This window comes from Dactylosporangium cerinum (genome assembly GCF_042653625.1).
Lineage (GTDB): Bacteria > Actinomycetota > Actinomycetes > Mycobacteriales > Micromonosporaceae > Dactylosporangium > Dactylosporangium cerinum.
In genome coordinates this window covers 445,013-502,683 of the sequence record NZ_JBHSIU010000011.1, presented here as the reverse complement: position 1 = coordinate 502,683, position 57,671 = coordinate 445,013, and the positions used below count along the sequence as shown (strand labels likewise).

The 57,671-nt window shown below is 69.7% G+C and carries 44 protein-coding genes and 2 pseudogenes (2 of these 46 running past the window's edge); 22 read left to right on the top strand and 24 right to left on the bottom strand.

The annotated features are described in order from the left end of the window. On the top strand, nt 1–541 hold the 3' end of the coding sequence (locus tag ACFPIJ_RS11215; protein ID WP_380114654.1) for an endo-1,4-beta-xylanase. 974 nt of this gene lie to the left of the window's left edge; the window shows 541 of its 1,515 coding nt (coding positions 975–1,515); the start codon falls outside the window, past its left edge; the stop codon is at nt 539–541. Nucleotides 542–583: 42 nt separating this feature from the next. Here the strand turns inward: ACFPIJ_RS11215 and arfA are convergent, their stop codons facing one another. The 8 genes and pseudogenes from arfA to ACFPIJ_RS11175 form a co-directional block, all read right to left on the bottom strand. Continuing rightward, nucleotides 584–2,098, bottom strand: a complete 1,515-nt coding sequence (gene arfA, locus ACFPIJ_RS11210) for an arabinosylfuranosidase ArfA (protein WP_380114653.1) — start codon at nt 2,096–2,098, stop codon at nt 584–586. A 196-nt stretch (nt 2,099–2,294) separates the two neighbouring features. Next, nucleotides 2,295–3,653, bottom strand: coding sequence for a poly(ethylene terephthalate) hydrolase family protein (locus ACFPIJ_RS11205; RefSeq protein WP_380114652.1), 1,359 nt, complete (start codon nt 3,651–3,653; stop codon nt 2,295–2,297). Between the two features lie 90 nt (nt 3,654–3,743). Next, nucleotides 3,744–5,549 (bottom strand): family 43 glycosylhydrolase, encoded by a 1,806-nt coding sequence (locus ACFPIJ_RS11200; RefSeq protein ID WP_380114766.1) that lies wholly within the window; start codon nt 5,547–5,549, stop codon nt 3,744–3,746. Nucleotides 5,550–5,551: 2 nt separating this feature from the next. Further along, on the bottom strand, nt 5,552–7,177 hold the full coding sequence (locus tag ACFPIJ_RS11195; protein WP_380114651.1) for a glycoside hydrolase family 27 protein: 1,626 nt from the start codon (nt 7,175–7,177) through the stop codon (nt 5,552–5,554). Between the two features lie 2 nt (nt 7,178–7,179). Further along, nucleotides 7,180–8,274 (bottom strand): RICIN domain-containing protein, encoded by a 1,095-nt coding sequence (locus tag ACFPIJ_RS11190; protein ID WP_380114650.1) that lies wholly within the window; start codon nt 8,272–8,274, stop codon nt 7,180–7,182. Between the two features lie 67 nt (nt 8,275–8,341). Next, complete coding sequence (locus ACFPIJ_RS11185) at nt 8,342–9,829, bottom strand: non-reducing end alpha-L-arabinofuranosidase family hydrolase (protein WP_380114649.1); 1,488 nt, start codon at nt 9,827–9,829, stop codon at nt 8,342–8,344. A 25-nt stretch (nt 9,830–9,854) separates the two neighbouring features. Beyond that, a pseudogene (locus ACFPIJ_RS11180) lies at nt 9,855–11,309 on the bottom strand (endo-1,4-beta-xylanase); the annotation flags it as partial. Continuing rightward, a complete protein-coding gene (locus ACFPIJ_RS11175) occupies nt 11,306–13,408 on the bottom strand; it encodes a family 43 glycosylhydrolase (protein WP_380114647.1) in 2,103 nt (700 codons plus the stop codon). The gene ACFPIJ_RS11175 and the pseudogene ACFPIJ_RS11180, both read right to left, overlap by 4 nt. Before the next feature lie 716 nt (nt 13,409–14,124). Between ACFPIJ_RS11175 and ACFPIJ_RS11170 the strand changes: the two genes are divergently transcribed. Beyond that, on the top strand, nt 14,125–15,396 hold the full coding sequence (locus tag ACFPIJ_RS11170) for an ROK family protein (RefSeq protein ID WP_380114646.1): 1,272 nt from the start codon (nt 14,125–14,127) through the stop codon (nt 15,394–15,396). A 50-nt stretch (nt 15,397–15,446) separates the two neighbouring features. On the opposite strand, the gene ACFPIJ_RS11165 is transcribed toward ACFPIJ_RS11170, so the two are convergent. The 5 genes from ACFPIJ_RS11165 to ACFPIJ_RS11145 form a co-directional block, all read right to left on the bottom strand. Further along, nucleotides 15,447–16,193 carry a FadR/GntR family transcriptional regulator gene (locus ACFPIJ_RS11165; protein WP_380114645.1) on the bottom strand — a complete coding sequence of 249 codons (747 nt, stop codon included), beginning with the start codon at nt 16,191–16,193 and terminating at the stop codon, nt 15,447–15,449. Nucleotides 16,194–16,346: 153 nt separating this feature from the next. After that, nucleotides 16,347–17,501: a mandelate racemase/muconate lactonizing enzyme family protein gene (locus ACFPIJ_RS11160; RefSeq protein WP_380114644.1), complete on the bottom strand. Its 1,155-nt coding sequence runs from the start codon at nt 17,499–17,501 to the stop codon at nt 16,347–16,349. Between the two features lie 28 nt (nt 17,502–17,529). Next, the gene (locus ACFPIJ_RS11155; RefSeq protein ID WP_380114643.1) at nt 17,530–18,393 is read right to left on the bottom strand and encodes a carbohydrate ABC transporter permease; all 864 of its coding nucleotides are present in this window, start codon (nt 18,391–18,393) and stop codon (nt 17,530–17,532) included. Between the two features lie 4 nt (nt 18,394–18,397). Continuing rightward, nucleotides 18,398–19,306 carry a carbohydrate ABC transporter permease gene (locus ACFPIJ_RS11150; protein WP_380114642.1) on the bottom strand — a complete coding sequence of 303 codons (909 nt, stop codon included), beginning with the start codon at nt 19,304–19,306 and terminating at the stop codon, nt 18,398–18,400. A 2-nt stretch (nt 19,307–19,308) separates the two neighbouring features. Next, entirely contained in the window at nt 19,309–20,664 is a 1,356-nt protein-coding gene (locus tag ACFPIJ_RS11145) for an ABC transporter substrate-binding protein (RefSeq protein ID WP_380114641.1), read from the bottom strand. A 180-nt stretch (nt 20,665–20,844) separates the two neighbouring features. On the opposite strand from ACFPIJ_RS11145, the gene ACFPIJ_RS11140 reads away from it, so the two are divergent. After that, nucleotides 20,845–21,597: a FadR/GntR family transcriptional regulator gene (locus tag ACFPIJ_RS11140; RefSeq protein WP_380114640.1), complete on the top strand. Its 753-nt coding sequence runs from the start codon at nt 20,845–20,847 to the stop codon at nt 21,595–21,597. Nucleotides 21,598–21,627: 30 nt separating this feature from the next. Here the strand turns inward: ACFPIJ_RS11140 and ACFPIJ_RS11135 are convergent, their stop codons facing one another. From ACFPIJ_RS11135 to ACFPIJ_RS11125, 3 genes are all read right to left on the bottom strand, one after another. Further along, nucleotides 21,628–24,033, bottom strand: a complete 2,406-nt coding sequence (locus tag ACFPIJ_RS11135; RefSeq protein ID WP_380114639.1) for an RICIN domain-containing protein — start codon at nt 24,031–24,033, stop codon at nt 21,628–21,630. A gap of 106 nt (nt 24,034–24,139) precedes the next feature. Continuing rightward, complete coding sequence (locus ACFPIJ_RS11130) at nt 24,140–25,837, bottom strand: ThuA domain-containing protein (RefSeq protein WP_380114638.1); 1,698 nt, start codon at nt 25,835–25,837, stop codon at nt 24,140–24,142. A 29-nt stretch (nt 25,838–25,866) separates the two neighbouring features. Next, the gene (locus tag ACFPIJ_RS11125) at nt 25,867–28,665 is read right to left on the bottom strand and encodes a PQQ-dependent sugar dehydrogenase (protein WP_380114765.1); all 2,799 of its coding nucleotides are present in this window, start codon (nt 28,663–28,665) and stop codon (nt 25,867–25,869) included. A 224-nt stretch (nt 28,666–28,889) separates the two neighbouring features. Here ACFPIJ_RS11125 and ACFPIJ_RS11120 point away from each other — a divergent pair, with 224 nt between their 5' ends. From ACFPIJ_RS11120 to ACFPIJ_RS11100, 5 genes are all read left to right on the top strand, one after another. Further along, a complete protein-coding gene (locus tag ACFPIJ_RS11120) occupies nt 28,890–31,727 on the top strand; it encodes a glycosyl hydrolase family 95 catalytic domain-containing protein (RefSeq protein ID WP_380114637.1) in 2,838 nt (945 codons plus the stop codon). Nucleotides 31,728–31,905: 178 nt separating this feature from the next. Then, entirely contained in the window at nt 31,906–33,486 is a 1,581-nt protein-coding gene (locus ACFPIJ_RS11115) for a sigma-70 family RNA polymerase sigma factor (RefSeq protein WP_380114636.1), read from the top strand. 116 nt (nt 33,487–33,602) lie between these two features. Then, nucleotides 33,603–33,728, top strand: a complete 126-nt coding sequence (locus ACFPIJ_RS11110; RefSeq protein ID WP_380114635.1) for a hypothetical protein — start codon at nt 33,603–33,605, stop codon at nt 33,726–33,728. After that, nucleotides 33,725–34,603 (top strand): amidohydrolase family protein, encoded by an 879-nt coding sequence (locus ACFPIJ_RS11105; protein ID WP_380114634.1) that lies wholly within the window; start codon nt 33,725–33,727, stop codon nt 34,601–34,603. The genes ACFPIJ_RS11110 and ACFPIJ_RS11105 overlap by 4 nt, the downstream gene beginning before the upstream one ends. Next, nucleotides 34,600–35,595, top strand: a complete 996-nt coding sequence (locus ACFPIJ_RS11100; protein WP_380114633.1) for an aldo/keto reductase — start codon at nt 34,600–34,602, stop codon at nt 35,593–35,595. The genes ACFPIJ_RS11105 and ACFPIJ_RS11100 overlap by 4 nt, the downstream gene beginning before the upstream one ends. On the opposite strand, the gene ACFPIJ_RS11095 is transcribed toward ACFPIJ_RS11100, so the two are convergent. Together ACFPIJ_RS11095 and ACFPIJ_RS11090 are read right to left on the bottom strand one after the other, a co-directional pair. Continuing rightward, complete coding sequence (locus ACFPIJ_RS11095) at nt 35,586–37,052, bottom strand: arabinofuranosidase catalytic domain-containing protein (RefSeq protein WP_380114632.1); 1,467 nt, start codon at nt 37,050–37,052, stop codon at nt 35,586–35,588. The two genes, ACFPIJ_RS11100 and ACFPIJ_RS11095, sit on opposite strands and share 10 nt — an antisense overlap. Before the next feature lie 101 nt (nt 37,053–37,153). Next, entirely contained in the window at nt 37,154–38,515 is a 1,362-nt protein-coding gene (locus ACFPIJ_RS11090) for an extracellular catalytic domain type 1 short-chain-length polyhydroxyalkanoate depolymerase (RefSeq protein WP_380114631.1), read from the bottom strand. A 423-nt stretch (nt 38,516–38,938) separates the two neighbouring features. On the opposite strand from ACFPIJ_RS11090, the gene ACFPIJ_RS11085 reads away from it, so the two are divergent. The 8 genes from ACFPIJ_RS11085 to ACFPIJ_RS11050 all read left to right on the top strand — a co-directional run bounded on the left by ACFPIJ_RS11085 (nt 38,939) and on the right by ACFPIJ_RS11050 (nt 46,242). Next, entirely contained in the window at nt 38,939–40,294 is a 1,356-nt protein-coding gene (locus tag ACFPIJ_RS11085) for a ricin-type beta-trefoil lectin domain protein (protein WP_380114630.1), read from the top strand. A gap of 119 nt (nt 40,295–40,413) precedes the next feature. Beyond that, a complete protein-coding gene (locus ACFPIJ_RS11080) occupies nt 40,414–40,821 on the top strand; it encodes a hypothetical protein (RefSeq protein ID WP_380114629.1) in 408 nt (135 codons plus the stop codon). Between the two features lie 62 nt (nt 40,822–40,883). After that, entirely contained in the window at nt 40,884–41,453 is a 570-nt protein-coding gene (locus ACFPIJ_RS11075; RefSeq protein ID WP_380114628.1) for a hypothetical protein, read from the top strand. A gap of 23 nt (nt 41,454–41,476) precedes the next feature. Then, the gene (locus ACFPIJ_RS11070; RefSeq protein ID WP_380114627.1) at nt 41,477–42,361 is read left to right on the top strand and encodes an efflux RND transporter periplasmic adaptor subunit; all 885 of its coding nucleotides are present in this window, start codon (nt 41,477–41,479) and stop codon (nt 42,359–42,361) included. After that, a complete protein-coding gene (locus ACFPIJ_RS11065) occupies nt 42,351–43,064 on the top strand; it encodes an ABC transporter ATP-binding protein (protein WP_380114626.1) in 714 nt (237 codons plus the stop codon). The genes ACFPIJ_RS11070 and ACFPIJ_RS11065 overlap by 11 nt, the downstream gene beginning before the upstream one ends. Then, the gene (locus ACFPIJ_RS11060; RefSeq protein ID WP_380114625.1) at nt 43,064–44,329 is read left to right on the top strand and encodes an FtsX-like permease family protein; all 1,266 of its coding nucleotides are present in this window, start codon (nt 43,064–43,066) and stop codon (nt 44,327–44,329) included. Before ACFPIJ_RS11065 ends, ACFPIJ_RS11060 begins: the two co-directional genes overlap by 1 nt. A gap of 119 nt (nt 44,330–44,448) precedes the next feature. After that, entirely contained in the window at nt 44,449–45,825 is a 1,377-nt protein-coding gene (locus ACFPIJ_RS11055; RefSeq protein ID WP_380114624.1) for an MFS transporter, read from the top strand. 9 nt (nt 45,826–45,834) lie between these two features. Further along, the gene (locus tag ACFPIJ_RS11050; RefSeq protein WP_380114623.1) at nt 45,835–46,242 is read left to right on the top strand and encodes a PPOX class F420-dependent oxidoreductase; all 408 of its coding nucleotides are present in this window, start codon (nt 45,835–45,837) and stop codon (nt 46,240–46,242) included. Between the two features lie 46 nt (nt 46,243–46,288). On the opposite strand, the gene ACFPIJ_RS11045 is transcribed toward ACFPIJ_RS11050, so the two are convergent. From ACFPIJ_RS11045 to ACFPIJ_RS11035, 3 genes are all read right to left on the bottom strand, one after another. Beyond that, a complete protein-coding gene (locus tag ACFPIJ_RS11045; RefSeq protein WP_380114622.1) occupies nt 46,289–47,497 on the bottom strand; it encodes an acyltransferase family protein in 1,209 nt (402 codons plus the stop codon). A 181-nt stretch (nt 47,498–47,678) separates the two neighbouring features. Next, nucleotides 47,679–48,107, bottom strand: a complete 429-nt coding sequence (locus ACFPIJ_RS11040; protein ID WP_380114621.1) for a hypothetical protein — start codon at nt 48,105–48,107, stop codon at nt 47,679–47,681. Nucleotides 48,108–48,271: 164 nt separating this feature from the next. Then, nucleotides 48,272–48,745 carry an Lrp/AsnC family transcriptional regulator gene (locus tag ACFPIJ_RS11035; protein WP_380114620.1) on the bottom strand — a complete coding sequence of 158 codons (474 nt, stop codon included), beginning with the start codon at nt 48,743–48,745 and terminating at the stop codon, nt 48,272–48,274. Between the two features lie 90 nt (nt 48,746–48,835). On the opposite strand from ACFPIJ_RS11035, the gene ACFPIJ_RS11030 reads away from it, so the two are divergent. The 4 genes and pseudogenes from ACFPIJ_RS11030 (at nt 48,836) to ACFPIJ_RS11015 (ending at nt 53,615) form a co-directional block, all read left to right on the top strand. Further along, nucleotides 48,836–49,864: an alcohol dehydrogenase catalytic domain-containing protein gene (locus ACFPIJ_RS11030; RefSeq protein WP_380114619.1), complete on the top strand. Its 1,029-nt coding sequence runs from the start codon at nt 48,836–48,838 to the stop codon at nt 49,862–49,864. 307 nt (nt 49,865–50,171) lie between these two features. Beyond that, a pseudogene (locus tag ACFPIJ_RS11025) lies at nt 50,172–50,585 on the top strand (YdeI/OmpD-associated family protein); the annotation flags it as partial. A gap of 92 nt (nt 50,586–50,677) precedes the next feature. Further along, nucleotides 50,678–52,909 carry an Hsp70 family protein gene (locus ACFPIJ_RS11020; protein ID WP_380114618.1) on the top strand — a complete coding sequence of 744 codons (2,232 nt, stop codon included), beginning with the start codon at nt 50,678–50,680 and terminating at the stop codon, nt 52,907–52,909. 496 nt (nt 52,910–53,405) lie between these two features. Then, nucleotides 53,406–53,615 (top strand): hypothetical protein, encoded by a 210-nt coding sequence (locus ACFPIJ_RS11015; RefSeq protein ID WP_380114617.1) that lies wholly within the window; start codon nt 53,406–53,408, stop codon nt 53,613–53,615. 229 nt (nt 53,616–53,844) lie between these two features. Here ACFPIJ_RS11015 and ACFPIJ_RS11010 read toward each other — a convergent pair whose 3' ends face one another. Both ACFPIJ_RS11010 and ACFPIJ_RS11005 read right to left on the bottom strand, forming a co-directional pair. Further along, entirely contained in the window at nt 53,845–54,039 is a 195-nt protein-coding gene (locus tag ACFPIJ_RS11010) for a hypothetical protein (protein ID WP_380114616.1), read from the bottom strand. Between the two features lie 73 nt (nt 54,040–54,112). Further along, entirely contained in the window at nt 54,113–54,649 is a 537-nt protein-coding gene (locus ACFPIJ_RS11005; RefSeq protein ID WP_380114615.1) for a GrpB family protein, read from the bottom strand. Nucleotides 54,650–54,778: 129 nt separating this feature from the next. On the opposite strand from ACFPIJ_RS11005, the gene ACFPIJ_RS11000 reads away from it, so the two are divergent. Continuing rightward, nucleotides 54,779–55,978, top strand: a complete 1,200-nt coding sequence (locus ACFPIJ_RS11000) for a hypothetical protein (RefSeq protein ID WP_380114614.1) — start codon at nt 54,779–54,781, stop codon at nt 55,976–55,978. Between the two features lie 477 nt (nt 55,979–56,455). On the opposite strand, the gene ACFPIJ_RS10995 is transcribed toward ACFPIJ_RS11000, so the two are convergent. Next, a complete protein-coding gene (locus ACFPIJ_RS10995; RefSeq protein ID WP_380114613.1) occupies nt 56,456–57,178 on the bottom strand; it encodes a TetR/AcrR family transcriptional regulator in 723 nt (240 codons plus the stop codon). Nucleotides 57,179–57,217: 39 nt separating this feature from the next. On the opposite strand from ACFPIJ_RS10995, the gene ACFPIJ_RS10990 reads away from it, so the two are divergent. Then, nucleotides 57,218–57,671, top strand: the start of a protein-coding gene (locus tag ACFPIJ_RS10990; RefSeq protein WP_380114612.1) for an NADP-dependent oxidoreductase. Its footprint extends 545 nt past the window's final position; only the first 454 of its 999 coding nucleotides appear in the window; it begins with the start codon at nt 57,218–57,220; its stop codon lies off the right edge, out of view.

Sequence of the window (57,671 nt, the reverse complement as noted above, 5' to 3'; positions counted from 1 at the left end):
CAGCGACTCGTGGCGCTCCAACGAGAGCCCGCTGCTGTTCGACGGCGGCGGCAACAAGAAGGCCGCGTACAACTCCGTGCTCAACGTGCTCAACTCCGTCGGGCCGACCTCGTCACCGACCGGCGGCACGACGTCCGCCTCACCCACTCCCTCGACCCCGTCGGGCGGTGCGAAGCGGATCGTGGGTGCGCAGTCCGGTCGGTGTGTCGACGTGCCGAACGCGTCGCACAACAACGGCACGCGGGTGCAGCTGTACGACTGCCACGGCCAGAGCAACCAGCAGTGGACGGCGACGTCGAGCCGGCAGCTGACCGTGTACGGCAACGTGTGCCTGGACGCCGCCGGGTCCGGCAACGGCGCCGCGGTGCAGATCTACAGCTGCAACGGGCAGTCCAACCAGCAGTGGAACGTCAACAGCAACGGCACCATCACCGGTGTCCAGTCCGGGCGTTGCCTGGACGTGTGGGGCACCGGCAACGGCCAGCAGATCCAGCTCTACGACTGCAACGGACAGGCCAACCAGCGCTTCTCGCTGAGCTGAGCCGACCGACGATCGCGGTGTGACGGCGGGGAGCTCCCGCCGTCACACCGCCGCGTCGAGGCGGAGCATCGTCCAGGACACCGGCGGCAGTTCGACCCGGACATCGTCCCCGTCCTGCGTCGCCGACGTGTTGGGGCGGGGCAGGACCGTCGTCGCGTCGTCCGCCGTCGCGGACCACGTGTGGTCGGGGTTGGCAAGGGTCACCGCCTCGACGGTCCGCAGCCGCGGGAAACCCCGCAGATCGACCGTCAACCCGACCGGCTCGGTCATCGAACGGTTGACCGCGAACAGCACCAGCCCGCCCGTGTCCGGCTCGTACGTGGCGACGGCGTCGACGGCCGGTACCTCACCGAACCGGGCCGTGTCGTGGACCGGTGCGTCGATCACGATCCGGAGCACCTCGCCGGCGGCGTGCCGGGCGGTCAGCGCGAAGGGATGGAACGTCGTCTGCCGCCAGGACCGGCCGCCGGGCTCGGTCATGATCGGTGCGATGACGTTGACCAGCTGGGCGAGCGACGCCGCGTGGACCCGGTCGGTGTGCCGCAGCAGCGAGATCAGCAGGTTGCCGACGACGACGGCGTCGGCGACGTTGTACCGGTCCTCCAGCAGCACCGGGGCGACCGGCCAGTCATCACCGGCCGGTGGTCGGGACTCGGCGCGCTTGACGTACCAGACGTTCCACTCGTCGAACGAGAGGTGGATGCGTCTGGTCGCCTTCCGGGCGGCGCGCACGGCGTCCGCGGTGGCGACGACCGACTCGATGAACTGGTCCATGTCGACGGCCGAGGCGAGGAACGACGCGAGGTCCCCGTCCTCCTCGCAGTAGTAGGCGTGCGCCGAGATCAGGTCGACGACGTCGTAGGCCTCGCCGAGGACGACGCGTTCCCATTCCCCGAACGTGGGCATGCCGGAGCCGGACGACCCGCAGGCGACCAGTTCGAGGTCGGGCTGGAGCTGTCGCATCGCCCTGGCGGTCTCCGCGGCGAGCCGCCCGTACTCCTGTGCCGTCTTGTGCCCGATCTGCCACGGGCCGTCCATCTCGTTGCCCAGGCACCACATCCGGATGGCGTGCGGTTCCTCGGCGCCGTTGGCCCGCCGCAGATCCGACCAGGCGGTGCCGCCGCGCACGTTGCAGTACTCCAGGAGGTCCAGCGCCTCCTGGATGCCGCGGGTGCCGAGGTTGACCGCCATCATGGGCTCGACGCCGGCCCGGCGCGCCCAGCGGACGAACTCGTCGACGCCGACCGTGTTCGGTTCGGTGGAGTGCCAGGCGAGGTCGAGCCGCACCGGCCGCTGCGCCCGCGCGCCGACGCCGTCCTCCCACCGGTATCCGGACACGAAGTTCCCGCCCGGGTACCGCACCGTGCTGACGCCGAGCTCGCGGACCAGGTCGACGACGTCACCCCGGAAGCCGTCCGCGTCGGCGGTCGGATGGCCGGGGTCGTGCAGCCCGGTGTAGACGCATCGGCCGAGGTGCTCGACGAACGAGCCGAAGGTCCGTTTGCGGACCGGCCCGACGACGAACGCCGGGTCGACGGTGATGCCGGCGAACAGCATGCATCCTCCTTATAAGCGCCGGCTCAGCGTACCGAGGCGATCGGCACGCCGGCCGCGGACGTGGGTCGCGCGAAGCGCGAGGTCGCACCGCCCTCGCCCGGCTGCGAGACCCGGGCGAGGGCGGTGCGGGGTGGTGCTCTACCCGGCGGGCAACGTGAAGACCAGCGTCCTCACACCCATGGGTCAGCGGCTCCGATCAGCTCACCGAGAAGCGCTGGTTGGCCTGTCCGTTGCAGTCGTAGAGCTGGATCTGCTGGCCGTTGCCGGTGCCCCACACGTCCAGGCAACGCCCGGACTGGACACCGGTGATGGTGCCGTTGCTGTTGACGTTCCACTGCTGGTTGGACTGCCCGTTGCAGCTGTAGATCTGCACCGCGGCGCCGTTGCCGGACCCGGCGGCGTCCAGGCACACGTTGCCGTACACGGTCAGCTGCCGGCTCGACGTCGCCGTCCACTGCTGGTTGCTCTGGCCGTGGCAGTCGTACAGCTGCACCCGCGTGCCGTTGTTGTGCGACGCGTTCGGCACGTCGACACACCGACCGGACTGCGCACCGACGATCCGCTTCGCACCGCCCGACGGGGTCGAGGGCGGGGCCGAAGACGACGGCGGAGCAGACGGCGACGAGGACGGCGGGTTGCCGCCGGACGGGATCAGCGAGCACCTGGCCGTGTACCGCGAGACACCGGTCGAGTCCTTCAGCGTCGGGCACAGGAACTGGCTGTAGCGGGTGTCGTTGTCGACGAACGTCTTCAGCCACGGGATCTGGCTGCGCAGCTCGATGTCGTTGGGCCGGGTGAAGAAGAGATGGTCCGCGCCGGACAGCAGCAGGTAGGCGCCCGCGGTCGCGGACGGCAGGGTCGGGTACAGACCGTCGAGATAGGACGGAGTGACCGTGGTGTCGTTCTGACCGCTCACGATCAGCGTCGGCACCCGGTTGCCGGCGAGGTTCCCGGACGGTTTGAACGGCGCGAGGCCGATCGCGGCCTTCAGCGTCGGACGCTGGCCGGCCGCGACCAGGGCACCGCCGCCGCCCATCGAGTGGCCGATGACGGCCAGCCGGTTACGGTCGACCCGGTCCCGCACCGCGCTCTGGGTGGTGAGGTAGTCGAGGGCGGCGAGCAGCTGGGTGCCCCGGGCCGCGTCGTAGTCGGTGCGGCTGTTGGTCTCGATGCCGATCACGACGAACCCGAACGACGCGAGCCGGGGTCCCATCCACGCCTCTTCGTTGGCGAACAGGGCGGTGTAGCCCGGCACGATCGCGACCGCACCGTAGGTGTGGCTGGTGTCGGTCGGGTAGTAGATGTAGCCGCCGTTGAAGCCGTTACCGGGCGGCACGGTCGTCTGCGCGGTGGCGAACGTGCCGTACGTCGCCGCAACGCTGGCCACGGTCGGGTCGGGACCCCGCTGGAACGGGTTGTCCTCGGCCGCGTCCGCCGCCGGGATCGTCATCGCGGCCACGGCCACCGCCACGGCTGCGACCGCACCGGCGATCAGCGCGTGCAGCAACGGCGGGCGCCCGGCCCGGCCATGACGGGCACTGTTCCCTACCACCATCATGGACTCCTCTCGTCTGGCGGCGTCCAGGGCCGCCGTGTCGACCGCCGGGCGATCGGGTCGCCCGGCGGCTCGTGCCGCTGTCGTTGCCTACCGCAGGGAGACGTCGTCGACGAGGAGACCGTCGGTGCCGCTCGTCGTCTCGACGTAGAAGGTGGCGCCGGTCAGGGTGCCGGTCCACGACACGGTGGCCGTGCCGGTCAGCTGGGTCCAGCCGGAGGTGGTGATCGCGGTCGCCGGGGCCAGCTGGACGTAGCTGGTCGTGCCGTTGGCGGTCACCGCCAGCATGGCCTTCGCGCTGGGTGTCCCGCTCTGGGCGCGGACCCAGGCGCTCACCGTGTAGTTCCTGCCGTTCGTCAGTTTCGACGTCATGTCCTGCCCGGGGCCGTTCCACGCCGCCGTGCGGCCGGTCAGCTGCAGGGAGCCGGCGCCGGCGTGGGCGGTCGTGCTCGGCGCCAAGGTGCCACTGCCGAACACCGTCCACCCCGTGGTGCCGTTCTCCATGGAGCCGTTGGTGATCAGGTCACCGCCGCCGCTGGTCGTGCCGAACTGCCACCAGTTGACGTTGAACAGGTTCCCGCTGCCGCCGGCAAACTTCAGGAACAGGTCGTGGGTGCCGGTGGCGCCGCTCACCGGGCAGGTGACGCTCGTCCAGGTCTGCCAGCCGCCGGTGCCGGCGACGGTGCAGGTCCCGACGAGCGGGCCGGTGACGCTGTCCAGGTGCAGCTCGATGCGGCCGCCGCTGGTGGCCGAGGCGACCCTGGCGGTGAACGACGTCGCGCCGGCGCCGAACGCGACGCCCTTGACCTTGATCGAGTCGTTGTTCTCGATCCAGCCGACGTTCATGCCGCCTTCACTGGAAACCTCGGTCTCGACGCCGGTCTCCCAGGCGATCGTCTCGGCTTCCTGGCGCACGTACGGGTCGAGGGTGCCGACCTGCGGCGCGCCGGTGCTGGTCATCGTGATGGTCGGGATGGTGCCGTCGCCGTTGTAGCTGAACTTCTCCACCGCGACGGACCGGGTGTAGCCGCCGCCGCCCGGCAGTGCCCCGTTGTGGTAGAAGAAGTACGAGCCGCCGTTGTAGTCGATGACGCCGGCGTGGTTGGTGAAGCTGCCGCCCTGGGTGGGCATGACGGTGCCGCGGTAGGTCCACGGGCCGGTCGGGCCGGTGGCGGTGGAGTAGCCGATGAACTCCGAGCAGCATTTCGCGGCGAACACGTTGTAGTAGAGGCCGTTGCGTTTGTAGACCCAGGGCCCTTCCTCGTACAGCGTGGGGCGGCTGGCGTTGCCGCTGCGGGTGCCGAACCCGGCGGTGGTGAGCGGGATCTGGGTCACGCCGCCGGAGTAGGAGATCATGTCGGTGTTCAGCCGCACGTACCAGAGGTTGGGGTTGCCCCAGTACAGGTAGGCCTGGCCGGTGTCGTCGATGAACACGGTCGGGTCGATCTCGTTGTTCTCCACGAGCGGCCGGCCGATGGCGTCGGTGAAAGGCCCGGTGGGACTGGTGGAGACGCCGACACCGATGGCCATCCGGCCCGTCGCACGGTTCGTCACGGGGACGTACCAGTAGAACTTGCCGTTGCGGTTCACGACCTGCCCGGCCCACGCGTTCGCGCTCGCCCAGCTGAACGTGGTGAGGCTCATCGGCGAGCCGTGGTCGGTCCAGTTCACCATGTCGGTCGTCGAGTAGACCCGCCACTCCTTCATCGTGAAGTAGGTCGAGTTGTCCTCGTCGTGGCCGGTGTACAGGTAGACCCGGCCGTTGTACACGAGTGGTGCCGGGTCGGCGGTGTAGACCGTCTGCACGATCGGGTTGTCCGCCCGCGCCGACGGCATCGGGCCGGCCACGAACACAGCAGTCCCGATCAGGAGTAACAGGCCGGCGAGTCGTCGCATGGTCATCCTCTCGTCCAGCGCTGGTTCGCTGCTGCGGTGCAGGTCCACAGCAGGACCACGGTGCCGTTGGCGGTGAGGTTGTGGTCGACGTCCAGGCACAGCCCGGACGCGGTGCCGCGGACGGTGCCGTCGGCGTTGAGGGTCCACTGCTGGTTGGTGCCGCCGTTGCAGTCCCACAGCTGGACCTTTGCACCGGCGGTGGCGCCGAGCGGCGCGTCCAGGCACTTGCCGAGGATCTGCAGCGCGGCACCGTTGGCCGTCCAGCGCTGGTTGACGCCGCCGTTGCAGTCCCAGATGACCGGCTGGGTGCCGTTGGTGGTGGTGCCGTTCGGCACGTCGAGGCAGCGCCCGGAGGCCGCGCTGACGAACGTCGACCCCGCCGGCGGGGTGGTGGTGCCGCCGCCGCTGACCCGGTACACCACAGTGCCGTGCGCGGGCACGGTGGCGGTGATGGCACCCGTCGTCGTGCTGGTGGTGTTCGTCCAGGCGTCGCGCAGCGTGAACGAACTGCCGGACTTGCCGGCCGCCGCCGCGGTGGTGCTGATCGTCGTGGCCGATCCGCCCTGGTTGAACAGGGCGACCGCGACGTCACCGTTGGCGAGCCGTTTGGCCAGGACCCGGCGGGTGCCGTCGTTCGACACCTGCGTCGCCTGCAGGCCGAGGGTGTCCTGGTTGATCGCGATCAGCTGCGCGTTCTTCAGGATCGTCGCGGTGGCCGCGTTCTGTGAGCGGATGTCGTTGCCGGCGATGAGCGGCGAGGCGAGCATCGCCCACAGCGCGAAGTGGCTGCGCATCTCGGTGTCGTTCATGCCACCGCGGCCGACCTCGAGCATGTCGAGGTCGTTGAACCGGCCCGGCGCGGCGTAGGAGGCAAGCGGCACGGTCACGTTGACGATGTTCTGGATGCCCATCGGGTACCCGTTGCTCTGGCCGGTGTCCCAGGCGTTGGTGATGTCCTCGGTGGTCCGCCACAGGTTCGCGACGTCGCCCCAGTTGCGTTGCGGGCCGGTCTTGGCGTGGATGCTGTTGGGGTTGATGCTGAACACGATCGGCCGGCCGGTCGCGGCGAGCGCATCGCGCATCTTCGCGAACGTCGTGACCTGGTCGTTGATGCTGCCGTTCGGCGAGCACCAGTCGTACTTCAGGTAGTCCACACCCCAGGCCGCGAACTGCCGGGCGTCCTGCACCTCGTGCCCGAGACTCCCCGTCGCACCCGGATAGCTGTTGAAGTACTGCGCGCAGGTCTTGTCGAGCGGACCTTGGTAGATGCCGAACTTCAACCCGCGCGCGTGCAGGTAGTCGCCGAGCGACTTCATGCCGCTGGGGAAGCGGGTCGGGTCACCCTGCAGGTTGCCGGCGCTGTCCCGGTTTGGGTTGAACCAGCAGTCGTCGACGACGACGTACTGATAGCCGAGGTCCCGCATGCCGCTGCTGACGATCGCGTCGGCCATCTGCCGGATCAGGGTCTCGTTGATGTTGCAGCCGAACGTGTTCCAGCTGTTCCAGCCCATCGGCGGGGTGCGGGCCACGCCGTTGTCGAGGGCTTCGGCGGCGGGGGCGCGCAGGACGCCGACGGCGCCGGCCAGCAGGAGCACGCCGGCGGTGAGCACGGTGACGAGCCGTCGCATGGTCACCTCCTCGTCCAGCGCTGGTTCGCCGCGGCGGTGCACGTCCACAGCTGCACGACGGTGCCGTTGGCGGTGGCGTTGTTGCGCACGTCGAGGCACAGGCCCGACTGGGCGTTGCTGATCGTGCCGTTCGTGTTGACGTTCCAGCGCTGGTTGGTGCCGCCGTGGCAGTCCCACAGCTGCGCCTTGGCGCCGGCGGTGGCGCCGGTCGGCGAGTCGAGGCACTTGCCCAGCGACTGCAGGGCCTGGCCGTTGACGGTCCAGCGCTGGTTGGCGTTGCCGTTGCAGTCGTAGATGATCGGCTGGACGCCGTTGGTGGTGCTGCTGTTGGGCACGTCCAGGCAGCGTCCGGACGCGGCGCTGACCAGTGCCGACCCGCTGCTCGGGGTGCCCGGGTCGCCGATGCTGCCGGGGACCGCGCGCAGCGCCGTGAACCAGGTGGCGGCCATCTTGTCGTAGCCGCCGGCGGTCGGGTGGACGCCGTCGATGAGGTCGCCGGTGTTCAGCACGGCGTGCATGTCGACGAAGTGGACGCGCTTGCCGGCGTTGACCTTGCCCTGCACGATGCCGGGGATCGTGGCGTTGAAGGTGCGGGCGGCGGCCTCCTGGCCGGTGTTGCTGATCGGGATGATGCTGGCGACGAACACGTCCGCGGACGGTGCGGCGGCGGTGATGTGGTCGATCAGCGTGGACAGCCGGGCGGGCGCGCCGGAGACGTTGAAGTTCTGCAGCACGTCGTTGGTGCCGATGTGCAGCAGGACGGTGCGCGGGGTGGTGCTGCCCAGCCAGCCGGTGATGTTGGCGTCGATCTGGTCGATCCGCCAGCCGGGGTGGCCCTCGTGGTCGTGGTCACCGAGGGAGCCGGGGCCGTTGAACTGGGAGCCGACGAAGTCGTTGCGGTAGCCGCCGGCGGCCAGGCGCTGCCAGAGGCCGATGCGGTAGCCGCCGGGGACCTGGGTGCCCTCGGTGATGGAATCGCCGAGGGGCATGATCCGCACGCCGCCGTTGGACTCTGCGGCTGCGGTTCCGGAGAAGGTGAGGGCGAGGACGGCGGCGGCCAGGGCCGAGGTCAGGATCCGTCGTCGTGCGGTGAGCATGGCGGTGCCTCCTGGCGAAAGATGGGCCGGCCGCCCCGGAAGACGGCCGGCCGGTGGACCGATGGCGTCAGCGCTGCAGGGTCAGCACGCCCGGGCGGTACGGCAGGAGGCCGTAGTCGCCGCCGGAGCTCGGCGAGCGGCCCTGGTACAGCAGCTGCAGGTTGCACGGGTCGACGGTCTTGGTCTGATCCGGATTGCTGCGCACCAGGTCGCCGTGGCTGATGTCGTTGGTCCAGGTCGCGCCGCTGTTGGCCTTACCGGCGAACGGGTTGCTCTCCGTCGCCGCCTGGGGCGACCACGAACCGCCCAGACTGCTGGACGTGAACGAACGGAAGTAGCGGCCGTTCGCGCCGATCGCCTCGACCAGCATCAGGTACTGGTTCTGGCCCTGCACCTTGTACACCTCGACACCCTCGAACAGGTTGTTCGTCGAGTCGCTCATGATCTGCGTGTACGAGGAACCGAAGCTGCCCGGGAAGTTCCCGATCGGCATGCTGGCCCGGTAGATCTTGCCGTTGTCCCCGGCGAAGAACAGATACATGTTCGAACCGTCACCGATGATCGTCTGATCGATCGGACCGGTGCCGGAGCCGGAGATGCTGCCGGAGAACAGCGTCTGCGGCGACGACCAGCCGTTGGCGTTGGTCGGGTCGCTGGAGGTGCGGTAGTTGAACGCGGCCCCGCCCCACTGGTAGGTGAGGACCCAGATGTTCTTCGGCGCGAAGTAGAACAGCGTCGGTGCGACGGCGCCGAAGTTCATGCCGTTCTGGCTGGCCGAGCCCATATCGGACCAGTTGGTGAACAGGCCGAAGTTCATCGACCCCCACGTCGATCCGGTGTCGTGGGTGGTGGCGTAGACGAGGTGCCGGCCGTTGTAGACGACGTTGGTGAAGTCCTTCAACGACACCCAGCCCGACTTCGGGTTGGCGAGGGAGCCGGTGGACGACCAGCGGTACGTGGACGGCAGGGTGCAGGTGCCGCCGGTCGTGGTGGTGGTGCCCGGCGTGGTCGGGGTGGTGCCGCCGACGCGGACAAGCTGCCACTGCTGGTTGGCGCCGCCCCAGTCCGCGTACTGCACGATGTTGCCGCCGTCGGCCGTCGAGGCACCCTGCACCTCCAGGGCCTTGCCGGAGTTGCGGTTGATGAACCGCACATAGCCGTCGGAGGAGTCGGCGAGCCGCCACTGCTGGTTGGTGCCGTTGAGGTCGGCCCACTGCACGATCGAGCCACCGTCGGCGGTGGAGAAGTTGTAGACGTCCAGCACCTTCCCGGAGAGCTTCGACTTGATTCGGTAGTAGCCGCCACCGGAGTCCACGAACTGCCACTGCTGGTTGTTGGCGTTCGACCGCGTCCACTGCGTGATCCGCGCGCCGTCGTTGGTGGCGAAGTTGTACACGTCGACGGCCTTGCCGCTGTTGCGGTTGACCAGCACGTAGGAGGCGCTGGTGTCGACGGTGGCCGCCGAGGCCGCGGTCATGTTGAGGACGATCACGCCCGCGCCGACCAGGGCTACCGCCAGGGCGGCCAGGCCGAGCCGTTTTCGCTGGGTGTTCATTCGGGGTGTGCTCCTTCGAAGGTCAGATGCGGACGAGCTGCCACTGCTGGTTGTTGCCGCCCCAGTCGGCGTACTGGACGACGTTGCCGCCATCGGCGGTGGAGGCACCCTGCACTTCCAGGGCCTTGCCGCTGTTGCGGTTGATCAGGCGCAGGTAGCCGCTGCCGGAGTCGGCGGGGCGCCACTGCTGGTTGGTGCCGTTGAGGTCGGTCCACTGCACGACCGTGCCGCCGTCTGCGGTGGAGAAGCCGGAGACGTCCAGGACCTTGCCGGAGTGCCTCGACCTGATCCGGTAGTAGCCGCCACCGGAGTCCACGAACTGCCACTGCTGGTTGTTGGCGCTGGTCCGCGTCCACTGCGTGATCCGGCCGCCGTCGTTGGTGGCGAAGTTGTACACGTCGACGGCCTTGCCGCTGTTGCGGTTGACCAGGACGTACCAGGCGCTGGTGTCGATACCGGTCGAGCCGGTCGGGTTCGGGTTGGTGCCGGCGTTGAGCGCGTTGAGCGTCGAGGTGTAGGCGGCCTTCTTCGCGCCCGAGGAGTTGAACAGCAACGGGTTCTCGCCGGTGCGCCACGAGTCGCTGTCGCGGATGCCCCACACCGTGATGCCCGTGCACCGGGACACGGCCAGGCACGCCTTGACCACGTTGGCGTACGCCTGCGCCTGGTTGCTGCCCGAGATGTCGAGCTCGGTGATCTGCACGTCCACGCCGAGGTCGGCGAAGCGCTGCAGGTTGGCCTGATAGTCCCCGGACGGCAGGCCGCCGAGGTGCGACTGGAAGCCCACGCAGTCGATCGGCACGCCGCGGGACTTGAAGTCCCGGACCATGTTGTAGATGCCGGTGCTCTTGGCGTTGATCCCGTCGGTGTTGTAGTCGTTGTAGCAGAGCTTCGCGCCCGGGTCCGCGGCGCGGGCGGTGCGGAACGCGACCTCGATCCAGTCGTTGCCGGTGCGCTGCAGGTTCGAGTCGCGGCGCCCGCCGCCGCCACCGTCGGCGAACGCCTCGTTCACCACGTCCCAGGCGTAGATCTTGCCCTTGAAGTGCGTGGCGACCTGCGTGATGTGGTTGACCATCGCGTTGCGCAGCGCACTGCCGGACATGCCCTGTGCCCAGCCCGGTTGCTGGGAGTGCCAGGCGAGCGTGTGCCCGCGCAGCCTGTGCCCGTTGGCCTGCGCGTGGGCGACGATCCGGTCCGCGTTCGTGTAGGAGAACCGGCCCTGCGACGGTTCGGTCGCGTCCCACTTCATCTCGTTCTCGGGGGTGATGGAGTTGAACTCGCGGTTGAGGATGCCGGTGTACGTGCCGTCGCCGAGCTTCCCCGCGGCGACGGCGGCACCGAAGTAGCGGCCCTTCTCCGCGGCGGACGCGCCGAGGGTCGTGCCCGCGTCGGCGGAGCCGTTGAGGAACACCGCCGCGCCTGCGGCGAGGACGGTCGCTGCCACCAGCGGCAGGATCACGCGGAGTCTTCGAGCGTTCATGGTGTGCTCATTTCGAATCGCTTGACGGTGACAGCGCCGCCCACGGCCCGGGTGGCGTAGTTGAAGATCGCGTAGCGGTAGCCCATGAAGAACTGCCAGGCGTTGTTGAGCGTCAGCGCGTTGCCCAGCGCCGTGAAGTTCGTGCCGTCGGTGCTGTAGGAGAAGCGCGCCTGCCGGCCGGAGCCCGGTCTGATGTCGGCGGTGGCCCGCAGCCAGATCCGGCCGCCGGAGACGTTCGCGCCGGCGATCTCGGTGCCGGTGCTCGTGGTCGCCCAGCTGCTGTTCATGGTCAGGCCGTTGACCATCACGACCCGGTTCGTGCTGCCGTCGCGTCTGACCCCGATCCAGGCGGACGAGTCGCGCAGCATCGCCAGGCCGGCACGGTCGCCGTCGGCCAGCGCGGAGTAGTCCAGTTCGATCGTGGCGGTGGACGTCGGGCCCTGGATGCGGTGGGTGAGGGTGTTGCGGGCCGAATACAGGTCGCCGGTGACGGTGGCGGTCTGCAGCCGCAGCCCGCTGCCGGTGGAGAACTTCGAGGTGTCCGGGTTGTGGTTCCACTCCCACTGCGGCCCGAGCGCCGCGCCCGTGAAGGTGTCGGCGCCGGTCATCGGTGTGACCGTCTTCGACGTGCTGATGTTCGGCTTCGGGTAGGTGGCGCCCCAGCCGCCGTTGACGGTCTGCACGCTCGGCCAGCCGTCCGAGCTCCAGCTGATCGGGGCGAGCGCCGGCACCCGACCGCCGGGGTACGCGTCGACGAAGGACATGTAGTACCAGTCGCCGTTCTGCGTCTGGACCAGGCCGCCCTGGTGTGGCGTGCCGCCGCCGGAGATCGGGCTGGGCATGTTGAGCAGGACCTGCTTCATCTCGTACGGGCCCCAGGGGCTGCTGGACTTGAGGATGTACTGACCGTTGGCCGGCCTGGTGACGAAGATGTAGTAGCTGCCGTTTCGTTTGTAGAAGCGGGAGCCCTCGAGGGTGCCGACGCTCGAGGGCGTGGTGAACACCTGCTGGGTGCGGACCTGGCTCAGGCCGTCGGCGGACAGTTGGGCGACGCTGAGGGTGCTGTTGCCGTAGGCGACGTACATGGTGTCGTTGTCGTCGATGAGCAGCCCGGCGTCGTAGTAGCAGTTGTTGATCTGCGACCGCTTCTGCCACGTGCCGTCCACGGCGGAGGACGTGTACACGTAGGTGCGGTTGAACTCGACGCAGCCGAGCCAGTAGTACGTGCTGTTGCTCTTGCGGTAGTTCAGCGTCGAGGCCCAGATGCCCTTGACGTAGGCGCGCCCGCCGCTGAGGTCGTAGGTGCTGGAGCCGAAGTCCAGCCTGGGCACCGAATGCCCGGCGTACTCCCAGTTGACCAGGTCATAGGAGCGCAGGATCGGCGCGCCCGGCGAGTAGTGCATGGTCGAGGCGGAGTAGTAGTAGGCATCACCGACCCGGATGATGTCGCCGTCGGCGAAGTCCTGCCACACCACCGGGTTGGTGAACTGTCCCGAGCCGCCCGGCGGGTTCGACGTCGGGGTGGTGCCGCCGACGCGGACGAGCTGCCACTGCTGGTTGGCGCCGCCCCAGTCGGCGTACTGCACGATGTTGCCGCCGTCGGCGGTGGAGGCACCCTGCACTTCCAGGGCCTTGCCGGAGTTGCGGTTGATGAGCCGCACGTAGCCGTCCGAGGAGTCGGCGAGGCGCCACTGCTGGTTCGTGCCGTTGCCGTCGGCCCACTGCACGACCGAACCGCCGTCGGCGGTGGAGAAGTTGTAGACGTCCAGGACCTTGCCGGAGTGCTTCGACTTGATCCGGTAGTAGCCGCCGCCGGAGTCCACGAACTGCCACTGCTGGTTCGCGCCGTCGCCGCGCGTCCACTGTGTGATGCGGCCGCCGTCGGCGGTGGAGAAGTTGTACACATCGAGGGCCTTGCCGCTGTTGCGGTTGACCAGGACGTAGGAGGCGCTGGTGTCGACGGTCGCCGCCGAGGCCGAGGTCATGTTCGCCACGACGACGGCAGCACCGACCAGCGCCGTCACCAGCGCGGCGACGGCGCCTGATCGCCAACCGCGCCGGCGGTCGCGAACCGGCGGCGCTTGACTGTGGACCTGCATGGGTTCTCCTTCAGTTGCGAGCAGCCCTACCGGCGTCGGTCCTTGGCGGGGACCTTGTTAACGCTCACATGCTTTGCCTGGTGGAGGGTGCTTGAGGGTTTCGATCGCGGGTCGAAGACGTGTGAGCGGTGGCGGGAGCGCTCACATCTAGGCCGCGAGATTGCCAGACCTTCCCGGAACATTCAAGTGGACCGCGGTGTCGATCCGATCCGCGCCACCCGGACACCGCGCTTTCCCCGCGCCGCGACGGGCATATTTGCGCACTTCATCGCTGATTCATCCCACACCGGGACCGTCCCGAGTCCCCGCCCATTCCATCCGAAAATTTCAGACCGGAAATAATGCGACTCCGGCGACGCTGCGCGGATAACAGGTTTTCCATGTCGAATTCGGCGACCACCCCCGCCGGGCCTGGTCGGCAACGCATCACCGCTGGTCAGGATCGCAGGTGCCGGTCAATCTGCGCGACGGCGAAGATTTCCGGGAAATTTCGGTTACGTATACGACGGCACCGAAGTCGTCCATCAACGGCGACTTCGGCGCCATTGCGGGGAGGAATTCGAGCCGCACATGATCTCTTGACGCGGTCCGGCGTTTCGCGCACATTGGAGACCTGTGACACGCCAATCCCGACAGACCATCCGCCGGTCGCCGCAGCATCGCCGAATCGGCCGTGCCGTCGGTTGACGGCGCTTCTTCCGGAAGAGCGTTTGATGATGAGCAGGGACCGAGCCGGTGTCGGCTCCGCCGCGGAGCCGACGGACCAGCTCGCCATGCGGCGCGCCAACCTGAGCCGCACCCTGCGCTACATCCGCGCCAACGGCCCGCGTTCGCGGGCCGCGATCGCCGCCGCGACCGGCCTGCACAAGACCACTGTGTCGAGCCTCGTCGACGAGCTGTCCACCCGCCGTCTGGTCCGCGAGACCGACCTGGAGTACTCCGGTTCGGCCGGTCGCCCGGGTCGTGGCGTGTCGCTGAGCCCCGACGTCGGCGCCATCGGCATCGAGATCAACGTCGACTACCTGGCGGTGCACGGCACCGACCTCACCGGCCGCACGGTCATCCAGAAGCGGGTCGGCTACGACGCCACGCGCGGTGACGTCGAGCGGTGCCTGGCCGACCTCACGGATGTGGCCCGGCGCTCGCTCGCGGAGCTGACCCGCCGCGGGGTGACCCCGATCGGTCTCACCGTCGGGATTCCTGGCCTGGTCGACGCCGCGCGGGGGGTCGTCGTGCTGGCACCGAACCTCGGCTGGCACGACGTGCCGGTCGCCGCGCGCCTTGCCCGCACGTTCGGACCCAAACTCTGGATCGGCGTGGACAACGACGCCAACCTGGCCGCCCTCGCCGAACATGCCGGGGGCGTCGCCGCAGGCACGGACGACCTCGTGTACCTCACCGGCGAGGTCGGCGTCGGCGGCGGCGTCATCCTCGGCGGCCGGCTCCTGCGCGGCGCCGACGGGTTCTCCGGCGAGATCGGTCACCTCCTGGTCGACCCGGGCGGCGACCGGTGCGGTTGCGGCCGGGTCGGCTGCTGGGAGACGAAGGTCGGCCTTGCCGAGCTGCTCCGCCGGGCCGGACCGGGCGCCGCGGACGGCCCGGACCGTGACTCGATGCCGGACCCGCACCACCGCATCCGCCAGGTCGCCCGCCGCATCGCCGCCGGCGACCAGGCCGCGGTCACCGCCCTCGCCGAGATCGGCAGATGGCTCGGACACGGCGGTGCCGTCCTGGTCAACCTCTTCAACCCGAGGGTGATCGTCCTCGGCGGCTACTTCGCCGAGTTCGCCGACCGGCTCATCCCCGCCGCGCAGGCCGGGCTCGCCGGCCTCACCGTGGCCTCGACCGCACGCCGCTGCCACTTCGTCGCGTCCCACTTCGGCTTCACCGCCGCTGCCCGCGGCGGCGCCGGCGTGGTGCTCGACCGCATGATCGAGGACCCGACCGGGTTCCCGCTCGCCGAGTCCCGGCCGCTGGCGGCGGTGTGAACGGGTCACGCGGAGCGCACACGGTGGCGCCCGCCGGCGCCGAAGGGCCGCTACCGGCGCAGCCGGTCGGGGTCCGCGGACTCGCTGCGTCGCACCAGCCAGGCGTCGGTGATGTGCGCGAACATCGCCTCCGCGGCGCCGGCGGCGTCCTGCGCGGCGATGCGCTCAAAGACGCGCCGGTGCCCGCGGTTGGACGCCTCCCGCAGGGCACGGTCGGTCCTGCCCACATAGCGGTCGATGTTGGCGACCTGGTGCTGCAACGACCGCACCACCGCACGGGCGATCCGGTTTCCCGACGCCTGCATGATGACGTCGTGGAACGCGGCGTCGTGCTCGTGGAAGGCGTCGGCGTCCTCGACGACCTCGTCCATGCGTTCCACGAGCGCGCGCATCCGCTCCACGGCCGACTCGTCGGCCAGCCGGGCGGCGACGTTCGCCATGTCCGACTCCAGGACCCTGCGGGTCACGACCACGTCGTCGAGGACCACCAGCTTCTCGTCCACGGCGATGGCCGCGGCGAGGACGAGCTCGTCCAGCAGGTCCCACATCGTCGGCGGGTTCACGACCGTGCCGCTGCCCTGCCGGACCTGGACCAGCCCCTTTTCCTGCAGGACCTTGACGCTCTCGCGCACGACGGTCCTGCTGACGGAGTACGTCTCGCACAGCACGGGCTCCGGCGGCAGCGCGCTGCCCGGCTCGTAGGTCCCGCGGACGATGCGCTCCACCAGCTCCCCGGTGAGCGCCTTCGCCAGGCTGGCGGGTCCCCGAACCCATCCGGGAGGTGGTGAACCGCCCACGGTCGAATGCTGTGATGCCGTCATGTGACCTCCGCCGACCCGCCGCGGCCAGGTGCTGCGGGTCGGCGAGAGTCTACCGAGCGACGCGGGCCGGCGTGGCCTCCCGTGCGCTGCATCGGCGTGCCCGGGAAGCCCGCCCGCTCGGAAACGATGTCAGATCTCCGAGCGGCGGGCGTCCGGGATGAGCCGCAGCCCGGCCCGGGCCGGGCGGACGTGCGGTCCGGTGACCGCGACCAGGGGGTTCGCGACCTGCAGGGCGGCGATGCGCGCCTCGTCGACCCGGATGCCGAGGCCCGGCTCGTCACCGAGCACGATGCCGCCGTCCTCGTACTCCTGGTCGACGCTCAGACCGATCGGCGAGGAGACGTCCTGCACCTCGAAGGCCAGGTGGTTGGGCACGGCCGCCGCGGCGTGTGCCGATGGGTTGGCGTGATACGCCACCGCGCTCACCGGCAGGTCGTGCCCGTGCGCGAGGGCGGCCACCCGCAGGAAATGGGTGATGCCCCAGACGTTGCCCACCTGGACGACGTCGACGGCGTCGGCGTCCAGCAGCGGCCGGTACTGCTCCAGGCCGGTGAGGTTCTCTCCCGTGGCGACGGCGGCCCGGATGCCGCGACGGACCGCGGCGAGCCCCGCGGTGTCCCAACGACGGACGGGCTCCTCGATCCAGGTGAGGTCGACACGGCGTTCCAGCGCCGTCACGAACCGTACTGCCTGTGTGCGGTTCCATGATTCGTTGGCGTCGAACATCAGTGCCGGCTGCGTCGAGTTGCGCCGCAGCACGTCGTGGAGCGCCTCCAGCCGACGCAGGTCGCCCTGCACGTCGTGGCCGCCCTTGAGCTTGGCGGCGCTGAACCCCCGATCGGCGAAGCCCTCGTACAGGCGCACCAGGGCGTCGTCATCCAGCGCGATGTCCAGGCCCGAGGCGTACCCGGGCACAAATCGGTCGAGCGCGCCGAGCGTGCGCCACAGGGGCTCCCCGGCGGCCTTCGCCTTGAGGTCCCACAGCGCCATGTCGATGGCGCCGATGGCGCCGAACGTCGCGCCCGCGTGCCCGGTCTTGAACACCCGGTCCAGCATCCGGTCGTACAGCGCCGACACCGCCCGGGGGTCCTCGCCCTCGACGGCGCCGAAGACCCGGTCGATGTCGCTGTGCGCGCCGACGCCGACGCCTTCCAGCCCGCCGTCGGTCTCCAGGATCAGCACGTGCACGTCAGTGCGGGGTTCGGACATCACCCCGTTGGCGTCGCCGATCAGCCGCCCCCAGTCGTGCTTGGTCGTCAGGCTGCGGTATCCGGTGACTTTCACAGGTGCTCCTTCTTGGCATGGTTCGGTGTCACTCCTTGGTGCCTCCCGCCGTCATACCGGCGACCAGGTACCGCTGCGCGGCCACGAAGACGATCAGCACCGGCAGCACGGACACGACGGTCGCCAGTGCGAGCGTCGGCAGCTGCACCGACTGGGTTCCGGCGGAGCTCGGGTTGAACGCCGGGGTCGAGGCGAGCAGCGACGTGAGGCCGACCTGGACCGGGTAGCCGTCGCTGGACGGCAGCATCACGAAGGGCAGGAAGAAGTTGTTCCAGCTCTGCACGAAGCTGAAGAACGCGACCAGGGCGACGATCGGCGTCGCCAGTGGCAGTGCGACCTTCGTGAAGACCTCGAGCTCCGAGCAGCCGTCGATGCGGGCCGCGGCGAGCAGGTCCCGTGGCACGCTGGTGGAGAAGTAGATGTAGGTGAGGTACACGCCGAACGGGAAGAACGACATGGGCAGGATCACCGACAGCGGGCTGCCGATCAGCCCCACGACGTTGAGCTCGAGGAAGATCGGCAGCACCAGGGCGGTGTTCGGGATGAGCATGATGATCAGCGTCAGGACCAGCAGCGGCCGGCGGAACCGGAAGTCCGTCATGGCCATCGCGTAGCCGGCCGGGATGCTCGCGATCAGTGTGATCACCAGCGCGCCGACCGCGTAGAGCGCGGAGTTGCCCACCCAGGCGGTCACCGCACCGTTCTGGAAGTCGAACAGCTGCCGCCAGTTGGTGCCCAGCTCTCCGAGGCTTCCGGGCAGGAAGGGGTTGCCGACGATGAGGTCGTGCGCCGACTTCGTCGTGGCCAGGAGCAGCCAGACGATCGGGATGGCGAAGAAGAGCACGAAGACGGTGACCACGACTGCGACGAGTGCCCGGCCGACTGCGGTCATGGGCTCAGTCCCTTTCGAACAGGCCACCGCGCGTCACGAAGACCGCGGACAGCGCGAGGGCGATGACCAGCAGCAGCAGTGCAATGGCGGCGGCGGCGTTGAAGTCGTTCTGCTGGAACGCGTACAGGTACGCGAGCTGGTTGAGGGAGTAGTCGTTGGGCACGATCGCGTTGCTGGCCTGTGAGAGCAGTTGCGGCTCGACGAACAGCTGCGTGCCGGCGGCGAGGGACATGATGCCCATGTACGAGATCCATTTGCGCAGCAGCGGAAGTTGGATGCGCCAGGCGATCTGCACCGGGCCGGCACCGTCGATGCGCGCCGCCTCGATCACCTCGGCGCTGATGTTGTTCAGCGCGCCGTACATGATGACGATCCAGCCGCCGGCGCCGGTCCAGAACGCGATGATTGCGAAAATCGGCGGCAGGTGCCCCGGCGCGATGACCTGGTTGAAGCTGGCGAACCCGAACAGTCGCAGCAGCGGGGCAACCGGGCTGGCGGTCGGATCGAGCACGAACAGCCACAGCAGCACGCTGGAGGCGCCGGCGATCGCGCCCGGCAGGTAGAAGACCAGCCGCAGCGTGCGGCTCAGCCAGCGGACGCCGATCGCGTGCACCACGACGGCGAGGAACGTCACCAGCGTCACCAGGGAGCCCAGCCAGATCGCCAGGTACCAGGCGACGTGCCCGACGGCGGGCAGGAACCGGAAATCGTCGACGACCTTGGCGAAGTTGCCGAACCCGGCGAACCCGCCGTCGCCGCTGGTGAACGCGAGGTAGACGGCGTAGAGGGCCGGCAGGACGCCGAAGGCGATCGCGAGCGCGGTGTAGAGCGCGACGAAGGCGTAGCTGACGGCGCCGCGGGTGTCCGCGGGCCGAGGCCGCCCACCCGCGGGGCGGGCGGCCTCACGTGCCATGGTCACTTGACCGTGTAGCCGTCGACCTGGGCCTGGTTCTTGATCGCGGTCTGCCATTCGGGGAGCAGACTGACCAGGCTCTTGCCGCCGACGATTCCGGGGGTGACGGTCTTGGCCCAGATCGCCTCCTGGCTGAAGATGCCGGAGCCCCATCCGCTCCAGATCTGCGTCCCGGCCTTGATCAACGCCTGGAGGTCGGTGGCGTAGTACCCGCCCGACTCCTGTTTCTTGATCCACTTGTCTGCGGCGGGGGCGTACGCCGGGTACCCCGGCGCGACGTTCACCTGGTAGTCGTCGGCGGTGGTGACGAACTCGACGAACTTCTGCGCCGCCTTGAGGTTCTTCGAGTGGCTGCTGACGAACCAGGTGCCTCCGCCGACGTTGCCGGTCACCGGCTCATCGCCCTTCCACGCCAGCGGCGCGGCGGCGCCGAGCTGGCCCTTCGGGACGTTGAGCGACTGCGGGTTGTTGAAGATGGCGCCCGCGTACCAGGCCGGGCCCGGCATCAGCAGCACCTTGTTCGCGTAGTTCTTCACGAACTCGGGCGCGAAGACGCTCACCGTCGGCACCGTGCCGTTCTTGATCAGGGTGTCGAGCATCGACGCCGCGCGCTTGCACTCAGGAGTGCCGGTGTTGACGGTCACCGTCTTCGGGCCGGTGATGCCGTTCGCCTGGCACTTGCTGCTCCACAGGAAGATCTCCGGCGTGAACGAGTCGCCGGCCGCACCCACGATGTATCCGGGGTGCTCGCGGGCCACCTTCTCGCCGAGCGCCTGATAGTCCTCCCAGGTGGCCGGCAGGGTGTAGCCGAACTGGTCCAGGAGTGCCTTGTTGTGCCAGAGCACCACCTGGGCGAGGTCGTTGCGCAGGCAGTACACCTTGCCGTCGACGGTGCACGGGTTCAGCGCGCCGGCGGTGAACTGGTCCAGGGTCTCCTTGGCGACGAGGCCCTGGTTGAGGACGGCGGCGAACGCCTGCTTGCCGTTGCTCTGCTGGCTCGCCCAGGCCGCGTCGTTGTTCTGGGAGGAGAAGACCACGTCCGGCCAGCCACTGCCGGCGCGGTCGAACAGCTGCATCTTCGTGCGGAACGAGTTGGATCCGTTCGCGGATCCGTCGTAGGTGACGGCCTCCAGCTGCACGGCAGGGTTGGCCTTCTTGAACGCGTCAACCGCGCCCGCCCGGTCGGCATCGACCCAGACCGTGATCTTTGCCTTCTCGTCCTGCGCGGCCTGCGGGAACCCGTAGGAACCGGAGGATGCGCCGCCGTCGCTTCCGCAGGCGGAAACGGTGAGGGTGACGGCCAGTGCCGCAGCACCGGCCCACCGCCGCAGGTGTCCGGGCCATGCCTTTTCGACCATGTCTGTGTCCCTTGTGTCGAAGACTGTGAGACTCACCGATGCATCGGCCCGAAATATAAGGGCATACGTATGATGTCTGCAAGACCTCGTAACAAATTCGTATTACGTCTGACGTCATCGGTCACGTACACTCGAGCCGCGTCGCGTCGCCAGTGCACGCCGTGGAGGCCGGGAGGCGCTATGACGGGATCGCAGACGGCCGCGCCGGCCTGGACCCGCCGGCCCGCAAACCTCGCCAGGGCCATCACGGCCGAGCTGGTGAGCCGCATCGTGGGCGGACTGCATCCACCCGGGACGCCGCTGCCCCCGGAGCCCGCGTTGTGCGAGACGTTCTCCGTGAGCCGGACCGTGGTCCGGGAGGCGGTGAAGCTGTTGCAGGAGAAGGGGCTGGTGCAGGTCCGCCAGGGCAGCGGCACCATCGTCACGTCACCGGGCACGTGGAACCTGCTCGACGAGCTTGTGCTCGCCGCGAGCATCGCCCAGGACGACTCGATGAACGTCCTCGACGACCTCGTCGTCACCCGTCGACTGCTGGAGTCGGACATGGCCGGCGTCGCCGCCCGCCGGGCCGATCAGGACACGATCGAGCAGCTCCGGGCGCTCGTGGACCGCATGGACGAGCTCGTCGACGACCACGTCACATACGAGGAGCACGACCGCGCCTTCCACGACATCGTCATGCACGCATCCGGCAACCGCATCGCCCGTGGGGTGGTCACGGCACTGCAGAGTCAGGCCATCCACACCGCGCGGTACGTGGGCCGCACCGAACGGGCGCTGTGCGTGGCATCGAACCTGGGTCATCGGCAGGTCTCCGAACACATCGCCGCGCACGATCCTGACGGCGCTGCGGCCGCGATGTTCACGCACATCACCGATGCATGGCTGGCCCGCCGCGCCGGGCCGGGCGACGCGCTGCGGCTGCAACGGTGAGTCGCCCGGCCGGGCGCGGAGGGCCGGCGGCTACGACGCGACCCTGGTCCACTGCTGATTGGTGGCGCCGAGGCAGTCCCAGATCTGGACCTTCGTGCCGTTGGCGGTGCCGAAGGCGCTGACGTCCAGGCACTTGTTCGCGCCGACGGCGGTGACGCTGCCGTTGCTGTTGAGCGTGAACCGCTGGTTGGTCTGCCCGTTGCAGTCCCAGATCTCCACCGCGGTGCCGTTGGCGGTGCCCCGGCCGAGCACGTCCAGGCACTTGCTGCCGTTGTACAGTCGCAGCTCACCGGACGCGGTCAGCGTGAACTGCTGGTTCGCCCCGCCGTGACAGTCCCAGATGTTCGCCAGCGCACCGTTCGCCTGGGAGGCGCCGGCGATGTCCAGGCACCGGTTCGACGCCACGCCGCGCAGCGCGAACGTGTTCGACGGCTGCGTGGTGCCCTGCACGCCGGCCGCGGCCATGACGGCCCGCGCCCCGCTCGGCCAGTTGCCGCCGTTGACGACGACCGTGCCGCTGTTGACGTTGCCTCTCGTGCCGTTGACGACATTGCTGCCGTTGTTGGTGGTCCAGTTGTTCGTCAGGGTCAGGTTGCCGGTGTTGTTGTTCGCCCATTCCTGCGTGTAGGCCCAGGTGCCGGTGTTGTCGAAGACGTTGTTCGCGGCGGACACATACCGCGAGCCCTCGTCGAAGTACAGACCGAGCCAGCCGTTGCTGTTGCGGAAGTAGTTCTCGTTGACGGTCGTTCCAGGGCTGGCCGACAGGTGGTAGAACGCCCCCGCGTCGGTCATCTGCTGCACCACGTCGTGGACGTAGTTTGCCGTGACGCGGTTGTTCGCCGCGATGGTGGCCGTGGTGTACCGCGGCTGGTAGTTGTACAGGCCGCGGGTGACGTAATCCTGGCTGCCGCCCGCGTCGTTGGCGCCCCAGCCGTAGCCGAGCGCGATGCCGGAGTAGGGCAGGTTGTAAAGCTCGTTGTGCGCCATTGTCGAGCCGGCCGTGTACGTCATCAGCAGCCCGACATGGCTGCGGTACTCGGTAGCGACGTCGTGAACGACGTTGTTGCTGACGGTGATGTTGCTGTTCGTCATCCGGCTGTCGCTGGGGTGGTGCGCGTCGGCCTGGACGCCGCCGACGATGACGGCCCCGGCGGACATGTATTCGAACACGTTGCCGGTCACCGTGACGTCCCGGGCGCCGAGCCCGACGCCGGTGCCGTGCGCGTTGGCGTCGTTGCCGATGCCGAGACCCACCTGGCCGAGGTTGATGAACCGGTTGCCGGTGAAGGAGACGGTGTTGGCCGCCGACACCTGGACCGCTGCGGGCATCTGCCGCCAGCCCGGCCGGGTCGCCTCGAAGAGCTGGCAGCCGGACTGGCACGACGAGAGCGCGTCGGACGGCCGGTTCCAGTTGCCGTACATGTACGCGCCGGTCTGCTGATCGGCGTAGCCCTGGTTGCCGCTGGGCTGCAGCCAGCTGGTGTTGGCGAACTGCAGGCCGGCGAAGGACAGGTGGTGCGCCGGCGTCGCGTAGGTGCCGCCGACCCTCAGCAGCGATTCCAGCCGCGGCAGTTGCACGTCGGCGGTGCCCATGTCCTGCCCGCTGAGCGGCTTGTAGTACAGCGCGCCGGCGGCGGTGTCCAGGTACCACTCCCCGGCGGTGTCCAGGAACTCCCGGGCGTTCACCAGATACATCGGCCCGCTGCGGAACGGCCGGGTGAGGGTGTCGTAGCCCCAGGTGTTGTTGTTCCACGCGGGTTGCTGCATCGTGAGCGTGTTGTTGGCGATCGTCTGCACCGGCACGAAGCGGTCGGTGAACGAGTTGACCGACTCGAGCTCGACGCGGCTCTTGTTGGCCAGATTGTTCAGGTAGGACAGGGCCCCGTTGGTGAAGCTGAGCCCGGTCGTCGACGCGGTGAAGTCCGCGCGGTTGACCTGGGTGCGGGCTCTGGTGGCGAGGCGGCCGTCGACGTAGAGCTGGCGGCTGTCGAAGCCGGTGCCGACGGCGGCCCGCCAGATGTTCTGCGCGGAGTCGGCGAGGGTCCAGCCGGTGACCTTCTGCCCGCCGGAGATGACCGGGCGGGTGCCGGTCGCCGCCTGCCACTGCACGGTGTAGCCGTTGGTGCCGGAGTCGGCGGCGGTGAACGTCAGGGGTGCGCTGAGGGTGTAGGTGCCGGCGGCCAGCTGCACGACGACGTCGCCCGTCATGCTCGGCGCGATCGCCCGGACGTTCGTCTGCGCCTGGTTCAGCGAGCACGGCTGGGCGGAGGTGCAGGCGGTGCCGGAGCCGGTCGGCGCGGCGTACAGCGTCTGCATGACGGCGGCCGTGGCGGGCGGCGGGAGGATCGCGACACCACCGGCGACGAGGACGGTGGCGGCCGTCCTGGCGAGCGCGCTGAACCTGCCGGGCGAGGGATTGGCGGATCTCAAGGGCACGAGGTGCTCCTTCGAACGGTGTGGGTGAACGGAACACAGCGGGTATGGCGTCTCATGGGCGCCAGGGGGCGGCCGGCGGTTCGGCCGCCCCCTTTCGAGCGTCAGGTCAGGGCAGGGTCCATTTCTGGTTCGCGGCGCCCGAGATGCACGTCCACAGATGCACCACCGTGCCGTCGGCAGAGTTGTTGCCGGACACGTCGAGGCACTTGCCGGACTGCGGGTTGCGCAGCGTGCCGTCCGACTGCGCCACCCAGTTCTGGGCACCGCCGCCGTTGCACGTCCACAGCTGCACCTTCGTGCCGTTCGCGGTGCCGCCGCCGTTGACGTCCAGGCACTTGCCCAATGCCCGCAGCGTCTGGCCGGAACGCGTCCACGTCTGCGCCGCGTTGCCCTGGCACGAGTACAGCTGGATCTGCGTGCCGTCGGCCGAGCTGCCGCCACGCACGTCGAGGCACTTGCCGGCCAGGCCCTTGACCGGGCCGGCGCCCGACGGCTGGGTGCCCGAGTCCTTGATCCGGATGTTGCGGAAGGCGACCGTGTCGCCGCTGCCGTGGTTCTGGATGCCGACGTAGCCGTCGAGGTTGCGGTTCGCGTCGGTGTTGGTGAAGTCGTTGATCAGGCTGCCGTTGAGGTACACCCGGATCCGCTGGCCCTCGACCAGCACCTCGAAGGTGTTCCACTCCCCCGCCGGGTTCAGCGCCGCGTCCCGGGCGGTGGTGTCGGCGGCCTTGACCCCGTAGATCGCACCGGTGGTGCGGTCGGAGGAGTCCGTCGCGTCGATCTGAACCTCGTAGCCCTGGTTCTGAGCGACGTTGGGGTCACTGCCCGGGTTGGGGAACCCGACCTGCACCCCGGAGTTGCTGTCGCCGGTGAGCCGCCAGTCCGCCTTCAGCGAGTAGGAGGTGTACTGCTTCGCGCTGTACCAGTAGACGCCGAGCCCACCCGTGGAGGTGAGGGTGGCGTCGGCATTGGTGAACCCGCCGGGGCCGGACTGCGTCCAGCCGGTGGTCGAGCCGTTGTACAGCGTGGTGTAGCCGCTCTCCGGCCGGCAGTCGGCCTGGGCCCGCTTCGCCGCATACCGGATGCCGCCGAGCAGCTGGGCGCGCAGCGCCGACTCCGAGTACGACGCCTGGCTGTGCCCGAGCCCCGTGTAGAACGACCGGCCGCTGTCGATCGTCTTGCACCACGTGATCGGGTGGTCGGCGCCCATCGAGCCGCCCGAGTACGACGACTCGTCCAGCGTGGCGAGCACCCGGGCGGTGGAACGCGGATTGGTCCGGTAGTTGTACAGCTCGTCCGTGCGGGTCCAGGTCTGCGGCAGGTGCGCCGTGGCCGGGTGGGCCCGGTTCTCGACCTTGATGTTCGCCTGCTGGATCGCCGGATGGGAGGCGAAGTACGCGCCGACGAGGTTGCCGTAGAAGGACCAGTCATACTCGGTGTCGGCGGCGGAGTGCACGCCGACGTACCCGCCGCCGCCGCGGATGTAGGACTCGAACGCCGTCTGCTGCGTGCTGTTGAGCACGTCGCCGGTGGTGCTGAGGAACACCACCGCCTCGTACTGGGCTAGGTTCCCGGTCGAGAACGCGGAGGCGTCCTCGGTCGCGGTGACGGTGAAGTTGTTCGCCGCGCCCAGGTCCCTGATCGCCTGGATCCCGGCGGCGATCGAGTCGTGCCGGAACGCTGCGGTCTTGGAGAACACGAGCACGTCGTAGGGGGCGTCGGCGGCCGAGGCCGGTGGCGCCGCGGCGAGTGAACCGGCGGCGAGGGCCAGGACGGCCCCCGCACCGGCGAGAAGCTTGCGCATGGTTCCTCCGGTTGCGGAAGGAGGGATGGTCACGGCAGGGTCCACTTCTGGTTCGCGGCGCCCGAGATGCAGGTCCACAGGTGCACGACGGTGCCGTCGGCGGAGTTGTTGCCCGACACGTCCAGGCACTTGCCGGATTGCGGGTTGCGCAGCGTGCCGTCCGACTGCGCCGCCCAGTTCTGGTTGGCGCCGCCGTTGCACGTCCACAGCTGCACCTTCGCGCCGTCGGCGGACGAGCTGCCGTTGACGTCCAGGCACTTGCCGAGCGCGCGCAGCGTCTGGCCGTTGCGCGTCCACGTCTGGCCGGCGCTGCCGGAGCAGGTGTAGAGCTGGATCTGGGTGCCGTCGGCCGAGGCGCCGCCGCGCACGTCCAGGCACTTGCCAGCCAGGCCCTTCACCGGGCCGACGCCCGACGGCGCGGTGCCGGTGCCGAAGGTGAAGCTGTCGACGTCGAACAGCAGCCCGGTGCCACTGCCGGCGAACGTCAGGTAGAGCGACGTGGTGCCGCTCGGTGCCCCCGAGATCGCCGCGGTGACGGTGGTGAACGTGTCCCACGAGCCCGTGACGGGGATCGTCGCGGAGCCGATGACGGTGCCGGTCGGCGAGCCGGTGCGCACCTGCACGGTCCCGCCGGAGCCCGCGGACGAGGCCCGGACCTGGATCGACGTGGCGTTGTTCAGCTTGTACGGGTCGAACTGGATCCAGTCGCCGTTGTTGATGTCGCCGACGGTCTTGCCGCCCTCGGCGGTCGTCTTGGAGTACTGGTTGATCCCGGACGACGTCTTGTAGTGCTCGGCCTGGCGGTGCCGCGGCTGCAGGATGTTCTGCGCGTGCACGGTCAGCCCGCCGCCGTCGGTGTACTGCGCGTCGAAGATCGGGAAGATGTTCGCCGCGTCGTCGTGCTCACCGTCGACGGGGATGGTGATGGTGCCCGAGCAGCCCGTCTGCGAGGTGATCTGGTGCGCGTGCTGGTCGTGGCCGAGCACGTAGGTCATGGTGACCTTCGAGCAGTCGACCGTGCCGTCCTCGGGATCGGTGACGGTGACGCTCCACGGCACACTGTCGCCGAAGGAGACCAGCTGGCCCGACGACGGCGTGTTGACCACGACCGTCGGCGCGGTGTTGCCGACGCTGATCTGCACGCTCGCCGATCCGGTGGCGCCCTGCGGGTCGCGCACCGTCAGGGTGGCGTTGTACAGGCCGTTGGTGCTGTAGGTCTTCGTCGGGTTCGCGGCGGTCGAGGTGGTGCCGTCACCGAACGCCCACGAGTAGGACAGCGAGCCACCCTCGGGGTCGCTGCTGCCGGCCGAGGAGAAGGTGACCGTCAGCGGGGCGGCGCCCGACGTCGTGCTGGCGCCGGCGACCGCGGTCGGCGCCCGGTTGTTGCCGCTGCCGACGTAGTCGAAGCGGTACAGCGCCGAGTTCGCGTCACCGTTGCCGAAGCCCGCGCCGTAGTCCAGCACGTACAGCGCGCCGTCGGGGCCGAACTGCATGTCCATGACCTGCTTGCCGACCCACGGGAAGTTGTCGATCGTGCCCCGCGAGCCGTCACTGTTCACGATGATCGGCTTGATCCAGCCGCGGCCGAACTCGCCGGCGAAGAACTTGCCGTCCAACGACGCGGGGAACTTCGTCGACGACGGGTTCGCCGCGTCGTAGCGGTACACCGGACCGGCCATCGGCGACTCGGAGCCGCTGCCGAACTCCGACGGGCTGCCGGAGTCGCCGGCGTACTTGATCCACGCCGCCCGGGCCGGCGGCAGGGTGCCCTGGCCCGTGTTGCGGAAGGAGTTGTTCGTCGGCCCGCCGGTGCAGTTGAACTTGCTGCCGGTGCTGTTGGTGGCGAAGTTCCACTCGTTGTAGGTCTCGGTGGAGGTGTTGCTGCCGGTGCAGTACGGCCAGCCGTAGTTGCCCGCGGAGGTGATCCGGTCGAACTCCACCTGGCCGGAAGGGCCGCGGTTGGCGTTCGTGGTGCCGGCGTCCGGGCCGTAGTCGCCGACGTAGACCACGCCGGTGGCCTTGTCGACGCTCATCCGGAACGGGTTGCGGAAGCCCATCGCGTAGATCTCCGGGCGGGTGTTCGCCGTGCCGGGTGCGAACAGGTTCCCGCTCGGGATGCTGTACGTGCCGTTCGCGTTCACCTTGATCCGCAGGATCTTGCCCCGCAGGTCGTTCGTGTTGCCCGCGGAACGCTGCGCGTCATAGGCGGGGTTGCGGTTCGTCCGCTCATCGAGCGGCGAGTAGCCGGCTGAGTCGAACGGGTTGGAGTCGTCACCGGTCGACAGGTACAGGTTGCCGGCCGCGTCGAAGTCGATGTCGCCGCCCACGTGGCAGCACATGCCGCGGGTGGTCGCCACCTCCAGGATGGTCACCTGGCTGCTCGTGTTGACGGTGAAGTCGGAGTTGAGCGTGAACCGCGCCAGGCGGTTGACCCCGGCCCATGTCGCCCAGGTCGAGTCGTTGCCGGTGGCCGGCGCGTCGCCGGACGGCGTGTTCAGCGGCGGAGCGTAGTACAGGTAGATGTAGCGGTTGCTGGCGAAGTTGGGGTCGGCGGCGACGCCCTGCAGCCCCTCCTCGTCGTGGGTGTAGACCGGGATGTTGCCGATCACCGACGTGGTGCCATTGGCGTCGGTACGGCGCAGCGTGCCGTTGCGCGCGGTGTGCAGCACCGAGCGGTCGGGCAGCACGGAGATCGTCAGCGGCTCGCCGACCTCGTTGATCCCCTTGGCGAGCGTCACCTGCTGGAAGTCAGCGGCGTTGATGGCCGCCGCGGCGGGCGCCGACGGGCCGGCGAGGACCGTGAAAGTTCCACCGGCCAGCGCGAGCATCACCGCCACTGCGCCTCGTCGGTATCGGGGTGGTGTTCGGTGCATGGAGAACCCTCCTGACAGTGCTGGTCAGATGGGCGCGCGCCGCCGCGCCGATAGCTCGTGCTCGATGCAGGCCGGTTGTGCGGCCGTCGACACATCGAGGCACGTTACAGGATTGACGACATACGTCATATGTTTGTACCGTCGCCCAAACAAATCCCGCGTTGCCAGGGAGAGTCACGATGACCGATGTCACGCGTAGGCGGGTCCTGCAGTTCGGCGCGGCCGGGGCCGGGGCCGCGCTGTCACCCTGGATCGCCCTGGACCGCGCCTCCGCCGCGCCACCGGCGGAGGTCGGTGCCGCCGGTGACCTGGCATTGTGGTACGAGCAGGGCGCCGGCACGGACTGGCTGCGCGCCCTGCCGATCGGCAACGGGCGGCTGGGCGCCATGGTGTTCGGCAACGTCGACGCCGAACGGTTGCAACTCAACGAGGACACCGTCTGGGCCGGTGGCCCGTACGACTCCAGCAACTCCCGGGGCGCGGGTGCGCTGCAGGAGATCCGGCGGCTGGTGTTCCAGAACCAGTGGGGGCAGGCCCAGAGCCTCGTCGACCAGTCGATGCTGGGCAGCCCGGCAGGTCAGCTGGCCTACCAGACGGTTGGCAACCTGCGGCTGACCTTCCCGAGCGCCAGCGGCGTCTCGGAATACTTCCGCATGCTCGACCTGACCACCGCGACGACGACGGTGTCGTTCCTGCAGAACGGTGTGCGCTTCCGGCGCGAGGTGCTCGCGAGCGTGCCGGATCAGGTCATCGTCGTGCGCCTGACCGCCGACAAGACGGGCTCGATCACGTTCTCCGCGCGGTTCGACAGTCCGCAGCGCACCAGCGTCGCCAGCCCGGACGGCGCGACGGTGACGCTCGACGGCATCTCCAGCGACCAGGAGGGCGTCACCGGCAAGGTCAGGTTCCTGGCACTGGCCCGCGCGGTCACCGACGGCGGCACCGTCAGCAGCTCCGGCGGCACCCTGCAGGTGCGCGCCGCCACCAGCGTCACGCTGCTGATCTCCGTCGGCTCCAGCTACCTCACGTTCCGCGACACCGGCGGCGACTACCAGGGCATCGCCTGGCGCCACCTCAATGCCGCCGCCGGCAAGGCCTACGACGAATTGCGCCGCCGCCACGTGGCGGACCACCAGCAGCTGTTCGGCCGCGTCACGCTGGACCTCGGCCGCACCTCCGCGGCGGACCAGCCGACCGACGTGCGGATCGCCCGGCACGCGAGCACCGACGACCCGCAGTTCGCGGCGCTGCTGTTCCAGTTCGGCCGCTACCTGCTGATCTCCTCCTCCCGGCCGGGCACCCAGCCGGCGAACCTGCAGGGCATCTGGAACGACGCGTTGTGGCCGTCGTGGGACTCGAAGTACACGATCAACGCCAACCTGCCGATGAACTACTGGCCGGCCGGGACGACCAACCTGTCGGAGTGCGCCGAACCGGTGTTCCGGATGATCAACGACCTCGCGGTCAGCGGCGCACGGACCGCGAGGGTGCAGTACGGCGCCAATGGCTGGGTCACCCATCACAACACCGACGCGTGGCGCGGCACGTCAGTCGTCGACGGCGCGCTGTGGGGCATGTGGCAGACCGGCGGCGCGTGGCTGGCCACCCTGATCTGGGAGCACTACCTGTTCACCGGCGACCTGTCGTTCCTGCAGGCCAACTTCCCGGCGATGCAGGGCGCCGCGCAGTTCTTCCTCGACACCCTCGTGGAGGAGCCGGCGCTGCGATACCTGGTCACCAACCCGTCGAACTCGCCGGAGCTGGCCCACCACTCGGGCGTCAGCGTCTGCGCCGGTCCCACGATGGACAACCAGATCCTGCGCGACCTGTTCACCAGCGTCGCCCGGGCCAGTGAGGTGCTCGGCGGGGACGCGGACTTCCGGACCAGGGTGCTCGCGGCCCGGGACCGCCTGCCGCCGATGAAGGTCGGCTCCCGCGGCAACATCCAGGAATGGCTCTACGACTGGGTCGAGACCGAACGCACCCATCGGCACGTGTCGCACCTGTACGGCCTGCACCCCAGTAACCAGATCACCAGGCGCGGCACGCCGGCCCTCTACGACGCCGCGCGGCGGACCCTGGAACTGCGCGGCGACGACGGGACCGGCTGGTCCCTCGCGTGGAAAATCAACTACTGGGCGCGGCTGGAGGAAGGTACCCGCGCGCACGACCTGATCCGCCTGCTCGTCACCACGTCCAGGCTCGCGCCGAACATGTTCGACCTGCACCCGCCGTTTCAGATCGACGGCAACTTCGGCGCCACCTCCGGCATCGCGGAGATGCTGCTGCACAGCCACGCCGGCGAGCTGCACGTGCTGCCGGCACTGCCGACCGCGTGGCCGGGCGGCAAGGTGCAAGGGCTGCGGGGGCGCGGCGGGTACACCGTCGGGATCACCTGGAGCAGCGGGCAGGCCACCGAGGTGCTCATCCGTCCCGACCGCGACGGCACCGTCAGGATCCGGGGGCGGATCTTCGCCGGCACCACCCAGGTGACCGACCTGTCCACCGGCGGGGCCGTCGCGGTCACCAGGCTCGAGTCGGATCTCGTCTCGCTGCCCGGTCTGGCGGGCCGCACGTACCGCGTGACCGCCGCACAACAACAGCAGCCGTATCAGCGGATCGCGAACGCCACGACCGGCCTGGTGCTGGACAGCGGCGGGAACGTGGCCTCCGGTTCGGTGCTCAAGCAGTGGAGCTGGGACGGCAGCACCAACCTGCAGTGGCAGCTGATCGATCTGGGCAGCGGCTACTACCGCATCGTCAACCGGACCAACGGCATGGTCGTGGACAGCCGGGGCAACGCAGCCAACGGCGCCGCGGCCGCGCAGGCCCCGTGGAACGGCGGGAACAACCAGCAGTGGCGGCTCAACAGCACCGGCAACGGCCGCTTCCAGATCATCAACCGCGGCACCGGCACCGCGCTGGACGGCATGGGCAACGCCACCGCCGGCTCGACCGTGGCCATGTGGGCGCCCAACACCAACACCAACAATCAATGGACGATCACGCAGGTGTGACGGGCGGTTTCTGTTATCTGCGGACGGCACAGATGGTCGCGATGATCAAACTCGTCCAGATGCTTGACACGGCGGCCGGTCATCGGTGAAGGTCAACGACCGTGCCGGAGGGCCCGCGGGTGCTCCGGCGCCGGTGGGAAGGCGGCTGGGGGTTGGTACTGCGGACTGCGATGTGACGATGCGAACTACCGGCAGGAACGAGACGGGCCTCGTGCTCGCGGCACAGTCCGGGGACCGCCGAGCCCTGGACGAGATCGTCGCGACCGGCCTGCCGCTGGCGTACACCATCGTGCGCCGTGCGCTGGACGGTCACGCCGACGTTGACGACGTCGTGCAGGACACCATGCTCCGCGCCATCCGGCAGCTTCCGGGCCTGCAACACCCGGAGAGCTTCCGCCCGTGGCTGGCGGCGATCGCCGTGCACCAGGTGAGCACCCACCTGCATCGCCGGTCCGTGGCGGCACACCGGGCCGCCCCGCTGGACGAGGCGGCGGAGCTGCCGGACGCCGACGCCGAGCTCGAAGACCTCACGATGCTGCAGCTGGAACTGTCCGCGCAGCGCCGGCAGGTGACCCGGGCCGGCCGATGGCTCGACCCGGACGACCGGGCGCTGCTGTCGCTGTGGTGGCTGGAGACCGCCGGTGCGCTCACCCGCGCCGAACTGGCGACGGCGCTGGACATCAGCATCGCCCACGCCGCCGTGCGCATCCAACGCATGCGACAGCAGCTGGACGTGAGCCGCGAGCTCGTGGCCGCGCTGGACGCCACACCCAGGTGCGCGGACCTCGAGGGCCTGGTAGTCGGCTGGGACGGCACACCCAGCCCGCTGTGGCGCAAGCGCATCGCCCGGCACGCCCGGTCCTGCCCGGTCTGCGGCCACGCCGCTCAGGGCCTGATCACGGCGGAACGGCTGCTGGTCGGGCTCGCCCTGCTGCCCGTCCCGGTCGCGCTCGGCGCGGCCCTGACCGGCAAGATCGCCGCCGGAGCCGCGGTCACGGCGAGCGGGTCGCTGGCGGCGGCCACCACCTCCGGCGGGGTCGGGGCCACGGTCAAGGCCGGTGTGTTCAGCCAGCTCGTCCAGGCGGTGACGGCGCACCCCGTCACCGTGGCCGTGGCGGCCGTGGTCGCCGCCGGTGCGGCGGTCACCGTGACGGCCCTGCCCACCGGCACTCCACCGGCACAAGGTCTGCACGCGGCGCCGTCGACGCCTGCCGCGGCCCGGGTCACACCGTCCGCGGCACCCCCTCCGGTCGCCGCCTCGACACCGAAGCCGCCGGCCAGCTCCGCGGCCAGTTCACCGGTGCCGCGCACCGAAACCCTCACCCCGGGCCGGCCGGTGTCGATCGAGTCGGCGGACCGGCCCGGGCAGTTCGTCACCACCGCCGACGGCCTCGGCGTGCTCGCTCCGGTCCGCGCGGACAGCAGCGCCGCGGCGCGGCAGCAGGCCACGTTCTCGGTGGTCGCCGGGCTGGCGGACGCCACGTGCTTCTCCTTCCGGGGCGAGGACGGCCGGTACCTGCGGCACTCGTCCTGGCGGTTCCAGCTGTACCGGGACGAGGGAACGGCCCTGTTCCGTGGCGACGCCACGTTCTGCCCGCGGGCGGGTGCGGCGGCGGGCACGATCCTGCTGGAGGCACAGATCTACCCGGGCTGGTACCTGCATCACCGCGGCGACCAGCTCTGGGTCGACCAGGCCAACGGCACCCCTGCGTTCTGGACCGAGAGCTCGTTCCGGGTCCGATCCGCACTGACGGGCTGAGACCTCTCGATCTTCGGTGAGCACGCTCTGCACGTTCCGTGTTGACTGAATACGTCATACGAGTTACGTTTTCGCCGCCACGAGTCCGGCCGCTTGCACCGCACGGATGGAGTTCGATGAAAGCCGTCGTCTACCGCAGGGCGCGAACGTTCGAAGCACTCCTGCTGAGCCGGGAGATCGGCCGGCAGCCGATCGAGCGGGGCCGGGGGGAAATCGTCGACGGCGGCTGGCCGGGCCGATGAGTGGCGGCCCGGCACCGGCACCGTGGCACATCGTCGACGCGCACCATCACCTCTGGGTCCGCGCCCGCCACCCACAGCCGTGGATCAACGCCACGACCATGAAGGCGATCAACGCCGACTTCACCGTCACGGACCTGGCCCCGCTGGCCGCCGCCGGCAACGTCACGCAGACCGTCGTCGTGCAGAGTGTCTCCTCGCAGGCGGAGACCACCGACCTGTTGCGTCTGGCCCGCACGACCGACCTCATCGGTGGCGTCGTCGGCTGGGTGAACCTCATGGCACGCGACGTCGCCGCCCGTATCGAGCGCCTGCAGGACCGTGCCGGTGGCGACCGGCTGGTGGGCATCCGCCACCTCGTGCAGAACGAGTCCGACCTCGGCTTCCTCGACCGGCCGGACTTCCGCCGCGGCGTCGCGGCGGTCGGCGCGGCCGGGCTCGCGTTCGATCTGGTGATCCGCCGCCATCAGCTGCCCGCCGCCGCCCGGCTCGCCCGCGACCTGCCGGGCGTCAGGTTCGTCCTGGACCACCTCGGCAAGCCGTCGCTGCCCTCGTCGAAGCACAGCGGCTGGGCCCGGGACCTGCGGACCTTCGCCCAGCTGCCGAACACGACCGCGAAGCTGTCCGGCCTGGCCACCGAGGCGGACTGGGCCTCATGGACGCCGGAGGAACTGCGCCCAGCCGTCGAGCACGCGCTGGACGCCTTCGGGCCGTCCCGGCTGATGTTCGGCTCCGACTGGCCGGTTTGCCTGCTCGCCACGTCATACCAGTGCTGGATCGAAACGCTCACCGCGCTGTTGTGCCCGCTGGACCCGGCGGACCAGGCGATGATCTGGGGTGGGACCGCACGCCGCGTCTACCGGCTGCCCCCGTCATGACCCGCCGGCCACTGCCCCGGCGGCCCGCCGTCGGTCTCACCGCGCTGGGCTTCGGCGCCGCGCAGGGCGGCAACCTGTACCGCGCGACCACGGACGAGACCTTCGCCGCGACAGTCGACGCCGCCTGGGAGGCCGGCATCCGGTACTTCGACACCGCCCCGCACTACGGGCTGGGGCTGTCCGAACGACGGCTCGGCACGGCGCTGCGCTCGACGCCCCGCGACGACTACGTGATCTCCACGAAGGTCGGCCGGCTCCTCGTCCCGTCGCCGGACACGGCACACCTGCGCGACCCCGAAGGGTTCGACGTCGCCGCGACCCACCGCCGGCACTGGGACTTCAGCCGCGACGGCGTGCGCCGCTCACTGGAGGCGAGCCTCACTCGCACCGGCCTCGACCGCATCGACATCGTGTACCTGCACGATCCGGACGAACACTGGCGGCAGGCCGCGACCGAGGCGGTGCCCGCCCTGGCCGAGCTGCGCGACCAGGGCGTCATCGGTGCCGTCGGGGCGGGCATGAACCAGACGGCGATGCTCGCCCGGTTCGTCCAGGAGACCGACATCGACGTCGTGATGTGCGCCGGCAGGTACACCCTGCTCGAACAGGGCGCGCGGCACGACCTGCTGCCCGCCGCGCAGCGGCACGGGGTCGGTGTCGTGATCGCCGGTGCCTACAACTCCGGACTGCTCGCCACCGACCGCCCGCCGGCGGACGCGACGTACAACTATCAGCAGGCATCCGCCGAGCTCATCCGGCGCGCGACCCGTATCGCGTCGGTCTGCGCGGCGCACGGCGTCACGCTGCCCGAAGCCGCGCTCGCCTTCGTGCGCCCGCATCCCGCTGTCGTCGCGATCGTGGTCGGCATGGCCGACCCGGAGCAGGTGACCCAGACCCTGCACCGGGCGAACGCCACCGTCCCGGACGCGCTGTGGCCGGCGCTTCGGGCAGCGGGACTGCTCGAAGCGCCGGCCGGGCCGGCTCAGCGGTAGCCGGCCGCGACGATGTTGGCCTGGACTGCGTTCTCCGTCGCGTCGGAGGGGTACCCGGACACCATGGCGCCCTCATAGAACGTGCCGGCGCTCTGGTTCGCGCCGCCGTCGGGCTTGCAGCAGTCGCCGCCGCTGCCCAGCACGATCGCTCCCTGCTTCCGCATCGGGCTGTAGCCGCTCGGCAGGGCGCCGTCATACAGGGTGTACAGGCTGCCGGACTGGGCGTTGCTGCCCTTCATGGCGTAGCGGGACGTGCCGTTGTTCTTCAGCGTCGCCGTCACGAACTTGCTGGTGAACGCCCGCTGGTTCGGGTTCCAGGCGCTGCTGCCGCCCGGGAAGAGCCCCCACTCCAGGTCGGCCTGGACCCAGGGACCGGAGCCGGAGCAGCCCCCGAACCAGCAGCTCGTGCCGAAGTAGATCGCGTCCATGGCACCGGCGGCGTCGGCCTTCCGCGTCGTCTCGCTGTTGCCGTAGTCGAAGCAGCAGCCGCCGTTGACGTGGGTGCCGCTGGTCACCATGTACATGCCCTCGGGCGCGGCGCCGGTCGGCACTCCCGTCAGGTGACCGTCGCGCCAGTAGCTGTTGCCCGGGTTGATGTACAGCGAGTACGCCTTGCCGCCCCCGACGGTCAGCGACTCCGACGTCGCCTTCGCCGGGCTGCTCTGCGGGGACCCGGGAACCGCGGTCGACCCCTGGTACCACAGGTCGTTGCCCCGCCCGGACTGGTCGTACACGACCGTGACGACGCAGGTGGTGCCGGTGCAGAAGGAGTCCTGGGCGGCCGCGTTCGCGGTGCCACCCGCGGTCACCACGCCGATGTTGCGGGTGGCGCTGTCCGAGGAGCGCCGGACCTGGTACAGGTTGCCGCTGTACGTGGTGTAGAGGGCCCGGACGGTGCTGTGGGCGGCGACGCACGGTGTGCCGCCCGCGGCGTAGATGTCGCACGGGCCGCCGGTGCTGCCCGACGGCGGTGCGGTCAGGTTCCACTGCTGGTTGGTCTGGCCGTTGCACGCGTACAGGATGATCTTCGTGCCGTTCGCCGTGCCGCGGCCCGAGGCGTCGAGGCACAGTCCCGAATGGACGCCGGTGATCGAGCCGTTGGCGCCCACGGTCCACTGCTGGTTGGTCTGGCCGTTGCAGTCCCAGATGATCACCGGTGTGTTGTTGGCGGTGCCCCGCCCGCTGGCGTCCAGGCACTTGTTGCCGTACACGGTCAACTGCTGCGACGCGGTGTACGTCCATGACTGCCCGGCCGCGCCGTTGCAGTCCCACAGCTGGACCTGGGTGCCGTTGGTGGTGCTCGAGTTCGGCACCTCGAGGCACCGCCCTGAGCCGGCACCGGTGACCTGCTGGCCGGCGGCGGCCGACGCGGCGCGCTCCAGCGCCACCACGGCGACGCCGACGAGCGCGAGCAGTGCGACGATTCCCGCCATCATGCGGCGGACCCGGGCGATCATGGCGTCTCCTTCACCTGAAGCGTCCCGGCGGACACCCGAGCGGGACGGGGGCAGATCCGGCATCGACGCCATGGGCGGCATGGCGTCGTGGTGCGGGCCCATCAGCGCCGGTTCCAGCGCTGGTTGGCGGCGGCGGTGCAGGTCCAGAGGATCACTGTGCCGCCGTTGGCGGTGACGGCACGGTTGACGTCCAGGCACAGCCCGGACCTGGCGTTGCGGATCGTGCCGTCGGCGTTGAGGCTCCACTGCTGGTTCGCCGCGCCGGTGCAGTCCCACAGTTGCGCCGGCGCCCCGGCCGTCGCGTTCGACGGGGCGTCCAGGCACTTGCCGAGGGACCGGAGGGTCTGGCCGCTGGCGGTCCACTGCTGGTTGGCGCCGCCGTGGCAGTCCCAGATCTGCAGTTGCACACCGTTGGCGGTGCTGCTGCCGGGCACGTCGAGACAGCGCCCGGACGCGACGCCGACCAGCGCGGTGGTGCCGGACGGCGGAGAGGATGTCGTGGTGCTGGACGACGGCACCGGCGTCGTGGTGCCGCTGTTGTCCAGGCCGAGGAAGGTGACGGCGTATGCGAGCTGACCGGACATCGGCAGCTGGTGCCCGACACCGGCGATGCTGATGCCCTCGACGGCCGGCTGGGCGCCGGAGGTGCCGTACCGGGTGCGGGTCCAGCTCGACTGCGGGTGGTCGGTGAACACGGGCGTCTGGCTCAACCCGTTGAGGTTGGTCCATTGCTCGATCTGCTCACCGAAGTTCGGGTAGGCGAGGGTGGTGTCGGTGGTCCCGTGCCACAGTTGCATCCGCGGGTAGCGGCCGGTGTAGCCGGGGTACATCGAGCGGGCCAGGTCGCCCCACTGCTGGGCGGTCCGGTTGACGGAGCCGCCGGAGCACTGGCTGTTCCAGAGCGAGCCGTTGGTGGTGGCGAAGCAGCCGGCGGGGACGCCGGAGAACGCCGACGCGGCGGTGAAGACGTCGGGGTACTGCGCGGCCAGGACGTTGGTCATCATGGCGCCGGAGGAGAAGCCGGAGACCACGATCCGCGACGCGTCGATCGGATACTGCGCGCGGGCGTAGGCGACCATCGACATGATGCCGGTGGAGTCGCCGCCGCCGTTGCGCTGCAGCGCGGCCGGGGTCGACACGTCGAAGCAGTTGCCGCTGCGGGTGGCCTCGGGCAGCACGATGACGAAGCCGTAGCGGTCGGCCGCGCTGACGTAGTCGTGCCCGTTGCCGTTGAACACGCCGCCGGCCGAGCCGCCGCAGTAGTGCACCAGCACCAGCAGTGCGGGGCGGGGCGCGACATTCGTCGGCACGTAGATGTACATGTTGAGGCCGGTCGGGTTGGCACCGAAGCCGGTGACCCTGGTCAGCCCGGCGGCCGACGCCGGTCGCATCGAGATCAGCACAGCAGCGACCATGAGCGGCAGCGCCGCGGCGAGCAGCAGCGCCCGCAGTTTGACTTGCATGAGGCCCTCCTTCTGGGACACATCGTGTGAGCGCTCACTTGTGACATTGAACGACATGGCTCCGTCAGATTTCTCAGGGAAGAACAGAACGCTCGTCGCGTTGAACGGGAGTGGCCGCCGCCCGTGCGGCGGCGAACGGCGGCCACCGCCTCAGCTCCGGGTTTACGCCCTGGATCCGCCAGTCCCCAGGCTCGGAGCAGCACGAACGTTACGTTCGTATTACGTCATATGTCAACGCCATCGTCGATTCGATGTGCGCCGCAAAAAGCGTTATCCGCATCGGCGTTGAAAGGTCGCCGAGATGCCGTCCGGGTAACTTTCTCGCCCCTTTCCGCCGTGAACCGCAGCCGGCCGCAATCCATTGACGGATACCGCTTCGCAACCTAGCGTCAGTCGTCTCACGTCATACGTTTAGGAGATGCGATGTCAAGACACAGGTCCCTGGCCGGCGCGATCGCGGCACTCGTCGTGCTGGCCACGGCCGGAGCGGTGGTGAACGGCGGCCTCGGGGGTGGCCCGCCGAGCGCCTACGCCGCCGCGACCGCCGGCTGCGGCAAGGCACCGGCACTGACGAGCGGCACGCGCACGATCCAGACGAGCGGCAAGAATCGCAGTTACATCCTCAGGATCCCGGACAACTACGACGTCAACCGCCCGTACCGGCTGGTCTTCGGATTCCACTGGAACGGCGGCACCGCCAACGACGTCGATTCGGGCGGAACGAGCGGATACCCCTGGTCGTACTACGGACTGCGGGCGCTGTCGAACAACAGCACGATCTTCGTCGCGCCGCAGGGCTTCAACAACGGCTGGGCCAACTCCGCCGGCGAGGACCTGACGTTCGTCGACGACATGGTCCGGCAGATCGAGGGCGGCCTGTGTGTCGACACGACGCAGCTCTTCGCCCTGGGCTTCAGCTACGGCGGCGGCATGAGCTACTCCATCGCCTGCAGCCGGCCGGACACCTTCCGGGCGGTCGCGGTCTACGCCGGTGCCCAGCTCAGCGGATGCAATGGCGGCACGCAGCCGATCGCCTACATCGGTCTGCACGGCCTGCGTGACCCGGTCCTCAACATCTCGCAGGGCCGGTCGTTGCGGGACCGGTTCGTCAGGAACAACGGCTGCACCGCCCAGAACCCCCCGGAGCCGGCGCAGGGCAGCCTGACGCACGTCGTCACCAACTACACCGGATGCCGCGCCGGGTATCCGGTGACCTGGGCCGCGTTCGACGCCGGTCACACCCCCGGCCCCGTGGACGGGTCCGCCGGGGACTACGAGCCCGGCGAACGCTCCTGGACCAGGGCGGTGGTGTGGAGCTTCTTCACCCAGTTCCAGTCCGGTCCGTCCACGCCGCCCTCGAGCAGCTCACCGCCGCCGGGTGGCCCGCAGCAGAGCGTCACGCTCGTCGGCGGCCAGTCCGGGCGGTGCGTCGACGTGCCGAACGCAGCGACGGCCAACGGCACGCAGACCCAACTGTGGGACTGCCACGGCCAGACCAACCAGCGCTGGACGTACACCTCGGGAAGGCAGCTGACGGTATATGGCAACAAGTGCCTCGACGCGTCCGGCCGCGGCACCACCAACGGCACCGCCGCGATCATCTGGGACTGCAACGGCCAGACCAACCAGCAGTGGAACGTCAACACCAACGGCACCATCACCGGCGCCCAGTCCGGACTCTGCCTGGACGCAGCCGCACTCGGCACCGCCAATGGCACGAAGATCCAGCTCTGGTCCTGCACCGGCGCCGCCAACCAGCAGTGGGGCTTGCGCACCTGACAGCAATGGGCTGGTCCCTGATCGCCGGGCGCATTCTTGACGAAGGCCTTCCCAGGATCACCACATCCATCTAACTTGATGTCAGTACCGGAGATTCCGGTGGGGTGAAATCGGGGGGAATGATGTACAAACGCGCCATCACACTGGCAACGGTCACTGTCACTGCGGTTGCCGCGTCGCTCGTGCTCGGGGGTGGCACCGCCTTCGCCAATTCCTCGACCGGCACGGGAACGACGAACAGCATCTGGAACTTCTTCACCGGTGCGTCCTCGTATTACCAGAACCACAGCGGCGACGACATCGCCATGGGGCTCTCCGACGGTGTGCCCGTCGACTCGCGCTGGCAGAAGTGCACCGACTCGAACGTGGTCGGCCAGATCCAGTACAACATCATGAAGGAAGAGCTCTACCACCGCATGATCGGCACCAACTTCGCCCCCGGCACCTGCGTGAAACTGCAGTACCGCGGATTCAAGACGACCGGATGGTTCGCCCGAGAGACCCTGTGGAACTACAACATCGAGTAGCGTCCCAGCGCGTCGCCATCGTGAACCGGCACTGCGCCAGCCCCGGACGGGACGCTGGCGCGGTGTCGTCCGGATATCTCTCGGGGGGAATTGTCATGCCCAAGCGCCGACCCGGCCTCTACATCGCCGCGGCGATGTTCGTGCTTCTCGCTGGATGCTCGTCGAGTCCCCCGGCCAAAGGCAGCGGCAGCGGTCAGGACAATCCCGCCGCCGTGGCGAAGAAGCAAGAGGAGCAGGCCAATTCGTCCCGGCCGCCCGCCAACAACCGTGCCGAAGTCCTTCCATGGGTCGAAAAGGCACACGCGAAAGTCACCTGGCCGGATCGGTACAAGCTGACCCCCGACGCGATCTACACGCGGTTCATGGAGCCGGCCAAGGACGTGCAGTTCGTCGAACGGGACGCCGTCGACATGGTGAACATCTGGAACGTGTGCGCCTGGACGTTGCAGCTCATCGACGACACCAAGGGCCGCAAACCGGTGGACCAGGACCTCGCCGCACTCGGTAAACTGGCGGACGGTGACTACAAGCAGATGCTGGATCCGATGATCAGCGAGGCGCGGCTCGGCGGCATCACGTCCGCCACCCAGTTCGCCTCCGCGAACGACTGCGGCAAGGGCTTCCCGGGTTGAATCCGGCAACACTGCGGGTGGCGTTGGCCATCTTGCTCGGCGCGGGACTCAGCGGCGGCTGCTCCGGCCCGCAGGAGCCGGTGGGCGGCCCGGCCGGCGGCATCACCACCTCCGGCTCGGGCCGGCCCGCGACGATCAGGGTCGAACGGCGCGACATCTACTCCACGATCCGGCTCGAGGGCATCGTCGAGGCGTACGACGCCGTCCCGGTGCCGGCCGCGAAGGCGGGGAACTTCGTGCCGACTCCGGGCCTCGCCAACGGGCGGCCGGTGAGCGTCGGCGACACCATCGGCAAGATCGAGGTCTGCGTGCCCGCCGCCACCCCGGCCGCCACGCCGTCTCCGGCGCCCGAGGGGCCGCCGCCGTGCACGATCACCCGCACCAACGTCACCGCGCCGGTGGGCGGCCTGCTGTCAGGGCTGTACCCGCAGGCCGTCGCGGCCGGCGCACCGGTCGCCGCCGTCCAGCCGCCGGGTTTCCACGCCAAACTGCCGGTCGTCGAGCCGGCGGCGCTGTTCAGCTTCCAGAACCCGCCGAAAACGGGCAAGGCTGAGCTGGTCGGCGGCCCGGCCGGGTTCGTGGTGACCTACGAGAGCCTGGTCTACGTCAAGGACTCCGGCGCCGTGAACGTGTTCGCGTCGATCCCGGCCGACGTCCCAGCCTTCGCCGGCCTGCGCGCCATCGTCGTCTTCGTCACCAACGTGAAGGACAAGGTGCCGACGCTGCCGCTGTCCGCCGTGCGCGGCCGGGCCGGGTCCGGCCAGGTCGTGGTCCTCGAGCCGGACGGCCGTAAACGCACCGCGGGCGTCACGATCGGCGCCGCCGACGACGCGTACGTCGAGGTCACCGGCCTCGACCCGGCCCTCGACGTGGTGCTCTACCCACTGGAGTCCGACTTTGCCGGCTGACGACGTCGTGGCCGAGGTCGAAGGCGCCAGCAAGAGTTTCCGCCTCCCGTCCGGCGAGCACCTGCGGCTGCTCAACGGCGTCGACCTGACCGTCACGGCCGGCGACTCGGTGGCGATCCAGGGCCGGTCGGGCTCCGGCAAGTCGACGCTGCTGCGCGCGCTCGGCCTGTTCATCCCGTTCGACACGGGCCGCCACCACATGCTCGGCGTCGACATCCGCGCCGCCGGCGACCGGCGCTGCTCGAAGCTGCGGGCCCGGTCGATCGGCTTCGTGTTCCAGGACTTCCGGCTGCTGCCGAACCTCTCCGCGCAGCAGAACGTCGAATACGGCTGCCTCCTGGCCGGCCTCGGCCCGCGCGAGGGCGCCAGGGCGGCCCGGGAGGCCCTCGAGCGGGTCGGCCTCACGGACCGGGCCCGGTCCCGGCCGGCGCAGCTGTCCGGCGGCGAGCAGCAGCGGGTCTCCATCGCGCGGGCGCTGGTCAAGCGGCCCGAGCTGGTGCTCGCCGACGAGCCGACGGGCTCGCTCGACGGCGAGACGGCCGACGCCGTCATCGACCTGCTGCTGGCCTCGGTCACCGACCTCGGCGCGGCCCTGGTGCTGGTGACCCACGACGACGCCGTCGCCGGCCGCTGCGGGCGCCGGGTCCGGCTCGGCGACGGCGCCCTCCACGACGACGAGCCCACCACCGCGGGCGGTGGCTGATGCGCATCGCCCGGCTCGGCCTGCGCGAGTTCCGGCACAACTGGCGCCGCAACTCGATCTTCGGCCTCATCCTGCTGGTCTCCATCGGCGTGCAGCTGTTCACCGCGCTGTCCGCCGAGGCGTCGAAGACCGCCGTGGAGCGATACGGCGCGGCGGTCTTCGGTTACGCCGAGACGTACACGACCGCGCTGGAACAGCCGCTGAGCGTCGAGCAGCTGCAGACCTTCAACGCACGGCTCGATGAGATCGGTCGCAGCTACCCGTGGTTCCGCCCGGCCACGTCGGTCAGCCTGAGCGTGCGCCTGCGGGCCTCGCCGAGCACCGACCCGGCCAACGCGCCCACCCTGGAGTTACGCGCGGTCACCCCGGCCTGGCGCCTCATGACGCCGGCTATCGCCGACGACGACGCATGGCGGACCGTGATGAACGACCAGCGCCTCGGCCCGGCGATCCTGCTGGAGTCGACCACGGCCGACCGCGTCCGGCTGACCGCCCCGGTCGCCGTGACGGTGCTGCTCAACGGCGAGCTGGTCGCCCGGGTGGACCCGGGCCGCGCGGCGCGTTCCGCGGCCACCGCCGCTCCCCCGGCCTCGCGGGCCGGTAGCGGCAACGACATCGCGCTGCTCAACGTGCCGGTGTTCGGCACGTACACGGAGCTCAACAAGGCCTTCACCACCGGCGGCCTGGTCAACCAGAACATCCTCAGCCTGGCGCACGCGACGCCGCGGCCGGTCCAGATCTCCTGGCGGTGCGACCCCGCCCGCTGCCCGGACACCTTCGGCCTGATCCGCACCGCCGCCCAGGTGGTCGGCGGCCGCCCCCAGGACGCCCAGCGGGTCGACAACGTCGGCCAGATCCTGCCCATCCTCACCGCCCAGCGGCGCGACGGGCAGCGCTTCGCTGCGATCGTGGTGCTGCTGGGCATGCTGGCGGTGGCGTTCGTGGCGACCGCCTTCATCGAGGTCCGGGCGCCCCAGTTCGCGACGCTGCGCGCGCTGGGCGCCTCCCGGTCGGCGATCGGTGCCATCGCGCTGCTGGAGAACCTCTTCACCGCCGCGACCGTCGCCGTGCTGGCGGCCGGGCTCGGCCTCGCCGCCGGCTTCCTGAATCCGGACCTGTTCAACCAGATACCGCAGGTGCGGCTGGACCGCATGCAGGTGCCGGTGGCGCTGTACGCCCAGACGGTCGCGCTGACCCTGTTCATCGGCCTCCTCACGGGCCTGGCGCCGGCGTTGCGGGCCTACCGGTCGGTCCGCACCACCTGATGACGCGCTGCGCCGCATCCTGCAGGACGCGCTGCGCCGCATCCTGGAAGAGGCCAGGGACGCACGGCAATCCTTAGCTTGGTGGTGAGCTTCCTCTCCCGATCCGCAAGGAGCCCACCATGGCGTCACGGACGAACGAAGCGGCAACCCGGCCGGCGATCGAGCCGCGGACAGAGCACCGGACAGAGCACCGGCCGGCGCCCCGCCGGGTCATCCTCGCCACGCTCATCGGGACCTCGCTGGAGTGGTACGACTTCTTCCTCTACGGCTCGGCCGCCGCCCTCGTCTTCGGCCGGCTGTTCTTCCCGTCGTTCGCCCCGCTCACCGGCACGCTGCTCGCGTTCGCCACGTACGCCGTCGGGTTCGTCGCCCGGCCGCTCGGCGGGATCGTGTTCGGCCACTTCGGGGACCGGGTCGGCCGCAAGAGCGTCCTCATGACGACGCTGATCCTCATGGGCACCGCGACCCTGTTGATCGGGCTGCTGCCCACCTATGCGCAGTGGGGCGCCGCGGCGCCCGTCCTGCTCATCGTGCTGCGGTTCCTCCAGGGGTTCGGGCTGGGCGGCGAATGGGGCGGCGCGGTGGTCATGGCGATGGAGCACGGCGGCACCGGCCGGCGTGGCCTCAATGCGTCCTGGCCGCAGGTCGGCGTCCCGGCCGGCAACCTCCTCGCCGCCGGGGTGCTGTGGCTGCTCAACGTGGTGCAGTCCGACGCGGCCTTCGTGTCGTGGGGCTGGCGGGTGCCGTTCCTGCTGTCGGGTCTGCTGGTCGTCGTCGGCCTGTGGATCCGGGTCGCGGTCACGGAGTCGCCGCTGTTCGCCGAGGTCACCGCGACCGCGTCGAAGGTCCGCGCGCCGTTGCGGGCGGTGCTGGCGCGGCACCCGAGGAGCCTCCTCGCCGCGATGGCCACCCGGATCGGCGTCGACGTCTCGTTCTACACCTTCACGCTGTACGTGCTGACGTACGTCACCGACACCGTCCACCTGCCCCGCAGCGCGGCGCTGAGCGCCGTGCTCATCGGCTCGGCCCTGCAATTGGCGCTCATCCCCCTGTTCGGGGTGCTGTCGGACCGGTTCGGCCGGCGCCTCGTGTTCGCGGGCGGGACCCTCCTCACGGCGGTCTGGGCCTTCGCGTTCTTCCCGCTGCTGGACACCGGCAGCCGGTCCTCGATCGTCCTCGCGGTCGTCGTCGCGCTCGTCGGCCACGCGGCGATGTACGGCCCGCAGGCCGCCTTCATCGCCGAGCTGTTCTCCACCCGGCTGCGCTACTCCGGCGCCTCGATGGGGTACCAGATCTCCGGCATCTTCGGCGGTGCCCTCGCCCCGATCGTGGCCATCAAGCTCATCGACGCCACCGGCACCACCCTGTCGGTGGCCCTCTACGTCGCCGCGGCCGCCGCGGTCACCGGGGTGGGACTGGCGTTCGCGCCGCGTGCCGTCGCCGCCGACGCCGCGGCCGCCGAGCGGCCCGCCAACGGTCCGGGCCTGCTTCGGTAGGCTCGCGCGATGACCGTGACGCTGAGTGCCAACGCCCGAGAGCTCGTCGACGGCCCGAACATCGCGGTGCTGGGGACCGTCAACCCGGACGGCGGCCCGCAGACCTCGGTCGTCTGGGTCCTGCGGGACGGCGACGACCTGCTGGTCTCGACGCAGGCCGGCCGGCGCAAGGAGAAGAACCTGCGGCGGGATCCCCGGGCGAGCCTCACCGTGATCGACCGGAACGACGCGTTGCGGTACATCGAGGTCCGCGGCCGGGCCAGCATCACCGAGGACGTCGACCGCAGCGTCGCGGCCCAGCTCGCCGAGAAGTACGACGGACCGGGCGCGGGCGAGGAATACCGGCAGCTGCCGCCGGAGATCGTCCGGGTGGTGATCCGGCTGACGCCCGACCGGGTGCTCGGCTACTCGGCATGACAGCCTGCGCCGCCGTCCGGGATTCCCGGACGGCGGCTTTGTTGGGTCAGTTGACCGGTGTACCCGTCCGGCGGGTGTCGCGGTCTTCCGAGGGAACGTCCGGGGCTGCATTGCGTTCGGCCCGGCTCGTGGCGAACCGGCGGTACACGGGCTTCTCGATCGCCACATGCAGCAGCCACGCGAGCGCGAAGGCGACGACCAGGGCGAGCACCATGATGCCGAACCCGATCGCGGTGGTCCGGGCGGCGGGGAACAGCCTGCCGATGTTGCTGAGCACGGTCAGATGCACGATGTAGAACGCGAACGAGATGTTGCCCAGGAACACCAGCGTCGGGCGGCTGGCCAGCGAGGGCCGTCCGGCAACGTCGGACGTGGCGGCGTTGGCCACGAGCACCGCGACCGGAATCAGCGTGATCGCGATCCGGCCGTACAGGTTGCCCTGGTTGTACATCGCGACGACATAGCCGGCGGCCAGGACCGCCCAGGCGACCCACGACGGGAGCCGGAACCAACGGCCGGCCAGGACAATGCGGGCCAGCACGATGCCCAGGGCGAACTCGGCCATCCGGGTCACCGGGAACCGTTCGACGAACCAGGAGGCGGCCTCGGAGACCGGCGGCCCGTAGGGCATCACCGGCTGGGCCGGCAGCAGCGACGTGAGCACCGGGAAGAGGAAGACGACGGCGACGATGCCGGCCGCCCAGTAGTACAGCCGCGCCGGTGCGATCCTACGGATCAGCAGGACGAGCAGCGGGAAGCAGAGGTAGAAGAACATCTCGCAGGCGAGCGTCCAGCTGACCCCGTTGACGCCGGTGGCGACGATGAAGCTCGGCGTCCAGGTCTGGACGAGCAGCACGACCCGCACGACGTCGTGCAACTGGGTGTAGTCGCTGACCAGCACCATCACGCCGACGGCCAGCAGGAGACCGGCCCAGTGGTTCGGATAGATACGGACCGCGCGGCGCCGCCAGAACGACACCGCCGTGTCCTTCGGCCGGGCCGACCAGGTCAGCACGAATCCACTGAGGACGAAGAAGAACGACACGCCCAGGCTGCCGGCCGGGGCGAGGATGAACTGGATCGGCTTCATGGTGGCCGACGGCGCGAAGATGCCGGGCAGTGTCACGGCGTGATAGAGGAAGACGCCCAGCGCGGCCCACCATCGCAGCCCGGTCAGCGCGGGTATCCTCGCGAGGACCTTGGCGTCCTTGCGATCGGTCGGCACATCCAGGTCGTCGACTCTTGCGGTAACCATGGCCGCCTCCAGCCCAGGTGAGGTGAATGCTCACCTGATCCTGACCTGGGCCGGAGGTGGCCGGCGTATCCCAGCGTGCGGACTCTGCAGCTGCGGGTTGTCGGTTCATCTGTATGTGCCCGCCCACGGTCGACACCAGTGCCGTGTAGCTACCGACCGCGCCGCAGGTAGTACCCGATCGTCAGCCGGCCCGCTGACGGCAAAGGTTCGACGTCCGGACATGCCGCTGGGCGCTCGTGATGCGGAGTCGCGATTGGTCGGCATCCAGCGGTCGGCTACGGACCATCGGGTCAGCATCGTCAAGCAGCGACCTGGCCACAGCGTCGACCCGCTCGACGTCCGGTTGGTTCGTGAGGCCCTCCAATGCTGTGCGCCGCAACTGCGGACCGGCGAGGCCCGCCGCGAGAACGTCGGCGTCGCGCGGATCTCCGAGGAAGCCGACCAGCCGCAGCCGTATCACTTCGTCACCGGTAAAGGACCAGACGGCGGTGCGGCTGCCCGCCGGATCGTCCTCGACGAGCGCCTCGATGTCATCGACCAGTGACGACACGTCCACGCCTCGACCCGCAGCGGCGAGTGAACGCAACAGCTCCTCGAGAGTGTGGGACACCCCGCAAGAATAATGATCACGACCTTACCGAGGGAGCTCATACAACATCCGCTTCCACCGCCGTGGGGCACATGGCCGCAGGAGACCCATCACTATCTGTTGACTTGGATCAGGCCGAAGATGTTCTCGCCCCACCCGACTCTGCCGATGAGCGGGCACCTGGCTCACAGCCAGTTGGTGGGGTCGGTGTCCTCGGAGGTCAGGGGCTCGGACAGGACCACTGCGGTGGTGGTGTCGCCGATCTCACTGAGCTGTTCGATGACATTCTCCAACTGTGCCGCGTCACGGACCGCGATGATCAGTGCGTAGCAGTTGTCGCCGGTGACGTGCGCGCATGACAGCACGTGCCCGATCCTGAGCAGCTGCTCACGCAGCCATGCTGGGCCTTTTACGGTGCGGTGCCGGGGCCGTAAGGCCACGTGCGCCCGCAGGCCAAGACCGAGCCGGGCCAGGTCGACCCGAGCCGTGTAGCCGTTGATGACCCCGGCTTCTTCCAGGCGCCGCACCCGCTCCGTGACGGCGGGCCGACTCAGCGCGACCCGGCGGCCGAGCTCGATCATGCTGATCCGCGCGTCGGCGGCCAGCTCTCGCACGATCCGCAGGTCAACGGCATCCGTCGACACAACGACGGCAGACATGACCAACCACCTCCCAAACGTCAACAACACACCCCAACTGCCGACACAATGTAATGGCTCGACCCGAACCGGCCGCATACCGTCTCGGCCATGAAAGCAACCGTCCTGAACGCCGTCGGCACCGTCAGCGTCGTCGATGTCGCCGACCCCGTGATCAGCGAGCCGACCGACGCCGTGGTCCAGGTGGCACTGGCCGCGGTGTGCGGCTCCGATCTGTGGCCCTACCGGGGCGCGGAGCGGTTCATCCCCGGCGACCGGATGGGCCACGAGTGGCTGGGCATCGTCGCCGACACCGGTACCGCCGTCACCACCATCCGTCCCGGCGACCTGGTCCTGGCCCCGTTCGCGTTCGCCGACGGCACCTGCGCCCACTGCCGCCGCGGCCTGTTCACTTCTTGCCCCCGGGGCGGCTTCTGGGGCGGCGCCAACGACGGCGGCCAGGCCGAAGCCGTCCGGGTGCCGTACGCCGACGCCACCCTCGTCGCGGTCCACGCCGACCACGATCCCGGACAGCTGCGCCGGCTGCTCCCACTGACCGACGTCATGGCCACCGGTGTGCACGCCATCACCCTGTCCGGTGTACGGCCCGGCGATACTGTCGCGGTGATCGGCGACGGCGCGGTCGGCCTCAGCGCCGTGCTTGCCGCCCGCCGCGCGGGAGCCGAACGCATTGTGCTGCTCGGCCGTCACGATGACCGCACGGCGCTTGCCTCCCGATTGGGCGCCACCGACATCATGCGCGATCCCACCGACCTGCTTGAGCAGACCCGTGGCGGGGTCACCCACGTCGCGGAGTGCGCCGGCACCCAAACGGCGATCGACGACGCGCTCACCGTCATCCGCCCCGGCGGCACGATCGCCTCGGTGGGCGTACCGAACGGCATCAACGCGGTCGACCTGTACCGCCTGTTTCGACACAACATCACGCTGCGCCCCGGCGTCACCCCGGTCCGCCGCTACCTCGAACCATTGATCAGCGAGGTACTGGCCGGCACCCTTGACCCATCACCACTCCTCGACTACGAAGTGCCACTCGACAACATCGCGACCGCTTACCACGCCATGGACCAACGCCGCGCCATCAAGGCCGTCGTCACCACAGACACACGCATCAGGTGAACCGGGGCGGCGCACGCACCGCTCGAGTCGAGACGTCCACACCAGGCTTGGTCACGCACGCCCACGTGTTCGCTCTGCGGCGGTTCTGATCGAGGTGAGCCAGCGGATGAGCTCGGCGTGCAGCTTCGTGCTGCTGTAGAAGAGGCCGAGGAGGGTGCCGGACATGGACTCCTCGGTCTGCAAAAGGGAAGCTCCGTCTTCGCGGGGTGTGATGAGGTGCCGGTGGATGGCGCGCGAACCCATCGCGGTGCCTGTCCAGGTGATCTCGCGGAGAGGCTCGACGACAGCGAACCGTGAGGGGGATCAGGACATCTCGTGGATCCGGTTCACCCCGTGCACCGCCCGCAGTTCGTGGTCGCAGCGCAACGTCGCCCATGTGGCCCGGCTGGAGGCGCAGGGACGGATGCTGCCCCCGGGCCGCGCCGCGGTGGAAGCCGCGAAAGCAGACGGGCGGTGGGTGCTCGCCTACGCTCCCCCCTCGGAAGCTGAGGTGCCGGCCGACCTCATCGCCGCGATCGCCGCCGACCCTGCCGACCAGGGCATGTTCGACGTGCTCACCAAGACCAACCGCTTCGCTCTCATTCACCGGATCAATGCCGTCAAACGGGCTCAGACGCGCGAACGAAAGATCAGCGAGTTCGGTGCGATGCTGGCCCGGCACGAGACGGTCTACCCGCAGAAGGCCAGGCCGGCAAACCCGCCGCAGTCGACACCTTCCTGACGTCGACGATCCGTTACGGCTGCCCGGATGTACAAGATTTGCCGTCACGACGCACCATTCCTGCGCACGGCTGCCGTCGTTAGGCTTGCCCGATGCCTCCGGACCTGCAGCTCAGTGTGGACTACGGCTCGTCGAACACGGTAGCCGTCATCGTTGACAAGTCCGGATCACGGCAGGTGCTCTTCGATGGGTCCCCGTTGTTGCCGTCTGCGGTGTTCGCAGAACGCGATGGGACCCTCAGCGTCGGCCGCGATGCCGTGCGGCGAGCGCGGCTGGACCCGGCAAGGTATGAGCCGAGTGCCAAACGGCGAGTCGACGAGCAGGTCCTGCTGCTGGGTGACCGGGAGGTGCCAGTCAGGGACCTGATCGCAGCCACCCTGTCACGGGTCGCGGCGGAGGCGACTCGAATTGCCGGCGGGCTGTGGTCGCAGGTGGTGCTGACCTGTCCGGCGGCGTGGGGAGCGACACGGCGTCTCGTGCTGCTTGACGCGGCGGAACAGGCAGGTCTCGGCGAGGTCAAGCTCGTCGAGGAGCCGGTCGCAGCGGCCTGGTACTTCGCCGGACCGGGACAGCATCCGGTTCCGACCGGGTCAGCTGTCGTGGTCTACGACTTCGGTGCCGGCACCTTCGACGCCAGCGTGGTGGCCAGAACATCGGACGGGTTCACGGTACTCGCGACTGACGGACGCGCTGACCTCGGCGGACTTGACCTCGATGCGGCCCTGATCACCCGAATCGGCGAAATGGCCGAAAAAGTCGACACGACCGCTTGGGCACGCCTGACTCATCCCGTCACGGCGGAGCAGTTGCGCTATCGACACCAGCTCTGGGACGACGTGCGTGGCGCGAAGGAGCGACTGTCTTCTCACCCGTCTGCCGATGTGCTGGTTCCGCTGGTCGAGACCGAAACGCACGTGACCCGTGAAGAGTTCGAAGATCTGATCCGGCCAATGCTGGAGCAGACGATACGGGTGACGCAGGGCGTAGTCCGCTGGTCGAAGCTTCAGCAACAGGACATTGTGGGGGTCTTTCTGGTGGGCGGATCCAGCCGCGTGCCACTCGCCGCGACCATGCTTCACCGCGCTCTCGGCGTCGCACCTACCGTCCTTGCCCAGCCGGAACTCGTCGTCGCACAAGGTGCCGTGGTCGGCGAGCAACTCGGTGGCCGGCGAGCCGATATCCCGCTGGCGCCCGCAACCGTGGCATCGCAGCCCCAACACCCGGCGCTCAGCCCTGCTGGCGTCGCGATGCCGACCAGTGCCCCGCCCGTGGACTTCGCCGGCACTCGACAACCAGCGCCTTCGCGGGCCGAGCCGGACACCGGCGCGGCGGAGCCGCCGACGGGCCCCAGGAGCGCGGACAGGGCAAGCGCGGCTGCCGCACCACCTGACACCGCCGACATTGCCGAACAGACGGTGCGTCCTGTCCGCTGGCAGTCGCCGACCCTCGCCGGATGGCTGGCCCGACTGGGGACTGTCTCGCTGATCCTCGGGCTCGCGCTTCCCTGGGCATCGTACGAACCGGCCCAAGACCCGCCTTTCTCGCTCACCATGGTCGCTATGAGCTTGTGGCCCGGGCTCCTCGGCGCGGTCGTCCTCGTCGCGACGGTCCTCGGACTCAGCTGGACAACAGACGTGCGGCGACGACTGACTGCCCGTCTCGTGGCGTTCGTTTCCGGCCTCGCGTTCACAATCGGCTGCTTCTCCCTCCCGATGGACCAGAACTCGCTCTCCGAAATCGTTGACGTTTGGTCCCAAGAGGACATCAGATCCGGAGCGAGAGCGATCATCATCAGCAGACCGGTCGTATTCTTGGCGATTGCCGGTGTCTGGCTTCTGGTCCTGACGCCCTGGGCGGGGCGGCCCAGGTCGGCCCTGTTCGGGACCGGACTCGTCTGGTCGGCGGCGGACACGGGGCGGCGAGCCGCCAAACGCGTACTTGCTGCGGCCGCCGTCGCGCTGGCGGTCGCCAACGTCGTGATCCTGTGGTTCCGTGGTGGCGTCGACAACGGCAAAATGAGCGTGTTTTCGGCGAGCGACAGTCTCGCGACATCATGGGCCTTCGTCCTTGCGAGTTTCGTACTTATCGCAGTGATGGCGGATCTTGCCATTACTGGCGAAGCCGGTGACCATCAGCGATGGGTGAATCCGGCCCGGGCGTTCGTCCTGGCCGGCTACGCACTCGTCGCCGGTGAGGGCAGCGGATACCTCTACTGGTTCGACTTGAACGACCTTGAACTGTCGCCGTGGGTAACAGTCGCGCCGCTCCTGTTTGCCGTCCTCGCTTCGTTCGTTCCACCACGAGCCGAACCGTCTCGTGGGTAGCACATCATGCCCAGATCTGACTCCGTCGGGGCCGTTCGTGGGCCCTGCCTGACGTCTCATGGTCGGAGGCCAGCGTGCGGGGGGACGATGCCTGGGCCTCACGGAATGCGGACATGGCAGCTGGTACTTCCACTGCTCCGCCGCGAACCTGCTCGGCCGTCCGGAACGCGCCCGCCGGGGTGGCTACCCCGTCGCAGGCCGCTGCCCGCCGGGCCCGGGACGAGTGGCTGGCCACCACCGGTGAGGGTCGCACCGCCCGCAGCAAGCAGCGACCGCTGCGCCGCATGACCGGCACGGACAGGATCGAGACAGAGCGAAGAAGGTATGCGTCGACGTCTGGGGCGACGGCGCCGACACACCCAACCTCAACTGCGACGAGTACCCGTTCGCATCCACGTACGAGGGCGCCTACTGGTCCACCACCGAAGCCGACGGCGACACCAACGGCTGGAAACAGTGGATTGCGGCCTGCCTGCTGTCCACAGTAGACATTTGTGTGATCGACCGCGCTTGTCAGACCTGGACCGGAGTCAATGACCCCCTCGCCGAGGCGCTCCGGCAGCTGGGCGTTCCGGCCCGCGATCCGGCGTCGGCGCAGCTCGCCACCGACGGCTCCAGGTGCATCACCGCAGTGGTACGCCGACTGCGCCCCGACCCGCAGCCGCGCGCCGTTGCCGCCATCGGCGCCGCCATGACCACGGCCTGAGCAGGGCGAGGCCGGTGATGAACGCGGCGGCGGACCCGGCGAGGAACGTCGCGTACGGTTTCCACTCTTGGCTGCCGGTCGCCGGGTAGATCACTGCAAGGCTTCCGGCGTCGCGGGCCCGGATGGACTCCCCGGCGGTCGCGCCCTGCGGAAGTCCCCCGTCCAGCTCCATCCGGTGCCGCACCACCGTGCCGTCGTCGCTGACGAAGTCGCCGAACCAGCCGAAGCGTTACCGCGGCGGCGACCACCGGTCGCACGAGATCGGATCGGTCAGGGTGAAGGTGCCGGTGGTTCCGTAACCGTGCGCCGCCCGCCAGGTCGGCACCGTCAGCACGGCAGCGCCGACAGTCCCGAGACCACCAAACACTGCCAGCACACACCGGACGATCGTCACGACGACGCGCATCGGCAGCATCGGATACATACGGCATCCTACCGCGGCGGGCTCCGGCCCCACCTCACCTGCGGTGCGAGTTGCTCACCGCGCGGGCCCGGCCCTACGACGTCTGGCTGCGCCGGACGAAGGGGGCCAGCGTGATGCCGGCGGAGGCGAGCACCCGTGCAACGAAGGCCCGTTTGTCCGCGGTGTAGCCGTCCACGCTGTCGTGTGATTCCGCCAAGCCGAGCTTCAGCGCCTGGTACTCCTGGCGAAGTGCGGGGTCACCGCGCAGTGCGTCACGGAAGGCGAGCCGCTCGCGCCACAGGTCGCTGCCAGGTTCGGTCAGGTGCAGGTGGTGGGTGTGCTCGGCTGAGCGCGTCGCCGTTCGGTAGAACCAGTAGGCCCGTGGGCGGTGCGGTGCGTGCACGTATCCGTGCTCAGCCAGCACCTCGATAGCCGGCGCCGCGCCGGCCAGGTCCTGGACGCCTGCCACGATGTCGATGATGGGCTTGGCCGCCAGACCCGGCACGGCCGTCGAACCGACGTGGTGTACCCCACCTGCCAGCCAAGGAGCCAGCACCTCCTCCAACACGGCACGTTCCCGCCTGAAGCGCGACGGCCAGTCCGGGTCGTACGCCACCACGGTGATCGGCATACATGCCAGGCTGCCACATCACCGATGGACGACCCGAGGCGATTCGGCCGGCCGCATGGACCCGTGCCGCCGGCATCGTCGCCGTACACTCGCGGCGGTCACGCACACGACCGGACGGGGGAATCAACGATGACCGTGCCCGTAACTGACCTGCCGGACCCGCGCGACCTGTGGGCCGAGCCGGCCCTGCTGGCCGCCCTGACCGCCGACCGGCCGTCGAGCAGCCTGCCGGGTTACGACGTCACCGCCGACGGGCTGCGGATGCGCGACATCGGCAACGGCTGGTGGGGGCTGCTGCCCGTGACCGGCGGCCGAGCGGTGCTCTACGGACTGGACCTCGACAACAGCGAGATCGAGATGTGCCGGGAACCGGTCGACCTGCTCGCGGGCGGCCCGGCGTGGCTGCCGTGGTCCTGGCTCCAGGCACTGCTCGCGGGCGCCGAACCGGTCGGCTTCGTGTACTGGTGGGACGGCACCGAGTGGAGCCGCGCCCCGTACCCGGCGGAACTGCGTGAAGACGGATGCCCGTTCCTGCTCGAGGACTCGGTGAGGGCGCTCGCCGAGGCGGCCGAGCAGCTCACCACCGACCCGGCCGGCCGCCAGCAGCTGCTGGCCCGCCTGCGCGCCGCGGCCCGGGACCGCACCGCCGGCCTGGCCCTGTTCGCCGCCGTGGAACAGGCCCGCACGTCCACGCGCGAACCGGCGATCGACCCGGACACCGCCCTCGCGGCGGCGGCCCGGGCCGGGCTGACACCGGGCAGCACCTGGCCCGAACACCCTGCCGGCGACGGCGAACCGGCCGGGCGCACGGTGCCGTTCAACGGCCCCGACCAGCAGGCCGGCCTCGTCGAGCGGGTCATGCGCGACGCGCCGGAACAGCCCCGGCCGGCGACCGACGGCGACGCGCTGCGGGACCTCGCGGCACAGCTGCGCTCCGACGGCGTCGACGTCCTGACCGTGCAGTGGGGCCCGCAGTACCGCACGGCGTTTCGCACCGAGTCCGGCCTGCAGGTCACCGGCCCGCTCGCCGACCTCGTGCCGGCGCTCCGCGAGGCCGACGCCGCCCCCGACTCGGGGCGCTGGCTCTACCTGCGCGTCGACGTCACCGGACCGGACGCAGCGGTGCAGCGGGCCTACGACCACGCTCCCGGCTGGTGGCAGCCGTCCTACCCCACCGTCAGCCTGGCGCTGCTGCGCGAGGAGACGGCCGCCCGCACCGAACGCTGGCGCCCGCTGTGGACCGCGCTGCTCGACGAGTCCCTGGCCGTGACCGGCGTCCCGCCGCACCTCTGCCGTGTCACCCCGGCGTCCACGGCCGGCCGGGGCTGAGACGGTCCGGACCGCAGGCCGGCGCTGGCCCGCTGAGATGGTGCTCGCTGGGCGTCGCCGGCGTCAGGTCGTATGCGGCATCGCGGCCTCGGGCGTGCAGCCGGACGCGGTAACCACCCGGCCCCTGCCAGGACAGGAGCGGGTAGGAGATTTTCCGCCCTGCCCGGACCGCGATGGGATCAGGCCTGCGAGCAGGCTGCGCCGTCGTAGACCCAGTTGTGGGCATCATGAGGTTCCCCGCTTTTGATAGAGAGGGCCCGGCCGGCGCGGAGACCCCCATATGGCTGGCCAGGGTGGCGATTCGCGCGGCACAGACGGTATGCACCAAGCCGCCCAGATCCGGCAGATCGCGGTGGCAGCCGACGCTCAGTACGCAGGCGCCGCGGCGGCACGCAGCGACGACACCGAGTCGTAGGCCACAGCCGCGCAGTCGGCCACGACCTGCCCCGAGTCCTCCATCGAGGCTGCCCACGAGATTCAACGGTGACGATTGCGTTGGTCGAGCGTGTTCGCCCGGGCGTTTTGAGCAGCGGTGTTGAAATCTTCGGTCGTAGGGGCGGCGACCGGCAACTGGTGCGCGGCCTCCGGGCGTAACCCGTCGAAGATCAGGTGCAGGTAACGCCGCCACAGGCCGGGCACCGTGTCGCCGAGCGGTGCGGCGGCCTGCGCTGCGGCATTGAACAGCAGCACGATATCGTGGCCCGTCACGTCGGCCCGGATCACGCCGGCCCGCCGGGCCCGCCCGGTCAGGTCCTCGGCCACCTGCGCCAGGCCCTCGCTGGCCTCGCGCACCCGAGGGTCGGCGCGCGAGATCGAGGCGGCGGCTTCGCAGAGCGAGCGGTCGTTGGCGTGCAGCTCGATACCGGCGGTCATGAACTGCAGCAACGCGGACCCGGGGTCGACCGCGTCACGCAAGCCCTCACCCAACGCGACAAGGCCGGCGACCCGGTCTCCAAAGATCTCCGCGACCAGGTCTTCCTTCGAGGGGAAGTGGTTGAACACGGTGCCCTTCGCGACGCCGGCGCGTGCCGCGATTCGAGCGATCGAGACATCCAGGCCGTGCGCGGCGAGTTCGGCCGACGCGGCGTCCAGTAGGGACCGCCGGTTGCGGGCGGCGTCGGCGCGGGGCATCTGCCCACCATAGCTCAACTTGACCGCTCGGTCATGTTCGGTGTTATGGTTCGACGCCAAGATGACCACACGGTCAAGTTATGCAGGAGGCGAGCGATGAAGGCAGTAGTGGCCCGCAGCTACGGCGGCCCCGATGTGCTGGCAGTCGAAGAGATTCCGGTGCCCCGGCCCGGCCCCGGCCAGATCCAGGTGCGGATTCTCGCGACCGCGCTCAACCCTGCCGACCTGCGGACTCTCAGCGGAGTGCTGCGGGACCTGACCCCGCTGGAGTTCCCGTATGTGCTCGGCAGCGACTTCGCCGGCGTGGTGACCGAGGTCGGCTCGGGCGTCACCCGGTATGCGGTGGGCGAGCAGGTGTTCGGCGTCGCGCTACCGCGTGCGACCGGACAGATGGCGACGAGACTGTCCACGCCGCCGTCGCTCACAACCGGAACGATGGCCGAGTACGCCGTCTTCGAGGCGGACACACCGGCCATCGCACGGCGTCCGGAGAAGCTCGACGCGGAACATGCCGCAGCGCTGCCGATCGCCGGACTGACCGCGCTGGCCCTGCTGGGCGCCG

Excerpts from the sequence above, each read along its gene's own strand:
- ACFPIJ_RS11155 (WP_380114643.1), bottom strand. The coding sequence starts at position 18,393 with ATGACCGCAGTCGGCCGGGCACTCGTCGCAGTCGTGGTCACCGTCTTC.
- ACFPIJ_RS11185 (WP_380114649.1), bottom strand. The coding sequence starts at position 9,829 with ATGAACACCCAGCGAAAACGGCTCGGCCTGGCCGCCCTGGCGGTAGCC.
- ACFPIJ_RS11105 (WP_380114634.1), top strand. The coding sequence starts at position 33,725 with ATGAGTGGCGGCCCGGCACCGGCACCGTGGCACATCGTCGACGCGCAC.
- ACFPIJ_RS11095 (WP_380114632.1), bottom strand. The coding sequence starts at position 37,052 with ATGATCGCCCGGGTCCGCCGCATGATGGCGGGAATCGTCGCACTGCTC.
- ACFPIJ_RS11140 (WP_380114640.1), top strand. The coding sequence starts at position 20,845 with ATGACGGGATCGCAGACGGCCGCGCCGGCCTGGACCCGCCGGCCCGCA.
- ACFPIJ_RS11090 (WP_380114631.1), bottom strand. The coding sequence starts at position 38,515 with ATGCAAGTCAAACTGCGGGCGCTGCTGCTCGCCGCGGCGCTGCCGCTC.
- arfA (WP_380114653.1), bottom strand. The coding sequence starts at position 2,098 with ATGCTGTTCGCCGGCATCACCGTCGACCCGGCGTTCGTCGTCGGGCCG.
- ACFPIJ_RS11030 (WP_380114619.1), top strand. The coding sequence starts at position 48,836 with ATGAAAGCAACCGTCCTGAACGCCGTCGGCACCGTCAGCGTCGTCGAT.
- ACFPIJ_RS11005 (WP_380114615.1), bottom strand. The coding sequence starts at position 54,649 with ATGCCGATCACCGTGGTGGCGTACGACCCGGACTGGCCGTCGCGCTTC.
- ACFPIJ_RS11085 (WP_380114630.1), top strand. The coding sequence starts at position 38,939 with ATGTCAAGACACAGGTCCCTGGCCGGCGCGATCGCGGCACTCGTCGTG.
- ACFPIJ_RS11150 (WP_380114642.1), bottom strand. The coding sequence starts at position 19,306 with ATGGCACGTGAGGCCGCCCGCCCCGCGGGTGGGCGGCCTCGGCCCGCG.
- ACFPIJ_RS11125 (WP_380114765.1), bottom strand. The coding sequence starts at position 28,665 with ATGCTCGCGCTGGCCGGTGGAACTTTCACGGTCCTCGCCGGCCCGTCG.
- ACFPIJ_RS11100 (WP_380114633.1), top strand. The coding sequence starts at position 34,600 with ATGACCCGCCGGCCACTGCCCCGGCGGCCCGCCGTCGGTCTCACCGCG.
- ACFPIJ_RS11145 (WP_380114641.1), bottom strand. The coding sequence starts at position 20,664 with ATGGTCGAAAAGGCATGGCCCGGACACCTGCGGCGGTGGGCCGGTGCT.
- ACFPIJ_RS11170 (WP_380114646.1), top strand. The coding sequence starts at position 14,125 with ATGAGCAGGGACCGAGCCGGTGTCGGCTCCGCCGCGGAGCCGACGGAC.
- ACFPIJ_RS11130 (WP_380114638.1), bottom strand. The coding sequence starts at position 25,837 with ATGCGCAAGCTTCTCGCCGGTGCGGGGGCCGTCCTGGCCCTCGCCGCC.
- ACFPIJ_RS11080 (WP_380114629.1), top strand. The coding sequence starts at position 40,414 with ATGATGTACAAACGCGCCATCACACTGGCAACGGTCACTGTCACTGCG.
- ACFPIJ_RS11045 (WP_380114622.1), bottom strand. The coding sequence starts at position 47,497 with ATGGTTACCGCAAGAGTCGACGACCTGGATGTGCCGACCGATCGCAAG.
- ACFPIJ_RS11205 (WP_380114652.1), bottom strand. The coding sequence starts at position 3,653 with ATGGTGGTAGGGAACAGTGCCCGTCATGGCCGGGCCGGGCGCCCGCCG.
- ACFPIJ_RS11195 (WP_380114651.1), bottom strand. The coding sequence starts at position 7,177 with ATGCGACGGCTCGTCACCGTGCTCACCGCCGGCGTGCTCCTGCTGGCC.
- ACFPIJ_RS11200 (WP_380114766.1), bottom strand. The coding sequence starts at position 5,549 with ATGCGACGACTCGCCGGCCTGTTACTCCTGATCGGGACTGCTGTGTTC.
- ACFPIJ_RS11000 (WP_380114614.1), top strand. The coding sequence starts at position 54,779 with ATGACCGTGCCCGTAACTGACCTGCCGGACCCGCGCGACCTGTGGGCC.
- ACFPIJ_RS11055 (WP_380114624.1), top strand. The coding sequence starts at position 44,449 with ATGGCGTCACGGACGAACGAAGCGGCAACCCGGCCGGCGATCGAGCCG.
- ACFPIJ_RS11050 (WP_380114623.1), top strand. The coding sequence starts at position 45,835 with ATGACCGTGACGCTGAGTGCCAACGCCCGAGAGCTCGTCGACGGCCCG.
- ACFPIJ_RS11035 (WP_380114620.1), bottom strand. The coding sequence starts at position 48,745 with ATGTCTGCCGTCGTTGTGTCGACGGATGCCGTTGACCTGCGGATCGTG.
- ACFPIJ_RS11060 (WP_380114625.1), top strand. The coding sequence starts at position 43,064 with ATGCGCATCGCCCGGCTCGGCCTGCGCGAGTTCCGGCACAACTGGCGC.
- ACFPIJ_RS11120 (WP_380114637.1), top strand. The coding sequence starts at position 28,890 with ATGACCGATGTCACGCGTAGGCGGGTCCTGCAGTTCGGCGCGGCCGGG.
- ACFPIJ_RS11175 (WP_380114647.1), bottom strand. The coding sequence starts at position 13,408 with ATGCAGGTCCACAGTCAAGCGCCGCCGGTTCGCGACCGCCGGCGCGGT.
- ACFPIJ_RS11115 (WP_380114636.1), top strand. The coding sequence starts at position 31,906 with ATGCGAACTACCGGCAGGAACGAGACGGGCCTCGTGCTCGCGGCACAG.
- ACFPIJ_RS11020 (WP_380114618.1), top strand. The coding sequence starts at position 50,678 with ATGCCTCCGGACCTGCAGCTCAGTGTGGACTACGGCTCGTCGAACACG.
- ACFPIJ_RS11010 (WP_380114616.1), bottom strand. The coding sequence starts at position 54,039 with ATGTATCCGATGCTGCCGATGCGCGTCGTCGTGACGATCGTCCGGTGT.
- ACFPIJ_RS11110 (WP_380114635.1), top strand. The coding sequence starts at position 33,603 with ATGAAAGCCGTCGTCTACCGCAGGGCGCGAACGTTCGAAGCACTCCTG.
- ACFPIJ_RS11190 (WP_380114650.1), bottom strand. The coding sequence starts at position 8,274 with ATGCTCACCGCACGACGACGGATCCTGACCTCGGCCCTGGCCGCCGCC.